We start from the raw sequence: 57671 nt of genomic DNA, 5'->3' as shown, positions 1-57671 counted from the left end.
CCGCGCCAGCGTCGCCGCGCGCCCGACGCGGCTCGCCAAGCCGGCGATCACGCCCAAGCCGCTCGCCCCGGATCTCGCCGCCGTAATCCGGATGAGCGATTCGACCGGCATGCTCCAGCATTCGATCTTCTCGATCCCCGATCGCCGCCACGGTTATTGCATCGACGACAATGCCCGCGCGCTGATGCTGATGAGCGCGATCCCCGACATCGACGCCACCACGCGCGACAAGTGGATGACGATCTACGGCTCGTTTCTGCAATATGCCTGGAACCCCGAGGCACGCCGGTTCCGCAACTTCATGAATTTCGACCGGACCTGGTGCGAGGAATTCGGATCGGAAGACTCGAACGGCCGCACCTTGTGGGCGCTGGGCGTCACCGCGCGCGACGCGCACGAGCGCAAGCATCGCGACTGGGCGACCGCGATGTTCGACCTGACCGCCAGCATGGCGTTCGAGCTGGGCAGCCCGCGCGCGCAGGCGTTCGCGATGCTGGGCGCGGCGGCGATGCTGGAGGCGCGGCCGGGCCATGTGCTCGCGCTCCAGATCCTGCAGCGTTTCCCCGACGGCCTGCTCGAATTGCTGGCCGAGACGCGCCGCCCCGAATGGCAATGGTTCGAGATCGTGCTGGCCTATGACAATGCCCGTCTGCCGCAGGCGCTGATCCGCGCTGGCCAGGCGCTGGAGCGCGACGATCTCGTCCGCTGCGGCCTGTCGACGCTCGAATGGATCGTCGGCCAGCAGACCTCGCCCGAGGGCCGTTTCCGCGCGGTCGGCACCGAAAGCTTCGGCCGCCCCTATGGCGCGCCGCTTCAGTTCGACCAGCAGCCGCTGGAGGCGCAGGCCACCGTCGATGCGTGCACCGCGGCATTCGAGGCGACGGGCGAGCGGCGCTGGTACGACGAGGCGATGCGCGCCTATGGCTGGTTCCTGGGCGCGAACGATCTCGATATGCCGCTGGCCTCGACCGACGATGGCGGCTGTTTCGACGGGCTGATGCCGACCGGGCTCAACCGCAATCAGGGTGCGGAGTCGATTCTGGCGCTGCAACTCGCCAGTTGCGCGATTTCGGGGCTTTCAAAGCTGGCCGAAAGCGTGTCAGGAGCCTCGCGCGACGTCGCCTAGCCTCGCTGGCGGCGTCGCGTTGGTCACGGATACGAGCGAGGCTGCGTTCGCGATGGATTTGTTCACCCACAGCCTGCGGCTGCATGCCGATCCCTCGCGGGTCGTCGTGCGGCCTTTCCACATCCCCCGCAGCGTGAACGGCGTCACGCCGGGCCGGACGGAGCGGATGGTCGGCGAAGTGCTGCGCATGTCGCCGATCGAGGCGGCCAACCAGCTCGAGATCGTGCTGAAGGATTTCGAGGCGCGCCACTGGCAGACGCGCCGCGTGTTCATGACGCGCTACGACCAGATCGAGGAGCAGCTCGGGCTGAACGGCGCCGAGATCGGCGACGAGAAGCGCCAGTTGATCGGTGCCTATTTCTGCCACGAATACAGCTATGCCGCCGCCGCGCTGATGAACCCGAGCGCGGTGCCGCATTTCGACCAGACCGGCATGCCGCCCGGATCGCAGCGCATCCTGATGTCGATGCGCGCGGTGGGTGAGGGGCATATCTCGTCGGTTGCGTTCCGCGAGGGCATCATCACCGATCGCAACGAGCTTAAGCTCGCGCCCGAGCCGCCGTTCGCGACCGCCACCGATATGGTGCGCGTGAGCGAGGACGAGATGCCCGAGGGGCCGGTGACGGTGTATCGCCACCGCGACAGCACGCTGTCGGGCACGGTCATCTTCCCGATCACCCAGGCGCAGTCCAAGGGGCTGGAGGATCTGCGGATCGTCCATTTCCAGCATGACGACGGCAGTTGGGAATGGATCGGCACCTACACCGCCTATAACGGATCGGTGATCCAGTCCGAGCTGATGCGCACCCGCGATTTCCGCGCGTTCGATCTGGTGCCGATGACGGGCCCGGCGGCGCGCAACAAGGGCATGGCGCTGTTCCCCCGCAAGGTGGGCGGCCAGTATATGATGATCGGCCGGCAGGACGGCGAGAATCTGTTCCTGCTGAAATCGGACACGCTGGAGCATTGGGACGAGGGCGAGATGATCCTGCGCCCGACATTGCCCTGGGAGCTGGTGCAGATCGGCAATTGCGGGCCGCCGATCGAGCTGGACGAGGGCTGGCTGCTGCTGACTCACGGCGTTGGCGCGATGCGCAAATATTCGATCGGCGCGGTGCTGCTCGACAAGGACGATCCGTCCAAGGTGATCGGCCGCATGCAGGAGCCGCTGCTCGCCGCCAAGGATCAGGACCGCGAGGGCTATGTGCCCAATGTCGTCTATAGCTGCGGCGCGATCCGCCACGGCGACCGCATCTTCCTGCCTTACGGCATCGCGGACAGCTCGATCGGGTTCGCTTTCGTCCGCATCGCGGCGCTGATCGCGGCGATGTGATGCGCGGCCAGGCGCGGTTCGCCCGTTAATCAAACAGGAATGGGTCTGTTTTAAGACATGGACGGGATGGCATTGGATGCCACCCGGTCCGGAGGTCGCGTGCACTCTAATCCCTTTCTTGCCGAGCCCGATGCGTTCGCGGCCGCCATGGACCGGCGGACGCCCGCTGATCCCGCGCTTTCCTCGGAGCCGGTGTTCGACGACACGGCGCGTATCGCGGAGAGCCTGTTCCATGTGGCGAACAGCAGCGTCAGCCTCATCGATACCGGGCGGCAATCATTCAGGGCGCGGCGGGGTGCGGACATTGGCATGCCCGGCGGGATCGATGCCTTTTGCGCGCACGCGATCGCCGGCGACGGTGTCTTGATGGTCCTCGATGCGACCAAGGACGCGCGGTTCGCCGACGATCCCCTGGTGATCGGGCCGCCGCATATCCGATTCTACGCCGGCGCTCCGCTCGTCACGCCCGACGGAAAGACCATCGGCACGCTGAGTATCTTCGATCCGGCCCCGCGCACCGCGTTCGACGGGGACGAGCGCCGGCAGCTTGCCATGCTGGCCCGGATCGTCATGGACCGGCTGGAGATGCGCCGGCTGCTGATCGAGCAGAAGGAGCGCGCCGTGCTGGTCCGGCAGGTGGGGGCGGCGCTGGACACGGCCGCCCAGACGCTCGATCGCAAGGCGCAGACGCTCGCCCATCTGGCGCAATCCGGCATCCGGCAATCCGAGGCGGCGGTCGAGAATGTGCGCGCGCTGGTCGATCTTGGCGGCGAGATGCAGGACAGCATGGTCGTCATCGTGGACGATATCGAACGTTCGACGGATAGCGCGAAGGGAACGTGCGACGCCGTTCACGGGCTGGGCACGCACATCGACGGCGTCGCATCGGTCGCCGGCATGATCAGCGCGATCGCCGCGCAAAGCCGTCTGCTGGCGCTCAATGCCTCGATCGAGGCCGCGCGCGCCGGGGATGCGGGCCGGGGCTTCGCCGTCGTCGCCCATGAGGTGAAGCAGATGGCTACCCGCACCGCGGAGGCGACGCATCAGATCGGCGTCGAACTCGGCGCGATCCGCGAGACAGTGGCCGATGTCATCCGCCGGTGCGGCGATCTATCGACGACCATGGAGCAGATGCGCGTCCATTCCGGTGCCCTGGCGGACGCCGCCGCGCGCAAGGCCTCCGTCCGCGGCGAGGTGGGCGCCGAGGTGAGCGTTCTGGTCGAAGTGTCCAGGAACGTCGGCCTGCACGCGCACGACGTGACGGCGGCGTCGATCCTGCTGCTGGAGGAAGCGGAGATCCTGCGCAGCCGGTTGGAAGAGACGCCGGCCCCCGTGGCCGCCGAACGACCGAACTGATCTCACCCGGCCGGGTGACGGGCCGGCGTCCCGTTACCGCGTGCCCGCCAGCGTCCGCGTCCGCGCATACAGGCCGGCGATCGCGGCGGCGAACAACAGCGGCGCGGCGATCAGCGCGGGGCCGGCAAAGCCGTCGCCCACCACCGCCAGCGCGTCCGATTGGCCGCTCGCGCCGACGATGCCGGCGAACAGGACGCCGAACAGGCTCTCGCCCACGATCAGCCCCGTCGCCGCCAGCACGCCCATGCGCGCGGCGAAATCGGGGTTGGGCGTGCGCGCGGCCCAGCCGTCATAGGCCCGGCCGATCACCGCGCCGACCGGGATCAGCAGCGTGAGCGACATCGGCAGATAGATGCCCATGCCGAGCGCCAGCGGCGGCAGGCGAAGCTTGCCCGCGCGGCCCAGCGCCTCGTCCAGCGCGATCGCCACCACGCCGATCCCCGCGCCCGCACCGATCAGGCTCCAGTCGAGATCGCCGCCGAGCACGCCCTTGGCCAGCGCCGAGATCAGCGCCGCCTGCGGCGCAGCGAGCGCCGCGGGCCCGGCGCCCGGCATCCCCTGAAACCCGAACGCGGTCTTCAGCAGGCCGAGCACATAGGGGATCATCAGCGATCCGAAGATCACCCCCAGCACCAGCGCCACCTGCTGCTTCCACGGGGTGGCGCCCACCAGCTGGCCGGTCTTCAGATCCTGGAGATTGTCGTTCGAGATCGTCGCGATGGAGAAGATGATCGCGGTGGTGAACAGCGCATAGGCGATCAGCGCGTTCGTCCGCGCCACATCGGTGCTGTGCCCGTAGACCGCCACCAGCAGCAGCGAGGCGCCCAGCACCGCGAGGATGCCGACGCCCGACACCGGCGAATTGGACGCACCGATCAGCCCGGCCATATAGCCGCACACCGAGGCGATCACGATGCCGATGACGAGGATGTAGAGGATCGTCCCCGCGATCACCGCGCCCGCATCCGCCGCGATCGGGCCGCCGGCGGCGAATTGCCACAACAGGAAGGCGATCGGCGGCAGCATGGCCAGGATCGCCAGCGCGACGATCCCGATCGGCAGGTCGCGCTCGGTCAGCTCTAGTGTCTCGCCGGCGCCGCGTGCGCGCGACGCCGCCATCGCCGAGCGGATGCCGCCGAGGATCGGGCCGAGGATCTTCAGCAGCGTCCACAGCGCGGCGACGCCGATCGTGCCCGCGCCGATGAAGCGCACCTTGGTGTGGAACACCGCGCCGACGATATCGTCCACCCCGCCGGGCATGGCGTGCGTCAGATAGGGCATCAGCCCCACCCAGGCGATCAGCATGCCCGCGAACATCGCCGCGCCGACGCTGATGCCCACGAGATGGCCGACGCCGATCAGCGCCATCGAGAAGCTGGTCGAGACGCCGCTCGCGCCCGCGCCCACGCGGAAGTTCTTGGCGGCCTCGCTCGCCACCAGCTTCATCGCCGCCAGCAGCGCGAAGCCCGCCGAGACGAGCGAGCCGAGCAGGATGACGCGCAGCCCCTTCGCGTTTTCCGCGTCGCCATCGGCCGAGCCCGCGCCCACCTTCAGCACTTCGGCGGCGGCGACGCCCTCGGGATAGGGCAGGTCCGATCCCGTCACGAGCGCACGGCGCAACGGCACCGAGAACATCACGCCCAGGATGCCGCCCGTCGCGCACACGCCCACCGTCGTCCAATAGGGAAAGCCCGTCCACCAGCCGACGAGGATCAGCCCCGGCAGCACGAAGATGATCGCCGCCAGCGTGCCCGCGGCCGACGCGATCGTCTGGACGATGTTGTTCTCCAGGATCGAGGCGTCGTCGAACAGCTTCAGCACCGCCATCGAGATCACCGCGGCCGGGATCGAGGTCGCGAAGGTCAGCCCCACCTTCAGCCCCAGATAGACGTTGGCGGCGGTGAACAGCAGCGTGATGATCGCGCCGAGCGCGATGCCGCGCAGCGTCAGTTCGGCGGCGGGGCGGGGAATGGAGGCCATGCGGTGCTCGCACAAGGGAAGGGACGGGCATAGTGGCACGGCCGGGCGCCAGGGGACAGCGCCGTTCGCGCGGGTGCGTCGATCCGCTCTAGCCAGCGCGTCCCGCGCTCCCTAGCAACACGGTCGAAGCGCGGGGAGCGAGACGATGGCGGATGTGTTGCGGGTTGGCCTGGCGGGGCTGGGGACGGTCGGGGGCGGCGTGATCCGCGTGCTCGCGGCCAACCGCGACCTGATCGCGCGCCGCGCCGGGCGTTCGATCGAGATCGTGGCCGTCTCGGCGCGCGACCGGAACCGCGATCGCGGGCTCGACCTGTCGGGCTTCGCGTGGATCGACGACACGACCGCGCTGGCCAGCCATCCCGACGTCGACGTGGTGGTCGAGCTGATCGGCGGATCGGACGGCCCCGCGCTCACGCTCGCGCGCGAGACGCTGGCGGCGGGCAAGGGGCTCGTCACCGCCAACAAGGCAATGATCGCGCATCACGGGCTGGAACTCGCCCGCGCCGCCGAGACGGCGCGCGCGCCGCTGGCGTTCGAGGCGGCGGTGGCGGGCGGTATCCCGGTCATCAAGGGGCTACGCGACGGCGCCGCGGCCAATGTGATCGAGCGCGTCTACGGCATCCTCAACGGCACCTGCAATTTCATCCTCTCGGCGATGGAGGCGAGCGGCCGCGACTTCGGCGACGTGCTCGCCGAGGCGCAGGCGCTGGGCTATGCCGAAGCCGATCCCGCGTTCGACATCGACGGCATCGACGCCGCGCACAAATTGTCGATCCTGGCGAGCGTCGCGTTCGGCACCCAGCCGGCCTTTGCCGGCGTGGCGGTGCAGGGCATCCGCGAGGTGATCGCCGCCGACATCGCCGAAGCGGCGGCGCTCGGCTACCGCGTGCGGCTGGTGGGCGTGGCCGAGGTGGGGGCAGGCGGCCTGTTCCAGCGCATCCATCCGCATCTGGTGCCGATGGGCCATCCGCTGGCGCATGTGACGGGCGCGCTGAACGCCGTCGTCGCGCACGGCAACTTCGTGGGGCCGCTGTTCTTCCAGGGCGCGGGCGCGGGCGAGGGCCCCACCGCGAGCGCGGTGGTCGCCGACCTGATCGACATCGCGCGCGGCGAATTCGGCCCGGCCTATGCAATGCCTGCCGATGCGCTGGATCAGGCGCCGCCGCAGGACAGCGCCGATCGCCGCTGCCGCGCCTATCTGCGCTTCACCGTCATGGACCGGGTGGGCGTGCTCGCCGAGATCGCCACCGCGATGCGCGACGCGGGCGTGTCGATCGAAAGCCTGATCCAGCGCGGCACCACCGCGAGCGGCGCCGCGATGGTGGCGATCGTGACGCACGAGGGCCCGGAACGCGCGGTCGCCGCCGCGCTCGAACGGCTGCGCGGATCGCAGAGCGTGGTGGGCCAGCCGATGTGGATGCATATCCTCAGCTAGCGGCTGACGACCTTGGCCTGCACCGTTCGCCCTGAGCTTGTCGAAGGGGCTGTGGCGCCGGCGAAGGCTCGACGGCGGAGAGCGTGCTTCGGCCGGCTCAGCCGAATTTGTGCACGAAGAACTTGTTGCCATCCGGATCGCGGAAATAGGCGCCATACAGCTTCATCGAGTCGGGCCCGCGCTGGCCCGGCGCGCCCTCGTCGGTCGCGCCCAGCGCCAGCGCCTTGGCATGGACGCTGTCGACCTGTTCGCGGCTTTCGGCGACGAGCGCCACCATCGTGCCGTTGCCCGCGGTCGCGGGGGCGCCGTCATAGGGCTTCGTGATCGCCAGCATCGGCTTGTCCCGGCCCGCGCCGTACATGGTGAACCCGCGCGCATCGGGGATTTCCAGCACCCGCTGCCCGCCGAGCGCGCCGATCAGCCCGTCGTAGAAGGTGCGGGCGCGTTCGATATCGTTGGTGCCGAGCGTCGCGTAACCGATCATCACATCTCTCCTGACGGCGCGTTCGTTGCGCACGGCGATGCTCCAACCCATATTCTGCGTCTATGGCAATCCAGATTCGCACCAGCCTCGCCGAGCCGGAAACGGGCGAGACGTTCGTTCCCCACCGCCCCTCCGCACGCCCCCAGAAGGTGGAGGGCGGCAAGCGCTTCGTGCTCGCCAGCGAATATACCCCGAGCGGCGACCAGCCCGGCGCGATCCGCGAACTGGTGGCGCAAGTGAATGCAGGCGAGCGCGACCAGGTGCTGCTGGGCGTGACGGGCTCGGGCAAGACCTTCACGATGGCCAAGGTGATCGAGGAATGCCAGCGGCCCGCGCTGATCCTCGCGCCCAACAAGATCCTGGCGGCCCAACTCTATGGCGAGATGAAGTCGTTCTTCCCCGACAATGCGGTGGAATATTTCGTCAGCTATTACGACTATTACCAGCCCGAAGCCTATGTCGCGCGCAGCGACACCTATATCGAGAAGGAAAGTTCGACCAACGAGTCGATCGACCGGATGCGCCATTCGGCGACGCGCGCGCTGCTGGAGCGCGACGACGTCATCATCGTCGCGTCGGTCTCGTGCCTGTACGGCATCGGCTCGGTCGAGACCTATTCGGCGATGATCTTCGATTTGAAGAAGGGCGCGACGGTCGACCAGCGCGAGATCGTGCGCAAGCTGGTGGCGCTGCAGTACAAGCGCAACGACGCCGCCTTCCAGCGCGGCAATTTTCGCGTGAAGGGCGACACGCTCGAGATCTTCCCCTCGCATTACGAGGACAGCGCCTGGCGGATCAGCTTCTTCGGCGACGATATCGAGGAGATCACCGAATTCGATCCGCTCACCGGCCGCAAGGTCGCCTCGCTCAATTCGGTGCGCGTCTATGCCAATTCGCATTATGTCACGCCCGGCCCGACGCTGAAACAGGCGGGCGAGGCGATCAAGCACGAGCTGGCCGAGCGGCTGAAGGAGCTGGTGACCGAGGGTAAGCTGCTCGAGGCGCAGCGGCTGGAGCAGCGCACCAATTTCGATCTGGAGATGATCGCGGCGACGGGCAGTTGCGCCGGCATCGAGAATTACAGCCGCTTCCTCACCGGCCGGATGCCGGGCGAGCCGCCGCCCACCTTGTTCGAATATCTGCCCGACAACGCGATGCTGTTCGTCGACGAGAGCCATGTGACGATCGGCCAGATCAACGGCATGTCGCGCGGCGATCACCGGCGCAAGCTGACGCTGGCCGAATATGGCTTCCGCCTGCCGTCCGCGATCGATAATCGGCCGCTGCGCTTCAACGAATGGGACGCCATGCGCCCGCAGACCACCTATGTCTCGGCGACGCCGGGCGGGTGGGAGATGGAGCAGACCGGCGGCGTGTTCGCCGAACAGGTGATCCGCCCCACCGGGCTGATCGATCCGCCCGTCGAGATCAAGCCCGTCGAGGAACAGGTGCAGGACCTGATCGTCGAATGCCAGAAGACGACGGCGGCGGGATACCGAACGCTGGTGACGACGCTCACCAAGCGGATGGCGGAGGATCTGACCGAATATATGCACGAGGCGGGGATCAAGGTCCGCTACATGCATTCGGACGTCGAGACGCTGGAGCGCATCGAGCTGATCCGCGACCTCCGCCTGGGCGTCTATGACGTGCTGATCGGCATCAACCTGCTGCGCGAGGGACTGGACATTCCCGAATGCGGCCTGGTCGCGATCCTCGATGCGGACAAGGAGGGCTTTCTGCGCAGCGAGACCTCGCTGATCCAGACGATCGGCCGCGCCGCGCGCAACGTCGACGGGCGCGTGATCCTCTATGCCGACCGCATCACCGGATCGATGGAGCGCGCGATGAACGAGACCGCGCGCCGCCGTGAGAAGCAGATCGCGTACAACACCGAACATGGCATCACGCCCACGACGATCCGCCGCAGCATCGGTGACATCATCGCGCACGTCGCCTCGAAGGATCAGGTGACCGTCGAGATCGACGAGGACCGTCCGCACATGGTCGGCCACAATCTGCGCGCCTATATCGAGGATCTCGAAAAGCAGATGCGCAAGGCCGCCAGCGATCTGGAATTCGAGACCGCGGGCCGCCTGCGCGACGAAATCCGCCAGCTGGAGAACGAGGAGCTGGGCCTGCCGGTCGACCAGCAGAAGGCGCCGCTGATGGGCCGTTCGAACGAAGGCAAGCCCGGCACGCGCAAGACGCGCTACGGAAAGAGCCAGAAGATGCGCATGGGCGGCTCCCGCTCGCGCTAGGGTTTCACCGTCCCTTCGCCTGCGCGAGGGTGACGGGAAATCGGCCCTGTACCCGGCGAGGGCTTGGGTACAGGGCGCATCAAAATATTTTCGTTCCCGCCCCGTTCCCTTGCGTTTCGGGGAAGCCGCGGACGACCGCGCGTCGCGGGATTCCGCGTCCGCCAGCCGCCCCGGCGACAGGACGAACGCCGCGTTTACCCGCTTGCGTCCCGCGCCGCTTTGCCACAACTTGTGGGGGTTGAGTTCGGGGGCGGACCCAATCGCTGGTAGGAGCGGCACCGCAACCTTATATCGGTTGGGCGGTTCGACCTTCCGCCGGCGATCGCGATGGACATGTTTTGTTCTCGCCCGGGCCGCCTTCGGTGATAGGATCGGGCAAGCTCCTGATTCGAAAGGCTGAGGAGCCGACGATGGATTTCAGGGACGACCGGGATAGCGACATGAGCACCGATACGATCGACACGATGGCCCAGACGGCCGAAGCCCCGACGGCGGCCACGCCGATGACGAGCAAGACGGTGAAGGCGCAGTCCTATCCGGTCGAGGTCGATCACAGCCGCGACGCGCTGCTCACCGATTTCGGCAAGGAGACGCTCACCGATCGCTATCTGCTGCCGGGCGAGGGCTATCAGGATCTCTTCGTCCGCGTCGCCTCGGCCTATGCCGACGATGCCGGCCATGCGCAGCGCATCTACGACGCGATCTCGCAATTGTGGTTCATGCCCGCCACGCCCGTGCTGTCGAACGGCGGCACCGGACGCGGCCTGCCGATCTCGTGCTTCCTCAATTCGGTGCCCGACAGCCTGAACGGCATCGTCGACACCTGGAACGAGAATGTCTGGCTGGCGTCGCGCGGCGGCGGGATCGGCACCTATTGGGGCAATGTCCGCGGGATCGGCGAGCCTGTGGGGCTGAACGGCAAGACCAGCGGCATCATCCCCTTCGTCCGGGTGATGGATTCGCTTACCCTCGCGATCTCGCAAGGGTCGCTGCGGCGCGGCTCGGCGGCCTGCTATCTCGACATCTCGCATCCCGAGATCGAAGAGTTCCTCGAGATCCGCAAACCGTCGGGCGATTTCAACCGCAAGGCGCTGAACCTGCACCACGGCGTGCTGCTGACCGACGATTTCATGGAAGCGGTACGCGACGGGTCCGAATGGAACCTGCTCAGCCCCAAGGATCGCACGGTACGCGCCACGGTCGATGCGCGCTCGCTCTTCCAGAAGCTGGTCGAGACGCGGCTCCAGACGGGCGAGCCTTACATCATCTTCGCCGATCACGTGAACAAGGCGATGCCCAAGCATCACCGCGACCTGGGGCTGAAGGTCTCCACCTCGAACCTGTGCAGCGAGATCACGCTGCCCACGGGCAAGGACCATCTGGGCGAGGATCGCACCGCGGTGTGCTGCCTCTCGTCGCTGAACCTCGAGACCTGGGACCAGTGGAAGGACCAGAAGGGCTTCATCGAGGATGTGATGCGCTTCCTCGACAATGTGCTCCAGGATTTCATCGACCGCGCCGAGCCCGGCATGGAGCGCGCCGCCTATTCCGCCGCGCGCGAGCGTTCGGTGGGCCTGGGGGTCATGGGCTTCCACAGCTTCCTCCAGGCCCGCGGCCTCGCTTTCGAGGGCGCGATGGCGAAGTCGTGGAACCTGCGCATGTTCAAGCACATCAAGGGCCAGGTCGACGAAGCGTCGATGCAGCTCGCGATCGAACGCGGTCCGTGCCCCGACGCCGCCGACATGGGCGTGATGGAGCGCTTCTCCTGCAAGATGGCGATCGCACCGACGGCGTCGATCAGCATCATCTGTGGCGGCACGTCTGCCTGCATCGAGCCGATCCCGGCGAACATCTACACCCACAAGACGCTGTCGGGATCGTGGTCGGTCAAGAACCCGTATCTCGAAAAGCTGCTGATCGAGAAATCGAAGAATTCGGACGCGGTGTGGAACACGATCCTGGAGCAGGGCGGCAGCGTCCAGCATCTCGATTTCCTATCCGCCGAGGAAAAGGATTGTTTCAAGACCAGCTTCGAGATCGATCAGCGCTGGCTCTTGGAACTCGCCGGCGACCGCACGCCCTATATCGATCAGGCGCAGTCGCTGAACCTGTTCATCCCGGCGGATGTCGAGAAATGGGATCTGCTGATGCTCCACTTCCGCGCCTGGGAGCTGGGGATCAAGTCGCTCTACTATCTGCGCTCGAAGAGCATCCAGCGCGCGGGCTTCGCCGGCGGCGTGGAGAACGACAACACGATCGAGCAGCCCAAATATCAGTTCGAAACGACCGATTACGATGAATGCCTGGCCTGCCAGTAACGCATGGGCGGCTTCGGATTGCGTGAGCAATGCGAAGGCTCGTCATGGCGGACGGCGGGGCCGCGCTACGGTGCCGTCTGAAGGCCGGGCGATGCGCGGCCGCCCGATACGAAAAGCCCCGGCTCGCAAGTCGCGAACCGGGGCCGAAAGTCTCGCGGGCGCGTGCCCGATCGGCTTACTCGGTCTCTTCGAGGCTCGTCACATTGTCGGCGGTCGCGCTCAGGCGGACCTTGCCGTCTTCGATTCCGGCCACCAGGCCGACCGAAATGTAATGATGCTTGGCGCCCTGGCCGTCCTGAGTTTGGGGGCTGTCGTTCTTGGTCAGCTTGATCCGGTCGCCGTCCATGTGGTCGACCGTGCCGACGTGCACGCCGTCCGCATCGACGACTTCCATATGCTCCTGGATCTGGGTGGTATCGACCATGATAAGGCTCCTGCGTTGAAGGTTGCGGGTGCGAAACGCATGGATGCGGATATGGTCGCATGACGTGGCAGGTCGGCATCATGTTCACCGTCGCGGGGCTGTTCACGCTGATCGGCATCGCGATGCTGGTGTCGCTCGCCTGGCCGACGGCACCTGCGCGCGTCTATGTGTTCCGGATGGTCGGCATCATGCTGGTCGCCGCCGGTTTCGTGCTCGGCCTGTCGGCCGACGCGATGTGGTCATGGGGGCCGGGGCGGTGAACGCGCGAATCGCACATCAACTCATGGTTGGCATTGCTTGGGTGGTGGTCGGCTATGGCCTTGCATCAAAGCCCGCACGGTATCGCGACCCACCTTGGCATCTATCCCTTTCCATCCCAGCAATTCGCGTCGTCGGCGCCGCTGCTGGCCTTATTGGCGTAGCGTTCGTCATCTTCGCTCTCGTTAAAGTATTTTAGGAGTAATCCCATGTCGCTCACCGAAGCCCGCAAGCAGTACAAGCCGTTCGAATACCCTTGGGCGTTCGATTTCTGGAAGCGCCAGCAGCAGCTCCACTGGCTGCCCGAGGAAGTGCCGCTCGGCGAGGATTGCCGCGACTGGGCGCAGAAGCTCAGCGAGCACGAGCGCAACCTGCTGACGCAGATCTTCCGCTTCTTCACGCAGGCCGATGTCGAGGTGCAGGATTGCTATCACGAGAAATATGGCCGCGTGTTCAAGCCGACCGAGATCAAGATGATGCTGACCTCGTTCAGCAACATGGAGACGGTGCACATCGCCGCCTACAGCCATCTGCTCGACACGATCGGCATGCCCGAGAGCGAATATGGCGCCTTCCTCGAATATGCCGAGATGAAGGAAAAGCATGACTACATGCAGAACTTCGGCGTCGATACCGACGAGGACATCGCCCGCACGCTCGCCATGTTCGGCGGCTTCACCGAGGGCGTGCAGCTCTTCGCCAGCTTCGCGATGCTGATGAACTTCCCGCGCTTCAACAAGATGAAGGGCATGGGCCAGATCGTCACCTGGTCGATCCGCGACGAGAGCCTGCACTGCGAGGGCATCATCAAGATGTTCCACACCTTCTGCCACGAGCGCCAGTGCCTCACCAAGGCGGTGAAGGACGACATCGCCGACGTGTGCCAGACGACGATCCGGCTGGAGGACAATTTCATCGATCTCGCCTTCGAAATGGGGCCCGTCACCGGCATGACGCCCAAGGAGATCAAGAAATATATCCGCTTCATCGCCGATTGGCGGCTGAATCAATTGGGCCTGAAGCCGATCTACATGATCGACGAACATCCCCTGCCTTGGCTCGCCCCGATGCTGAACGGCGTGGAGCACGCCAATTTCTTCGAACAGCGCGCCACCGAATATTCGAAGGCGGCGACCCGCGGCAACTGGAACGAGGTGTGGGACGGCTTCGACAAGCGCCGTAAGGCCAAGGCCGGCGTGGGCGCGCTGCCGACGCAGGATCTGGACGACAGCGGCGACATGTTCGCCGCGGCCGGGGTGGCGGCGGAGTAAGCGCGCCATGTACCGCTCTGGCAGGTGTCCGGGGCGGTACGCCGGTGGGCGAACGGTTGCGAGGGCCGCCGGTGCGACGGGCTGCCACGGATCTTGACGCAAGCGATCGGCAAGGGCCGCACGTATCCGTGCCCCATCTTCGCCGCACACCAAAAAGGGCGGGGGATGCCGCTATCCCCCGCCCCTTTGGCACTTTCGATCGCGAAGGATCAGAAGTGCGTGATGACGCCCAGCATCGGGCGCAGGCTGCGGAAGCTGCCATAGGTGTTCACCTCGGCGCGGATGCGGAAGCCCGCATTGCCGGTGATCCCCTTCAGGCCGATATCCTTCGGGCCGACTTCGGTGCCGATGCCGTAGGTCATCGCGCCATAGTCGCGGTTTAGGCTGGCGCCCGTGTTATACTGCGAGAAATGGTCGAAATTGACCCACTGATAGCCGACCTTGCCGTAGAACAGGCCGCTGTCGCCAGCGCGCACGCCGACGCGACCCGCGCCGCCATATTCCCAATCGATGTTGCCATCGATGCCCTTGACCACGTTACCTTCGACGCCGACGAAGATCGGCCCGAGCGGCACGTTGATGCCGGCGACGCCCTGAACCAGCGCACCCTCGAGGCGGTAGTTGTTGCGGACCGAACCGTTGGAGTTCAGCGCGCGCGGCAGGCCGTAACCTCCCTGGTTGTCGAACGATTCCCAGCCGCCCATCACGCCGAAATACGGCTCGATGCCGAACGCCTTCGAACCGTCGGGTGCGCGCGGGCCGCTGTCGGCCGGAGCGGCGGTGTCGACGGGAGCGGGCGCGGTCGCATCCTGCGCGAACGCGGGGGCAGCGGTGATCGCGGCAAACGCAGCCGCGGCGGCGAGGGTGAGCTTACGCATCGTTGTTCATACCTTCTATTATTAATGATCTTGGCAACCGAGGGCCACCCGAGGGTCACCGAAGTTGCCTAGGCCCCACAAAACCAGCCTTGAAGGCGATCGTTGCATTGCAGCGCAGAAATGCGCGGAACAATCAAAACTGTCGCATTTCCGCAACGGTTTCTTGCCAAAGCATGAATGCACTGCGGCAAGAATACGGCCGATGCGCGCCCTTGGCGAGGCGGTGCGTTCAGATCAGACTGTTCGCCATCGCTACCGGTCATCATCGGCAGGACGCAATCGATAGCCGCCGACCCGCAAACATCTGACCGCCGGACGAAACGACCCAATGGATCAGGGCTTCATTGCGACCTCGTCGGCATCGTCGAGTGTATCGTCGTCATCCTCGTCCGCGCCGGTGGCGTCGGCATCGAACGCGTCCTGCGCGTCGTCCTCGTCGGCGTCATCCTCGTCCATGGTGACGCTGGCGTCGCTCTCGCCGACCTCTTCGGAGTCCATCCGCGTCTCGTCGATCGACTCGTCTTCGTCGTCATCGTCGCCGATATCGGGCTGGAGGTCGGTCAGGATCACGCCGTCGCTGGGCCCGTCGCGCGTGGCCTCCATGATCTCGGCGCGCTGGCTTTCGTCATAGCCTTCCTCGTCATAGCCGTCGTCGCCCGATCCCATGCCGGGAACCTGATGTCCGCCCATGATCCGTCTCCTGATTGTGCCTCCAGCCCGAACGGTGGGGGCGGGGCACGGTTCCGTCGCGCGGGTCCGATCGGATTGGAAAGCGGCGCGCAGGCGCGTAAGACGGGCCATAACCCCTTGCCGGACAAAGACGATGCTCGACACTCCCGCCGCCCAGGTTCCGACGCTCAGCCTCGCCGAACAGGCGAGCGATCCCGATGGTTTTGCCGCCGCGCTCGGCGGATCGTTCGAACGCTTCGGCTTCGCGATCGTCGCGGATCACGGCGTGCCCGACGATCTGATCGCGCGCGCCTGGGTCGACACGCAGGCGCTGTTCGCCCGCGACGATGCGGAGAAGCGCGGCTATCACACGCCCGGCGGCGGCGGCGCGCGCGGCTATACGCCGTTCAAGACCGAGATCGCCAAGGGCGCGAGCGCGGTCGACCTGAAGGAATTCTGGCATGTCGGCCGCGAACTGCCCGAGGGGCATCGTTATGCCGCGCAGATGGCGGCCAATATCTGGCCGACACAGCCCGAGCGGTTTCGCGACACCTTCCTCGCGCTGTTCGCCGCGTTCGATGCCGCGGGCGACCGGCTGTTATCGGCGATCGCGCGCCACCTGAAGCTCGCCCCCGACTGGTTCGCGCCGGCGGTGAAGGACGGCAACAGCGTGCTGCGGCTGCTCCATTATCCGCCCATCCCCGCCGATGCGGAGGGCGTGCGCGCCGGTGCGCATGAGGACATCAACCTCATCACGCTGCTGCTGGGCGCGGAAGAGGCCGGTCTCGAACTGCGCGACCGCGACACCGGCGCGTGGCTCCCGGTCCGCCCGCCCGAGGGCGCGATGGTGGTGAACGTGGGCGACATGCTCCAGCGCCTCACCAATCATGTGCTGCCCTCGACCACGCACCGCGTCGTCAACCCGCCGCCCGAGCGACGCGGTCATTCGCGCTATTCGATGCCGTTCTTCCTCCACCCCGCGCCCGATTTTCTGATCAAGACGCTGCCCGGCTGCATTACGCCGCAAAACCCGAACCGCCATCCCGTGCCGATCACCGCGCACGACTATCTGCACGAGCGGCTGGTCGAGATCGGGCTGGTCAAGGCCTGAGGGGTCGCCGCTCGGTCCAGCTCCCGATCCGTTCGTGCTGAGCCTGTCGAAACGCTTTTCTCCGCGATCGCGCTTTCGCGCGCGGAACAGGCCCTTCGACAAGCTCGGGGCGAACGGGTTTGGTGCATAGGCGGCGCTTCATCACCTGAAGTCGGGCGCGACCTTGGTGCAAAGCCGGTCTCCGCGCCTCCGCGTAAACCATTCGGTACGCAAGGACGCCGGTCAGCGTCCCCGGAACAGATTTCCGAGCACGCCGCGCGCTACCGTCTCGAGAAGGCCGCCCGCTGCCGATCCGCCGCGGCTCTTCGTGCCGAACACCTGTTTGCCGATCTCATTGGCCACCTGCCGCCCGATCGACGAACTCGCGGCACGCGCCGCCGATGTCGCCATCTTCGCCCAAGGGCTGTTCGCCGAAGCCTGCGCCGCGGCGCGCGCCGCCTGCGCGTCGGCCTTCGACTGCGCCGCGGCGGTCTTTTCCGCATCGGTGGTCGCCTTGGCCGCGGCGACCGAAGCGCTCGCCTCCTGCGCCCGCGCGGCGAGCAGTTCCCCCGCAGACTCGCGGTTCACCGCGACGTCGTATTTCGCGCCGATCGCGTCCGTCTCGATCATCACCTTGCGCTCGTCGGCGGTGATCGGCCCCACCCGGCTAACGGGTGGCTTGACGAGCGTCCGCTCGACGGGGGTGGGCGATCCGTCGGCCTGGAGCAGCGAGACCAGTGCCTCGCCCACCTTCAGCTCGGTGATGGCGCTGGCCACGTCCACGCCCGGGTTGGCGCGGAACGTCTCCGCGGCGGCGCGCACCGCCGCCTGATCGCGCGGCGTGAACGCGCGCAGCGCATGCTGCACGCGATTGCCGAGCTGGCCTGCCACCGTATCAGGCACGTCGATCGGATTCTGGGTGATGAAATAGATGCCCACGCCCTTGGAGCGGATCAGCCGGACCACCTGTTCGATCTTCTCCAGCAGTGCCTTGGGCGCGGCATCGAACAGCAGATGCGCCTCGTCGAAGAAGAAGCACAGCACCGGCTTGTCGGGATCGCCGACCTCGGGGAGATGCTCGAACAATTCGCTCATCAGCCACAGCAGAAAGGTGGAATAGAGCTTGGGGCTGGCCATCAGCCGGTCGGCGGCGAGGATGTTGACGACGCCGCGCCCTTTGTCGTCGGTCTTGATGAAATCCGCCATGTCGAGCGCGGGTTCGCCGAAGAAATGCTCCGCGCCCTGCGAACGCAACTGGAGCAAAGCGCGCTGGATCGCGCCGATCGACTGTTTCGACACGTTGCCATAGCTGGTCGTCAGTTCGTCCGCCCGGCCCGCGCAATCGGCGAGCATCGCCTGGAGATCGTCGAGATCGAGCAGCAGCAGCCCGTCCTTGTCGGCGACATGGAAGGCGATCTGCAGCACGCCCTCCTGCACGTCGTTCAGATCCATCAGCCGGGCGAGCAGCAGCGGCCCCATCTCGGTGATGGTGGTGCGGACGGGATGGCCCTGCTCGCCGAACAGATCCCAGAACTGCACGGGATTGTCGGCATAGGTCCAGTCGGTGTCGCCGATCGCCGCGGCGCGTTCGGCAAAGGCGGCGTGCGTCTTCGCCGCCGGCGATCCGGCCATCGCCAGGCCCGACAGATCGCCTTTCACGTCGGCGACGAAGCACGGCACCCCGGCCTGGGAAAATCCCTCGACGATGCCCTGCAACGTCACCGTCTTGCCGGTGCCCGTCGCGCCCGCGATCAGCCCGTGGCGGTTGGCGCGCCGGAGATCGAGCGTCTGCCGCGTGCCGTCCGCCGCCATGCCGATGAAGATGTCGTCCATGTGCCGCTCCTGAACTGGGGTTATCGTACCATGCACCGTTCGCCCAGAGCTTGTCGAAGGGCGGGTTCCGCATACGAACGCTTACGTGCGGAGCGCGCGCTTCGACAAGCTCAGCACGAACGGAGATAGAGAGGGGATCGCGTTGACGTTATCCTGCTCTGAAGCCCTCTCCGCCATATCCGCCGGCATCGCGTAAAGTCGAGCCGTCTCCACCGGCCACCCGAAACGAAAAAGGCCGCCGCTCACCGGGAGCGACGGCCTTTTTCCGATCGAGAGAGCGGCTTATTTCTTGATCTTCACCGGGATGAACTGGCCGATCTTGCCGCGCTGCACGAACAGCAGCACCTGATCGCGCCCGGCTGCGCGCGCCGCCGCGACGCCGGCAGTGAGCGCTGCCACGGTGCGCGTCGGCGTGCCGTTGATCGAGACGATCACGTCGCCCCGCTTCAACTGCTTCTGCGCCGCATCGCTCGACGGATCGACCGAGGCGATCACGATGCCGGTCACGCCGGCATCGACCCCGATCGAGCGCGCGATGCCCGGCGTCAGCGGCACGACGTTCAGGCCCAGCGTGCCCGTCGCCGGCGCGGCCTGGGTCGAGCCCGAATCGTCGTCGGGCAGGCCGTCGTCATCCTCGCCGCCCAGCGTCTTCTGCAACACCTCCTCGCTCGGCCGCGTGCCCGCCGTCGCGGTCAGCGTCAGCGGCTTGTTGTCGCGGATCACGTCGAGCCGCGCAGTGCCGCCCGGCGGCACGTCGGCGACGAGGCGGCTGAGCGAATTCTGCGGGGTGACCTCCTTGCCGTTGACGCGGACCACCACGTCGCCCGCCTTCAGCCCGGCGCGCTGCGCCGCCTGATTGGGCTCGATCCGGCTGATGAGCTCGCCACGATCCTTGGGCAGGCCCAGTGCCGCGGCGATATCGTCCGTCACCGGCTGGATGCCGATGCCCAGATAGCCGCGCTTCACGCTGTTGCCGCGGCGAAGCGTTTCGATGATCGGCGCCGCGTCCTCGGCGGGGATCGCGAAGCCGATGCCGACATTGCCGCCCGACTGCGAGATGATCTGCGAGTTGATGCCGATCACTTCGCCGTTCAGGTTGAACATCGGGCCGCCCGAATTGCCCTGGTTGATCGCCGCATCGGTCTGGATGAAACGATCATAGGCGCCGAGCCCGACGCGGTGCAGCGCCGAGACGATGCCCGCGGTGACCGTCGAGCCGAGGCCGAAGGGGTTGCCGATCGCGAGCACCCAGTCGCCGACGCGCGACCGCGTGGAATCGCCGAAGCGGACGAACGGCAGGCCGGTCGCGTTCACCTTAAGCAGCGCCAGATCGGACGTCGGATCCTTGCCGACCACCTTGGCGGTATATTCCTTGCCGTCCACCAGGGTGACCGAGATCGACTCGACCGTCGCGCCCTTGGCGCCTTCGATCACATGGTTGTTGGTGACGACATAGCCGTCCGCCGAGATCAGGAAGCCCGAACCCAGCGACGCGCCCTCGCGCTTCACCGGCGGCCCCGATTGCGCGCCGCCGCCGCCGAACAGTTCGCCGAACGGCGTGCCGGCAAAGGGGTTCGCCTGCTGCTGCTGGACGATCGACTGTTTGGTCGAGATGTTGACGACCGCGGGCTGGAGCTTGGCCACCAGATCGGCGAAGCTCATCGGCGCGCCGGGCCGCGGGGCGGCCTGCGCGATCAGCGCGGGATCGTTCTGGGCGGTCTGGCCCGGCTGCAGCGCGAGCGACGCGGTCGCTCCCCCGAGGAGAAGTGCGGTGGTCAGGGCATAGGCATAACGCACGGGAGATTGGTCCTCTCGGTTCACGTTCGAAATCGGTTCGCCATGGCGGCGATCGGCTGAACGATGCTTGAATATGAACGAACGATTCAGGCGCTCAGCGCCCGCGACCCTCGAATTGTTTGAGATAGGCGTTGTTGGGCGAAAGGATCAGCGCGCTCGATCCCTCGGGCGTGGTGCCGTCCGCGCCGAACGTGTGCCGGTAGGACTGCATCGCGCGATAGAAATCGTAGAAGTCCGCGTCCTTGTTGAACGCATCGGCATAGATCTTGGCCGAATCCGCATCCGCCTGCGCGCGCACGATCTGCGCCGCCTTCTGCCCTTGCGCGCGGATCGTGATCGCCTCCTGCTGGCGCGCGGTGGCCATCCGGTTGAGCGCGCTGTCGAGCGGCGAGCCGACCGGCAGGTTCGCCTGCTTGATCCGCACGTCGACGATCTCGACGCCATATTGCGTCGCCACGCGCTGAAGCGCGGCCTGGATGTTGTTCATCAACTGCCCCCGCTCGGGGCTGAGCAGTTCGACGAACTGGCGCTTGCCGAGCTCGTTGCGCAGCGCCGAGCCGAGGATCGGGCGAAGCTGGTCGGCAACGCGATCCTCGCTGCCCGCGCTCACCACCATCTTGAGCGGATTGACCACGCGGTAGCGCGCATAGGCATCGACTTCGAGGCGGAGCTGGTCGGTCGAGAGCACCAGCGTATTCTCCAGGTCGATATCCTGCACGCGCTTGTCGACCCACACGATCCGGTCGATGAACGGGATGCGCGCGATCAGCCCGGCGCCGGTGCGGCCGAAGGGCTGGTTCGGCGCCCAGGCGTTCACGGTGCGCACGGGCTGTTCGAAGCGCAGGATCACCGCCTGTTGCGTTTCCGGCACGATCGCGAAGGTGGCCGCCGCCACGATCACGAGCAGCAGCGCCAGGATACCGGCCACCACCGGGTTGCGGAGCGACAGGCCGTTCACTGGGCGCCTCCCGCGGCAGGGGCGGGCGGCGGCGCGGCGCTCACCGTCGGATCGGGCAATTTGCGCGCGCCGGCCAGCGGCAGATATGGCGTGACGCCGGGCGTTTCGATGATCGTCTTGTCGGTCTTGGCGAGCACGGCTTCCATCGTATCGTAATACATGCGGCGGCGCGTCACCTCGGGGGCGAGCTTGTACTGCGCATAGACCTTGTCGAACGCCGCCGCCTCGCCCTGCGCGCGCGCGACCACCTGCTGCGCATAGGATTGCGACTGGTTGAGATTGGCCACCGCCTCCTGCTGCGCGGCGGTCACCTTGTTGAATTCCTCGACGATCCGCGATGGCGCGGCGGCCTGTTTGATCGCCACGCCCTGGATGCGGACGCCCGAATGATAATCGTTGAGGATCGCCTGGGTCAGATCCTGCACCCGCTGCTCGATCACGGTGCGGCCGGCGCCCAGCGCCTGTTTCAGCGTGGTCTGCGCGACGACGGCGCGCATCGCGCTTTCGGCTGCGGCGCGCACGGTCGACTGCGGATCGGCGAGCTGGAAGACGTAATCCTGTGGCGACGCGATGTTCCAGCGCACCGAATAGGCGAGATCGATGATGTTCTGGTCGCCGGTCAGCGTCAGGTTCTCGCCCTCGCCGGTCGGGAAATTCTCGGTGCGGATGCGCTGCACGTCCACCTTCGTCACATGCGCGATCGGCGCGGGCAGCGTCCAGCGGATGCCCGGATCGATGGTTTCCGAATAGGCGCCGAAATAGGTGACGACGCCGCGCTGCTGCGGGCTGATCGGATGGACCGACGTGTAGAGGATCCACACCCCCAGGATGATCGCGGTGCCGATCGCCCACAAGGCGCGCGCATTGGGCGCGGACGGCAGGCCGCCGCCGAAGCCGCCGCCCATTCCGCCGCCGCCGCCACCCGTCGCGCGCGCCTTTTTCAGGAAGTCGTCGAGCGCGCTCGGCCGGCCGATGGGTTTGCGGCCGCCGGGCGGCAGCGACCAGGGGTTGCGCGGGCCACCCTCGCCCGGACCGTCGCCCGAGCCACCACCCCAGGGGCCCTTGGGCGGTTCGGCGTTGAGGATCGAGGGACGCCGGGGCCAGCGCGAGAGGAATGTCATCCTGTCTTTATAGGAGGGCGCCAGCGGAAAAACAGTGCCAAGGGACCCATGCGGGCCTATCTCGCGCGCATGATCGATCTGGAATCACTGAAGGCCGCGGTCGCCGCCGTCACCGGCCCCCGCGCGACCGTGCGGATGGAGGGCACGCGCGTGGGCATCGTGCTCGACGCGACCGGCCTTGCCGCCGCCGAACGCGAGGCGATGGAGGCTGCCGCCAAACAGGCCGCGAACCGGCCCGGCGTCTCCGAAGTGCGGATCGTCGTCACCGCGGAACGCATGACGCGCGCGCTGATCGCGGTCGCGAGCGGCAAGGGCGGGGTCGGCAAATCGACGCTGGCCGCCAATCTGGCTATCGCCCTGTCGCGCGGCGGGCGACGCGTCGGGCTGGTCGATGCCGATATCTACGGCCCCTCGCAGCCCAAACTCATGCACTGCGAGGAGGCCCGCCCCACCGCGCACGGCAAGGTGCTCGATCCGGTGCCGACGCGCTACGGCGTGCCGCTGCTGTCGATGGGGCAGCTCGTCGATCCCGGCAAGGCGATCGCATGGCGCGGGCCGATGGCGGCGGGCGCGCTCGGCCAGCTGGTCGAGGCGGATTGGGGCGCGGTCGACACGCTGGTGCTCGATCTGCCCCCCGGCACCGGCGACGTGCAGTTGACGATGGTGCAGAAATACCGGCCGGCCGGCGCGGTGATCGTCTCCACGCCGCAGGATCTCGCGCTGATCGATGCGACGCGCGCGATCGATTTCTTCGACAAGGCGGGCGTGCCGATCATCGGCCTGGTCGAGAACATGGCCGGCTATGTCTGCCCGCATTGCGGCGAGAGCTCCGATCCGTTCGGCAGCGGCGGTGCCGAGGCGGCGGCGGCGCGGCTCGGCATCCCCTTCCTCGGCCGGGTGCCGCTCACCATCGCGATCCGCACCGCATCCGACGCGGGCGAGCCGCCCGCCGCCGATCCGTCCGACACGGTGTTCGCACCGATCGGCGCGCGGGTCGCCGCGTGGCTGGCATCTGCATGAAACCGGCGCGATGAAACCGGCAGGCGCGATCGGCGTTGTCTTGTCACCGGTCGTACCCGGCGCGTAGAGCCGTGGTACGAGCGGACCAGTTTTCCTCGGACGGAGACGTCATGCCGCTCACCACCGATGCCGACATAAAGGCGCTGCTGGACGAGGCCCGCACGATCGCGATGATCGGCGCGTCCGACCGGCCGGACCGGCCCTCCTATGGCGTGATGGCGACGCTCCAGCGGCACGGATATCGGGTGATCCCGGTGAACCCGCAGATCACTGGCGAGCATGTGCACGGCGAGTTCGTGTTCCGCGATCTGTCGCAGCTCGGCGACCCGATCGATATCGTCGACATCTTCCGCAATTCCGCCGCGGCGGGCGAAGCGGTGGACGCGGCGATCGCAGCGGGCGCGAAGGCGGTTTGGATGCAGCTCGGCGTGATCGACGAAGCCGCCGCCGCGCGGGCCGAGGCGGCGGGGCTGAAGGTGGTGATGGACCGCTGCCCCGCGATCGAGATCCCGCGCCTGGGCGTCGCGCCGATCGCGGCGTGACGGCATCGGGGCTTGCGCGATCCCCGGTGCTGCGTCAGGATCGGCGCATAGAGGGATGCGCGCATGCTGATGATGCCGATGCTGTTGCTCGCGGGGGATCCCGACGCCCCGCCCACGATCCTGCCCGCTACGCTGATCGCCAATGCGCTGGCGCGCACCACCGCCGAGCATCGGTGCACGCCCGATCCCGATTCCACCGACGTGACGGTATGCGGCCTGCGCGGCGCGGACCGTTTCCGCGTGCCGTTCGCGCAGCATGCCGTCGCGCGCACCGATGACGTGACCGCCACTCGCGCCGCGCTGCTCCACGAACGCACGCCGATGGAGGAGATGGGGCCGTTCCTCGTCGGCGGCGGGATGGCGGGCGTGCACGCCGGCACCAGCTTCGGCCCCGGCGCGGAGAGCGGGAAGGCGAGCGTCGGCGGTTTGCGGCCGCTCGCCCCATGATCGGCGCCGCGCTGCTGATCCTCGCGCAGACGGCACCCGCCGCGGCGGCGCCCGAGCGTTTCTCGATCCTCGTCGATCCGTGCGCGAGCGCCAATGACGACAAGGGCAAGGACATCGTGGTGTGCGGCCGGACCGACGCGATCACCCCGCGGCTGCCGCTCCGCGATTTCCGCGGGCCGCCCGATCATGCGGTGCCCTCCAACCCCGATCTGAAGGCCTCCGTCGCGCTCGACGGGCCGAGCGCGCGCGGCGAATGCGGCGCTTATGGCGAGGCCTGTCCGGTGGCGATGGGCGGTTACGTGCTGCCCGCGATCATTGGCGGCGCGGTCGACGGCGTGAAGCGCGCCTTCGCCAAGCATCCCGACAAGACCGGGCGCGTGCCGATCGACCTTGGCGACCCGCCGCCCATCCCCGCCAACGCGCTCCAGCCCTGACGCGCGTCCGGCCGATCCCGACGCGGGATCACGCTGCTTAGATCCGATCTCTGCATCCGTTCGTGCTGAGCGTGCTGCGATGGGCTCAGCACGAACGGGTCTCGTGATCCGGTCACGCCAATGCCCTCCCGCTCTATTGCATCGCCTTCACCCTCGGCGTGTCGAGGCAGCGGAGCAGCGCGTCGCGCGACATGGCGGGGACGGGCGCGGGCTTCGCATAGGGGGCGATCTCGATCGGGCGGCCGATCGGCTCGGCGACAAAGCCGGTCTGCCCGGTGCACGCCATCGCCGCCGCCAGCAGCTTGGGCGGCGTGTCATACGCCTCGTAGGACAGGCGGAACGTGCCCCAATGGATCGCCATCGCGTGCGCGGCGCCCAGATCATGGTACACCGTCACCGCATCGACCGGGCCGATATGGCTGCCGATCGCCATCTGGCCGGGCACGAAGCGGAACGCGCCGATCGGGATCATCGCGAAGCGGATCGGGCCGTACGCCGCCGCCTCGGCGGGCCAGCGGCCGTCGCCCATGCCGGTGTCGCCCGCGAAGAAGACGTTGCCGCCCTGCGGCATCGTGACGACGAAGCCCGACCAGAGCGCCCGGTTGCGATCGGTGTTCCACCGCGTGCCCCAGTGATGCGCGCGCGTGACGATCACGTCGATGCCCGGCCGGATCGGCACCCGCTGGCCCCAATCGACCGCGGTCGCCTCCGCGCCGGTTTTGGCGATCACGCTGTCGTTGCCGAGGCTGGTGACGATATGCGGCCGGTCGCGCCGCCACAGCCGGCCGATCGTCGCCAGATCCATATGGTCGTAATGATCGTGGCTGAGCAGCACCACGTCGATCCGGGGCAGCGCGTCGAACGCGATGCCGGGCGCCGTCACCCGCTTCGGCCCGAAACCCAGCGGCCCGGCGCGATCGCTCCACACCGGATCGGTGAGGATGTTCAGCCCCTGCGTCTGCACCAGCACCGTCGCGTGGCCCACCCAGGTGACGACCATCCGCTCGCCCTCGATCCGCGCGGCGGGCACCGCACTGGGCGTCGCCACGCTTTCCGGCCATTTCGGCCGCCCGTCGGTGCCGGTGAAGAATCGCCAGAAAAAGCCGATCCGGCTGCCGCCACTCGGCACGCCGATCGTATCGGCGTCGCCGTCCGGATTGCGGAAGCGCGCGCCGTCGAAATGGTCGGTGGCGGGGCCGCGATAATAGATCCGGTCGAGGAAGCGCGGTACGATCGTGATGGCCAGTGCGAGCACCACGATCAGCAACAGGATGAGCGTACCGACGATCTTGAGGATGGATGCCACCAATTTATTCTGCCTGCCGGAACACCTGGATCAATCCCAACGCGGCGCGCGCGGCGATGGTTCAGCCCTGCGCGCGATAATGCCGCGCGAGCCGCCATTGCCACAGCATCAGCAGCGGCACCACGATCGTCTCCATGCCGAGCCCGAGCACATGCCCGCGCGACGGCACGCCGACCGCGAGCAGCGACACCGCGCGCGACAGCCCACCGACCACGATCAGCCCGCCGAGCAGGCGGAAGCGCGGGCCCTTCGTCTCGATCGCCGGGATGCAGCTGGCAAAGCCCAGGCCGGTCGCGAAGAAGATGCCCGAGATGTAGCGGAAATGGCTGTCCAGATCGCGCGGCACCGCCGCCAGGTGGCCGAACGGCGCGGGCCCGTGGACGATGCCCTGGCCGCCGACGACCAGCGGCAGGAGGCAGGCGACCGCGACGATGCCCTGCAGCAGGCGCTTCTCCATGGTCATCGCCGGTCTCTTTCAAGCAGTTCCTGCCGCACATGGATCGCGCGCAGCGACACCCGCACCTCGACCATGAATCCGGTGAGCGCGGCGATCAGCAGCAGCATCGCCATAATGAAGGTGAGCGCGACGAACGTCCCGAAATGCAGCTTCGCCAGTTCGGCCACGAACAGCAGCACGACGACGATGCACGTCATCACCGCGCTCGCCACCGCGAGCGACAGGCTGGCGTTGATGATCGAGATCCGCCGGTCGAGCAGCCGCAATTCGCGGACATAGCGCTGGCGATCGGCGCCGGCCGCGCTCGGGTGGAGCTGTTCCAGCGCGCGGGCGCGGTCGATCACGCGCGACAGCCGCCCGGCCAGCACGTTCAGCAACGCGCCGATGCCGGCCAGCATGAACACCGGCGAGAGCGAGAGCGAGATCGTCTGCGCGATCGTGGAGACGGCGGGAAGCGTGGGCATGATGGCCCGGTTTGCCGCGCCCGCCCGGCACGGGCAAGCGGAACCGGTTGGTAAGGTCGGGCGGTTAATGCGGGATCGTGAACGCGCCGCTGTCCCTCGCTGCCTTCGTGCGCCTGCCGCCGGTGCTCCGCGCCGAATTCGTCGACGGGCTCGCCGCCGGGATCGATGCGGTGGCCGAGGCGGCGGCGCCGACGCACCGGTTCCTGCGCTACCAATGGTTCGCCGGTGCGATCGCCGCCTATGGCGGGCATCCGCGCACCCTGAGCGTTGCTGAGGACGGCGTGCCGGTGCTCGCGCTGCCGTTGGTGGGACTGGGCCCCGGGGTACTGCGGCTGTCGGCGGTGCCGGGCAGCTATTGGCCGTTTCGCAGCTTTCCGGTCGCCGACGGCGTGACGCCGCCTGCGTTCGAGGCCGCGCTGGCGGTGCTCGCGGGCGCGGTGAACGGGCTGCGCATCGGGCCGGTCTATGACGGCGATCCCGCGGCGGACGGGCTGATCGCGGCGGCGCGCGCGCGGGGCTGGGTGGCGCTCGACCGGTTCGTCGCGGAGAGCTGGCTGCTGGAGATGGGCGAGGATTTTCCGCGCGGATCGACGCTGCGCAAGAACCGCTTCCACGAAAAGCATCTGGCCGCGCACGGCGCGCTCGACTGGCGCTTCCTGGCGGGCGCGGACTGGCCGGCGGCGTTCGCGGACCTGGCCTCGATCGAGCGCAGGAGCTGGATCGCGGCGCGCACCGACGGCCGCGACGCCAAGTTCACCGACGATGGCCATGGCGCGTTCTGGGCCGCGGCGGCGGGCGATCCGGTGCTGGCCGCGATGTTCCGCGCCGCGCTGCTCACGGTCGACGGCGCCCCTGCAGCGTTCAGCTTCGACCTCGATGCCGGCGCGCTGCGCTATGCCATCGCGAACAGCTATGACCCGGCGTTCGCCAAACATTCGCCGGGCAAGCTGCTCTATTATCGCAACCTCGTCGCGGCGAAGGCAGAGGGGACGAAGCGGATCGACTGGGGCGCGGGCGACAGCGGCTACAAACAGGTGATCGGCGCCGAGCGCGGCCCGGCGATCCGCGACTGGCTGCTGCTCCGCCCCGGACTGCCCGCGTTGCTGGGTCCGCTGATCGGGCGCTGGTGGCGGCGCAGCGGGCAGGGCGGTTAGAGCAGGACATTGGCTTGATCGGATCAAAGTAACGGCGTTCAATCCCCCGTCGCGAACAGATCCTTGTACTGCCGCGGCTGCGAGCGGAGATATTGATCGGGCGCCGTCACGTGCGCGCCGAGATGCGCCGCGGCGTGCCAGGGCCAGCGCGGATCGTAGAGGATGGTGCGCGCCAGTGCGACCAGATCGGCGTCGCCCGTGCCGATAATCGCCTCGGCCTGTTCGAAATCGGTGATGAGCCCGACCGCGACGACCGGGATGCCCACCGCCTGTTTCACCGCGCGCGCCGCGGGCACCTGATAATTGGGGCCGACCGGGATGGCCTGGGCGGGATCGAGCCCGCCGCTGGAGACATGGATCGCCGCACATCCCCGCGCCTCCAGCGCTTGCGCGAAGGCGACCGTCTGTTCGACGTCCCAGCCCCCCGCCACCCAGTCGGTGGCCGAGACGCGCATCGTCACCGGCCGCTCGGCCGGGAAGGCCGCGCGCACCGCATCGAACACCTCGAGCGGGAAGCGCATCCGGTTTTCCAGGCTGCCGCCATAGGTGTCGTCGCGCCGGTTGGAGAGCGGCGAGAGGAACTGGTGTAACAGATAGCCATGCGCGCCGTGCAACTGCACCGCATCGATCCCCAGCCGCGCCGCACGCCGCGCCGCCTCAGCAAAGGCCTCGCGGACCGTTGCCATGCGTTCGGGCGTCATCGCATCGGGCGCATGATCGCCGGGTGCGAAGGCAGTGGCCGAGGGCGCTTCGGCCTGCCAGCCGTCGTCGGAACCGGGCGCGATCTGCGCGCCGCCGCGCCACGGCACTTCGCACGACGCCTTGCGCCCGGCATGCGAAAGCTGGATCGCGATCGGGATCGGCGACCAGCGGCGGATGCTCTCCAGCACCCGCGCCATCGCCGCCTCGGTCTCCTCGTCCCACAGCCCCACATCGCCATAGGTGATCCGCCCTTCGGGCACGACCGCACTCGCCTCGATCGTGAGCACGCCCGCGCCCGACAGCGCGAGCTGGCCGAGATGGATCAGGTGCCAGTCGGTCATCCGGCCATGATCGGCGGAATATTGGCACATCGGCGCGATGACGATCCGGTTAGCGAGGTGAAGGCCACCCAGATCGAGCGGCTGGAACAGGGCGGGACCGGACATGATGAAACCTTTGCGTTGGGCGTGCCTCTAAAGCCGCCACGGGTGCGAAAGGTTGCCGGCGGGCGGCAGGGGCCACCCGTCGCAACGGCCTTGCCACCGCAGCGAAGCGGGCGCACGACGCCATCTTCAGCCAAGGAGAGAAACGATGCCCGTCAAGGTGGTTGCGCTCGTGTCAGTCAAGCCGGACGCGGATGACGCGTTCGTCGCTGCGGCGAAGATCTGCGTCGCAGCGTCGCGGGCGGAGGCCGGCGTTCTCCATTACGAGCTGTGGCGCGAGACCGATGGTGAGCGGCGGTTCGTCTTCAACGAACTCTACACCGACGATGCCGCGGTCCAGCAGCATATGGCATCCGACCATTTCAAGGCGTTCGGCCTGGCGGCACGCGACCTGGCGGCGGCGCGCCCCACCATCATCGTCACCCACCCGGTGGACGTCGCGGACGGCTAGGGCGTCCGTTTTCCCTTGGGCGGCAGGCCGCTGGTCTTCGCGACCGCCGCGAAATGCTCGGCCAAGTCGATATGCAGCGCCGCCAAGGACTCGATCGGGGAAGCGACGGCGGCGGCCACGTGCCGGGCCGCCTCTGCCCTCGGGTCGTCGATAAAGGGGGATCGGGGCATCGGGCTTCCTTCGGGTGCGGGTGACGGCCGGCGCGCGTGTCAGCCCGAACCCGGATGCTCCGCGTCGGTGGCTTCCATGCCTTCCACCCCGGTCATGCCGGTCGCTTCCGCCGCCGCTATGCCGGAGGTGTCGATCACCTCGATGTGCCGGCCATCTGCCGTGATCTCGCGCGGATATTCGGCGGCGGTATCCTGGTCCGGCCCCGTCGGGCCGGGCTTGGGTCCGGTCTCGCCCGTCGCGGCCCAATCGCCACCGTCGCGCACCATGTCGTTCGGCGAATCCTCCGTTTCGGGGCCCGCATCGTCGCCGCCGTGATAGCCGAGGCCGGGGCGATCCCCGTCGCCATCCTCCTGCACGCCGCGATAATTGCCGCCGCCGCTTTCGCCGCCGGCACCGCGCCCGCCCGGATCGCTGAAGCCATCGGGCATGTTCTCGCTGTCATTGCCGCCACTGACGGGCGTCGGCACCTTGCTGCTCATGTCGATCTCCTTCGCGCGTACCAACGAGCGAACCGCCGCTTAAGGCCAATCGACCGCCGCCGTCATCGGCAACCCAGGTGTTCGCCCCCGCGCAAGCCCGTGGAGCGAACCGGCAAGCGGACCGTTCCCCTGCGACCCGCGCGGATCATGGGATCCCCGCGCGCTATCAAGCGAGTAGCCTGTGCCGAACTATCTGGTTGCGCAAAGCGAGTTGCCCGAGGAGCGCGATGCGCGCCGCCGCAACGCCGGCAAGAGCGCCGGCGAAACCTACAAGGCGACGCTCGCCCAGCTCGCGCCGGAAGCGACGATCGCCATCGCGTCGCCCGCAGACGAGGATGCGCCGCGCTTCGCGGCCGAGGATCTGACCGGTTACGACGCCGTGTTCCTCACCGGATCGCCGATGCACGTCTATACCCGGAACAGCGCGGTCGATCGCCAGCTCGCCTTCATGCGCGCGGTGTTCGCATCGGGCGTGCCGTCGTTCGGGTCGTGCGCCGGCCTGCAGGTCGCGGTGGCGGCGGCGGGCGGCACGGTGCGCAAGATGCCCGAGCGGATGGAGGCCGGCATTGCGCGGCGGATCGTCGCGACCGAAGAGGGTCGATCGCACCCGCTGCTGGCCGGCCGGCCCGACGCCTGGGATGCGCCGGCGATCCATGGCGACGAAGTCGAGCACCTGCCACCCGGCGCGACGCTGCTGGCGGGCAACGGCGTGACCGCGGTGCAGGCGGCTGAGATCCGGTTCGAACGCGGGATCTTCTGGGGCGTCCAATATCACCCCGAACTGGCGCTCGGCGAGATCGCCGTCGCGTTGCGGGCGCAGGCGGCGGATCTGGTCGCGGCGGGGCTGGCCGACGCGCAGGCCGATGTGAACGCCCGTGCGGACGATCTGCTGGCGCTGCACCGCGATCCCGGCAGCCGGGCCCTGCGCTGGAAGCTGGGCGTCGACGCCGAGTTCGCCGAGGAACGGTGGCGGCGACGGGAGATCGTGAATTTCCTCCGTCATGCGCCGATGCTGCGGCAGCGCGCCGCGCGCTGATCGGGGGCGGGAGAGGGCCCGCGATGGCGCTTCACTTCATCGGCTTTCGCGGCGACGAATATGTCCGCGCCGTCCGCGTCTTCGGTCCGCCCGATTTCATCCACCGCGGCTGGGATCGCTGGGCCAGAATGGAGGTGATGCCCGGCGACGTGGCGATCTTCGCGCGCGGCACGTTCGAGGACGAGCCCTCGGTCTTCTCCGTGTGAGGCGCGTGAAACCCGCGACCTATTGCCGGATATACCGGAAATACCAGATTTCATGCATCAATGAAGCATAAGTACATGTTGTTTTTTGAACTTATTGCCATGGCATGCTAGCTATATTTCTACGCTGTAATCACGGGGTAGGCACGGTCGCCAATCTCGCTGCGTCGCCGCTGCCGATCCCCATCTGGCGTGCTAGGCATCGCTATCGCCGCTTATCGCCGCAAGCGCACGGGCGCGCGCGTGAACGCGCCGAGCTCGGCGATCGCGAGCCGGGCGGCCGTCACCGCGACCGCGTCGAAGCGCAGCCGCAGGAAGCGTGCGGCGCGGGGTTCGGCGAAGGCGATGCGTTGCGTGGCGAGCGCATAGGCGATGTTGGGAAACTCGCCCGTCGCCGCCACCGACCAGTGTTGCCCGTCGCCGCTCGTCTCGGCCACATAGCCGCGGGGCGGGGCCGCGCCCGTCATGACCGCGCGGCTCGGCGTCAGCCTGAACCCGGCGAGCGCCACCGTCGCGCCCAGATCGATCGTCACGCTCGCCGGCGCGCCTGGCGTGGGTGCGGGCACCACCCAGGCCGTGGCCGTGTCGCCGTCGATGAGCCGGTGCGCCTCGCCGCCCGACGCCGCCGCGATCGACCAGCCGGCGCTTGCCAGCACGCCCGGATCGCTGATCCGCGCCACCGGGACAGGCGCGGGCGCCGCCTGGCGGAACAGGGCGATTTCGCTGATCGCGGGGCAGACGGGTGCCGCGAGGATGCGCAGCCGCAGCCGGCGCGGCGCGATCGGGCGCGGCAGGCGGATCACGCGCTGCGCGCCGATGCCGTCATGCTCCGCGAGCGTCTGCCAGCGGCCGTCGATCTCGGCATCGACCGCGAACCGCGTGATGCGCGCGCCGAGCGGCAGATATTCGCGCAGGCGGATGAGATCGAAGGTGCGCCCCGGCGGCAGATCGAGCACGAGGCTGGGATCGGTCACGCCGTCGGGCGTCGACCAATAGGTCTCCCGGTCTCCATCGAGCACCCTGGCGGCGGCGAACGCGCTGCTGCGCTCGGCGCTCGCCTGCGCCACCGCGCCCGCGGCCAAATCGGTCGCGAAGGTCGTCCGCATCGCCGTGCCGAACGACGTGAGCGCGGCGCAATCGGGATCGGCGATCCGTCCGCGCCGATCGGGCGGGATGTTGAGATTGAGGTTCGTGCCGCGGCCGACCGAGTCGTCGTAGAGGCGGATCAGCCGGTCGGGGCTCTTCACCCGCGCATCCTCGTCGGGGTGGTAGAACCAGCCCGGCCGGATCGACACGTCGGTTTCCGCGGGCCACCAGAGCGGCGCGCCGCGCACCCCCGAATTGCCCTCGGCCTGGACATAGGGGTGGTCGGGCATGGTCGGCCAGCAGGGATCGCCCGCCACGCCATCCTCGTTGCCGACCCAGCGTATGTCCGAGCCCAGCGGATCGAAGGTACAGGCCATCGGCTGGTGGCGGTGGACGAGCGCGACGATCGACGGCCAGTCATAATAGCGCGGCGCGTCGATCTTGCGCGTCTCGCGCGCGCCGCCATAATAGCCGTCGCCACCATTCGCGCCGTCGAACCAGAATTCGAACAACGTGCCGTAGCGCGTGCACAGTTCGACCACCTGCTTGCGATAATATTCGACATAGGCAGGGCGGCCGTAATCGGCATGGTTGCGGTCCCAGGGCGAGAGATACAGGCCGAAGGCGAGGCCCGCCCGGCGCACCGCGCGCTCCATCTCGCCGACGATATCGCCGTGACCGTTCCTGTAGGGCGAATGGCGGATGCAATGGTCGGTCAGCATCGTCGGCCACAGGCAGAAGCCATCATGATGCTTGGCGGTCAGGATGATGCCGGTAAGGCCCGCCGATTTCGCCACCGCCACGATCTGGTCGGGATCGAAGTCGCTCGGATCGAACAGCGCGGGGCTTTCGTCCCCATAGCCCCATTCCTTATCGGTGAAGGTGTTGATCGAGAAATGCACGAAGGCGTAGCGTTCGCGCCGATGCCACGCCCATTGCCGTGCCGACGGGGTGGCGCCCCAGGGGGCAGGCGGCGCGACCGCGGGCCGGCCGGTGACGGGCGCGGCGGTGAGCGCGAGGCCCGAGGCGACGAGGCTGCGGCGGGTCAGGTCGGTCACGGTGTCGTTCCTTCGGGAATGAGCCAGGTCTCGGCGATCTGGTGGCCGCGCCCGCTGCCGCCGAGGCCGGGCGGAAGGCTCCACGCCAGATCGAGCGTACCGCCCGCGGTCAGCGCGTGCGGGATCGCGACCTCGACGGTTTCAGGGTTGGCGCGGCGGGCGCGGAACGGGTGAAGCGCGACGCTGCCATTGGCGACGAGCCGCATCGGCAGCGCATAATCCTCCCCCGCCCAGGCCGCGACCAGCCGATAGCCGCGGGCGGGATCGAGCCCGGTATAATGCAGCCGCAGCGGCGCGTCGTAGAGCGTCTCGGCATAGCTGATCTCCGACAGCCGCCAGCCGTCCGCCGGCGTGCGGTCGGCGATGCCGTCGATCGCGGTGGCGAACCCCTGCGGATCGGCGGCGAGCCCGGTGCCGCGAACCAGGTGTGGTTCGTGATCGGGATCGCCCAGATCGTCGTAGAGTGCGCCTTCGCGTGCGCGCGCGTGATCGGCCAGGTCTGCGAGCGCCGCCGGGTCGCCTCGCGCAGCGGCAATGCGCGGGGCGAGCCATGCGCGATCGTCGAGCGGCACATCGGCACGGTCGAGATTGGCGCCGCGCTCGGTCCCCGACGCGCCGTAGAGCGGCACGCTGAGCTGGAGCCGCGCTTGCGCATAGAGCCGGGCCGCCAGCGCGAAGAGCCGCGTGCGCAGCACTTGCGCTGCGTCGCCATCGGTGGTCGCGTACGCCGCGATCGCCGCATCCGCATCGCCCCGCGCGAGCGCCGCCGTCGCGGCGGCATCGCGCGCGCGCGCCGCGATCAGCCGCACCCGTACGAGCGCGTCATAGGTGGCGCGGTAGCCCAGACTGTCCGCCTGCCAGCCGGTGCCGCGCAGCGCGTCCGCCAGCGCGCGCGTCCGGTCGATCGCCGCATTCTGGGCCGGATCGCCGACCCAATCGCGCTCAAGCGCCATTGCGAGCGCGCCGGCCCGCGCGTCGCCCATGACGACGCGGCCATAATCGGCCATCAGCGCCGCGGGATCGGCACCCGGCGTCCAGCCCAGCCGCATCCACAGATATTGGTTGGCATCGTCGTTCACCCCTTCCGAATAGGTGACGAACCCGCGCGACAGGGGAGCGAGGCGGCGGAAGATCGCGGCGAAGGCGATCGGGCGCGGATCGATCGGCTCGCGCCCTTCGCTGAGCGCGAAGGCGGGATGCCAGCGATCGACCGGGAATTGCGCGTGCATCGTGTGCGCGATGTCCGGGTAGAGCTGCAGCGGATAGCGCGCGGGGATGCGGCGGCGCTGGAGCGGCAGCGGATCGCGCGATTGCGGCCCGACGAACACCCCCGTCAGCCAGCGCGGCCGTTTCGCCAGCGCGGCATAGACGCCGTCATAGCCCGCCGCGTCGAATCCCTGCGTGGAAAGCCACAGCCGCATTGCGGGGTTTGCCCTGCGCGCTACCGCTGACGCATTACGGGCGACGCGGAACAGCAGGGGCGGCGCGCTGTGCCCCGGATCGCCGCCCGGAATGTAGAGCGCGTCCACCCGCGGCAGCGCGGCGAGCAGCGTGCGCAGCCGCGCCGTCTCGGCAGCGATCGCACCGCGCGCCGCATAATCGCCGAGCAGGGGATAATAGAGCGCGAAATCGATTCCCAGCCGGTGCGCGATCCGGCCGATCCCGGCGAGCGTCGGCACGGGCGGCGCGGGGAAGAGCGGGCTGCGCACGGCGTCGTCGGACACCGGCGCGATGACCTGCACGCCGCTGGCGCCCCACAGGGCGAGATCCTCGATGCGGCGGCGGAACATCGCCAGCGTCCACGCATCATAGCTGTTGTTCTTCGCACGGTAGCCGATCTGCGTCAGCCGCGCCGGATAGGCCGGTGCCGCGTCCACCCGCGCGCCCATCGCCAGCGTGCCGAGCCCACGCCACGCGCGCAGCGCCCAGCCGGCGCCGTAGACCAGCCCGCGCGTGCCCTGCGCCGCGATCACCGTGACGGACCCCAGCCGCCGGACGGCATAGCCCTCGGCGGATCGCGATACGGGCGCGGCATCGCGCCAGCGCGCGCGCAACGCTCGCGGCAGGGCCGCCGCGACCTTCGCCGTGCGAGCGACGAGCAGCATCCGCCGGCAACGTCCGCGCGGGATCGGCCGCCCGCGCCGCTCGTCCAGCCGCGCCGCCAGCAGATCGGCCGCGACGTGGCCGCCCGGCCCCGCGACCACGCAGTCGAACCGCGCCGTGCCCGCCAGCAGGAGCGCGGCGGCGATCATCCCGGCCGATGGCCGAACGACGGCGGCCGATCCGCGTGCGCGCGCCCGAAGCCGGGATTCGGCGCCGTGCCCATCACGAAGCGCAGCGTGCCGCCGCGCACCAGATCGGCATGCGCGATCCAGCTCCGCGTCCAGGGGGCGCCGTTCCACGTCACCGCCTGAACATAGGGCGTCGCGGCGGTGTTGCCCGGCGCATCGATCACCAGCCGCCGCCCGTCGCCCACCTGCACCTCGGCACGTTCGAACGCCGGGCTGCCGAAGACATAGACCGCCTCGACCGGATCGACCGGGTAGAAGCCGAGCGCGGAGAAGACGAACCACGCGCTCATCTGGCCGCAATCGTCGTTGCCGATGATGCCGTCGGGCGCGTTGGCGTACATCTCGGTGCAAAGCCGCCGCACCATCGCCTGCGCCTTCCACGCCGCGCCCACATAGGCATAGAGATAGGCGGCGTGCTGGTCGGGCTCGTTGCCGTGCGAATACTGGCCGACGAGCCCCGATATGTCGGGCGGTGCGTTGGCCGGCAGCGTCGAGGGCGCCGCGAAGAGCGCGTCGAGCTTCGCCTCGAACGCGGCGTCGCCGCCCATATGCGCGATCAGGCCGTAGATGTCGTGCTGGTTCAGGAAGGTCGCCTGCCAGCCATTCGCCTCGGTATAGTCGCGCCACCAGGGCTTGGGCATGTGGCCGAGCTGGACGGGATCATAGGGCGTCCACCAGCGGCCATCGGCGAAGCGCGGGCGGGCAAAGCCGATCCGTCCGTCGATGACGTTGCGCCAATTGCCCGATCGCCGGACCAGCCGCGCGGCGTCCGCGCCCGCACCCGCCGCGCGGGCCAGATGCGACGCGGCCCAATCGTCATAGGCATATTCCTGCGTGCGGCTCACGCTTTCGAACACCCGGTCGGCGGGGACATAGCCGCCCGCGTCGTAAAGCGCGCGGCCGAGGCTGTTGTCGCGATCGGGGGCGGCGAAATCGAAGCTGCGGCGACGGATTGCGGGCCAGGCGGCGGCGTAGTCGGCGGGGATGCCCTTGGCCTGCGCCTCGGCGAGCGGCACGACGCCGTGCCAGCCGATCATCGTCGCGGTTTCCTTGCCCTGCAACGGCCAGACGAGCGGCCCGAGCGGCGACTGCGTCGTCTGGCGGATCAGGTCGTCGATCAGGCTCTTGGCGCGTTCGGGCGCGATCAGCGTCAACAACGGAAGGAGCGCGCGGTAGGTGTCCCACAGCGACCAGGTGCTGTAGGCGGCACCCCCCGCGGGCACGCGCCCGACGCTGCCGTCGAGCGCCGGGTAGCGGCCGTCGCGATCCGACACCAAGGTCGGCGCGAGCGTCGCGTGGTAGAGGGCAGAAGCCAGGATCACGCGCTGGTCGTCGCTGCCGCCGGTGACGCGGATGCGGCCGAGCACCGCCTCCCAGCGGCGTCCGGCGGCGCGGCGCACCCGGTCGAAATCCCAATAGCCGGTATCGGCCGCCAGGTTCGCGCGCGCGCCGCTCACATCAACCGCGGAGAGGCCGCAACGGATCAGCAGCGGCGCGGCGCCCGCATCGTCATAATGCAGCACCGCCTTCAGCCGGCGGCCCTCGACGCGCCTTGTGCCCGCGGGCCGTTCGGCATCGTCGTCGCCATAGAAGGTCACACGGTCGGGCGCGCGCGAGCATTGCAGCGCGAAGAAGATGCGGCGGCCCTTGGCCCAGCGGAACACGCGCCGGCCGCCGGTCAGCGTGCCGTCCGCATCGATCGCGAGATGCGCCTCGTCGATCAGTGGCTGCGTGTCCGAGGCATCGAGCACCAGGTGCGACAGGTCGATCAGGACGTGACCGGGCCCCGCCGGAAAGGTGTGACGGTGCCAGCCGGTGCGATCGGTGACGGTCAGTTCGGACCGCACGCCGCTCTGCAGCGCCACGCGGTAATAGCCGGGCTCGGCGAACTCGGCGGTGAAACGCTGGCGATAGCCCGCGCCCGGATCGGTGAGCGTGCCCGGCACGAGCTTCACCGGCCCCCGCGTCGGCACGACCAGGATGTCGAGCATGTCGCCGATGCCCGTACCCGACAGATGCGTGTGGCTGAACCCCATGATCGAGCCGTCGTCGCGGTGGTAGCCCGAGCACGCGTCCCAGCGCTCGACATCGGTATCGGGCGACAATTGCACCATGCCCCAGGGCAGCGTGGCGCCGGGATAGGTGTGGCCGTGCCCGCCCGTGCCGACGAAGAGATTGGGCGCCGCCGGTGCCGGATCGCGCGTCGCCGCGCGCGCGGCGCCGGGCAGCGCGAGCGCCAGCGCGGAGGATTGCAGCAGGCGGCGGCGGCCGATCCTCATGCGAACGACTCCAGCAGATGCGGCCGGGTTTCGGCCAGGCGCACGATCAGCTCGCCGAACAGCCCGTTGGCCCAGGCGAACCAGGGGCGCGTGAATTTGGCCGGATCGTCCATGTCGAACGCCTCGTGGACGAAGCCGGTATCGGCATCGGTGTCGCGCAACAGGCGCAGGCACGCGCGGACCGTGGCGTCGTCGCTAGCGGAGAGCGCGCGGACGATCAGCGACATCGGCCAGATATAGCGGCGCCCGACATGCGGGCCGCCGATTCCCTCGGCCGCGCGGCCGCGGAAGAACCAGGGATTGTCGCCGCTCCACGCCGCCGCCGCGGTCGCGCGCCAGAGCGGATCGCGATCGTCCACGCAGCCGAGATAGGCGAGCCCCGACAGCGACGGCACGTTCGCATCGTCCATGAACGACGCGTTGCCATAGCCGTCGACCTCATAGGCCCAGACCGTCCGCCCGTCGGGCAGCCGCATCGTGCCATGCGCCTGCAACGCCGCCGCGACTTCGTCGGCGAGCGCGGTGGCGGCGGCGGCGAGCGCCGGTTCGGGCCGGGCGTCGCGCGCCAGCACCGCCAGTTCGCGCAGTGCCGTCACCGCGAACAGGTTGGCGGGGATCAGGAACGGATAATCGCACGCATCGTCGGAAGGCCGGAAACCCGAATGGATCAGCCCGATCCGGCGCGTCGGGCGGCCATAGCCGCCGAGCAGCGTCTCGGTCGGCTCGGGCGCGCTGCGGCGGAACCGGTAGGGGCCGTCGCTACCTTTGCGCTGTTGCTCGCGAAAGGTGCGCAGGATAGCCTGCGCCGCCGCGGCCCAAGTGGCGTCGAACGGGCGCGGATCGCGCGTCGCCTGCCAATAGCCATAGGCGAGGCGGATCGCGTAGCAGAGCGAATCCACCTCCCATTTGCGCTCCGCGACGCCTAGCTTCATCTCGGTATTGTCGTGGAGCGCCCAGGAGAGCGTGGTCCGCGCCGCCGGATCCTGCATGAAGGCGTTGGCATAGGGATCGATCAGGATCGACCGGGCGTGGCGCGCGATCAGCCCGCGCACCAGCATCGCCAGCCGAGGATCCTTGCGCAGCAGCGGCAGATAGGGCGCCATCTGCGCCGCGGAGTCGCGCAGCCATAGGCAGGGGATGTCGCCGGTGATGACGAAGCTGTCGGTCTCGCCCGCCGCGAGCACGGTGGTGTCGAGCGTGTTGGGCCAAGCGTTGGCGAACATCCAGGCGAGCTTCGCATCGCCGATCCGCTGCGACACATGCCCGATCGCCCGCTCCACCGCGGGGCTGACGAAGCGGCGATCGCCGACGGCCGGCCGCCGCGAGACGAAGCGGGGTGCCGTGGCCAGCGCGGGTGCCGCGGCGAGCGCCAGGCCGCCGGCGAGTATGGTGCGCCGCCCGAGCATCGCGAAATCGCTCATCGCGGCAGCACCACCGCGGCGCCGGTCAGCGTGACTTCGCTCCATTGCCCGGCCCCGTCGCCCGGCTGGCCGCCACCGATCCAGATCCGGTAGCGGCCCGGCAGCACGCGCCGCGTGCCGTCGCGGTCGACGCTCGCCAGCATTCGCGGATCGAGCGTGAGCGTGACGTCGCGGGCCTCGTCCGGCGCCAGCGTGATGCGCGCGAACGCGGCGAGCTGGCGCTGCAACACCGGATCGGTCAGCGCCGGCCGCGCGTCGCCCGCGGGGGGAACGACATAGGCCTGCACCACCTCGTCGCCTGCGCGCGCGCCGCGATCGGCGACGCGCACGCGGACGGTGACGGGTGCTCCCGCAATCCCGCCGCGCGCCGCCGCGCGATCATAGGCGAAGCGCGTATAGCTGAGCCCGTGGCCGAAGCCCCAGAATGGGGTACCGGTGAAATAGCGGTAGGTCCGCTCCTTCATGCCGTAATCGACGAAGGCGGGCAGGTCGCTCGTTGCGCGGTAAAGCGTGACGGGCAGGCGGCCCGACGGGTTGCTCGCGCCCGCCAGCGTGTCGGCGAGCGCGGTGCCGCCCGCCTCGCCGGGATACCAGAGCGCGAGGATCGCGTCGGCGTCTGCGGGATCGACCGCCACCGCGCTGCCGCTCGCGAGCACCAGGACGACGGGCTTGCCCGTGGCGCGCAACGCCGCCGCCAGCCGCCGCTGCGGCGCGGGCAAGGCGATGTCGGTGCGGTCGCCGCCGACGAAGCCTGGCACCTGCACGGGCAGCGCCTCGCCCTCCAGATCGGGGGACAGGCCGGCGACCAGCACCACCACGTCCGCCGCCTTCGCTGCCGCCACCGCCTCGGCCAGCAGCGGCTCGGCGGGTGGCAGCCAAAGGAGGCGGATGCTCTCGTCTTCGCTCCGATGATCGAGATCGAGGATCAGCGGCTGCGGCGTGCCGTCGCTCTCCACATCCATCTCGACCCGACCCTTGGGAAGCGGGCCGTCGTGCAGCAGCCGCCCGCCCAGCCGCAGCGTCGCGCGGTCATGGACGGTGCAATCCTTCCAGCATTGCGCCTGATCGATCACCAGCCGGTAGCGGCCCGGCCCCGGCGGCGTGAACTGCGCGGTCCAGCGCGCGCGCCAGCCGGTCGTGGGAACGCCCGGCGCCGGCGCGGCGCGGGCGAGATTGCGGTCGATCCGCGGCTCGTTTCGCGTCAGCAAAGTGCGGTCGCCGATGCTATAGGTGGCGGTGAGGTCGCGCAGCGCGGTTCGCGGCATCACCACGGGCGCGCCCTCGGCCAGCACCGAACCCTGCGCATAGCGCACCTGCGCGAAGCGCGCCGTCAATCCGTCGAGCGGCGTGACCGGTGCTGTGGCGGTGCCGTGATAATTGCCCTCGAGCACGCCCAGATCGTCGGCATCCGCGCCGATCACCGCCAGCCGCGTGGCGGGTTTCAGCGGCAGCAGCCGGTGCGCGTTCTGGAGGAGGACGATCGCCTTGCGCGCCGCCTCCAGCGCGACCGCGTGGTGGGCGGGCGTGGCTACGTCCGACGGCGCGATCCGCGACCAGGGCGAGGCTGCGCCGAACGCGATGCCCAGATCGCGGCGCGCGGTCAGCAATTTCGTCAGCGCCGCATCCACCGCCGCCTCGCCGACCAGGCCGCGCGCCACCGCCTCGGGCAACGCGGCATAGCTGCTGCCGCAATTGAGATCCGTGCCGCCCGTCAGCGCCGCCGCCGCGGCGCCGGCCGCATCGGGGCGATAATGGTGAAACAGCGCGATATTGGCGACCGCGTCGCAATCGGACACGGTGAAGCCGGCAAAGCCCCAGTCCCGCCGCAGCCGATCGATCAGCAGCGACGGCAGCGCGCAGACCGGCGTGCCGTGAACCGCATTGTACGCGCACATCAGCGAGCGCGCCTTGCCCTCGGTCACCGCCATGCGGAACGCGGGGAAAAAGGTCGCCTCGAGATCGTGCGGCGAGGGATCGGCGTCGAACCCGTCGCGCCCCGCCTCGGGGCCGCTGTGCACCGCGAAATGCTTGGGGGTCGCGATCACCTTGGGGTGGCGCGGGTCGGGCCCTTGCAAGCCGCCGATGAACGCCACCGCCAGCCGCCCCGTCAGATAGGGATCCTCGCCATAGGTTTCCTGCCCGCGCCCCCAGCGCGGATCGCGGAAGATGTTCACATTGGGCGACCAGATCGTCAGCCCTTCGTAGAGCCGCCGGTCGGCGCCCGCCGGCCTCGCGTTGAACTTCGCGCGCGCCTCGGTCGCAACCACGTCGCCGACGCGCGCCAGAAGGTCCGGGTCCCAAGTCGCCGCCAGCCCGATCGCCTGCGGGAAGACGGTCGCCGGGCCGTTGCGCGCCAGCCCGTGCAACCCCTCGTTCCACCAGTCATAGGCGGGCAGGCCCGCGCTGGCGTCGGCGGGCGCGCTCGACTGGAGCTGGGCGGCCTTCTGATCGATCGTCATGCCAGCGATGGTCGCGGCGATCGGGTCGGCGGCCTGGGCGAGCAACAGCCAGATCATCGCGCGAGACTCCGCAAGGTGAGCGCGGCGGCGAGCGCTGCGGGCGGCGCGTCCGAACGGACCGTCAGCGTCACGCGTTCGCCGGGCAGCAGGTCGAACCCGTTATCGGAGGGATGCGCCGAAACCGTACCGAAATCGAGCATCACCGCGCGGGCGAGCCGCCGGGTCGACACCGTCACCCGGTCGCCGTCCCAGCTCGCGGTGAGGCCGGGATCGGGATAGGCCATGTCCTTGGGCGGCATGCGCTCGACGATGGCGCGGCTGATCGGGCGGCCGCCCACCAGCAGCTCGGCGACCGCATAGCTGGCGTCGGGCGCGGCGGCGCCGAACAAGGCGGCATCGTCGAGGCGCGCCACCTCGGTCGCGGCGAGCGGCGCCAGCGCCACCGGCGCCTCGCGCGTGGCGAGCACCGCGCCGGCCATGGCGCGCGCGGTGATCCGCCACGTCGCAGCGATCGGCGCGGTCGCGTCCGAGACCAGCACCACGCGCGTCGCGCCGCCGACATGTTCGGCGACGATCGCCTCGGGCGCGAAGAAGCGGCGCGCGGCATAATGGAGCAGCTTCCACCGGCCATACCAGTCGATGCCCGACCAGGAGATGCCCGGCCACACGTCGTTCAACTGCCAGTAGAGCGAGCCCATCGTCACCGGCCGGCAGGCGCGGTGGTGCAGCGCCGCCATCGCGATCGCCTGCGCCTGATCGACCTGGGTCAGATAGACGAAATCGGCGAAATCGCGCGCCGGGCGCAGCCGCTGATCCAGATAGAATTGCAGCCGCGCATTGCCCTCGCCGTCGAGGAAGCGCTGATGCGCCTTCATCACCGGGCTGTCGGGCGTCAGCGCGCCGTCGCCGGCGAAGGCGCGGATCGTCGCCATCACCGGCATCGCCTGGAAGCCATATTCGGACATGAAGCGCGGGCAGGAATCGAGATAGCGCTCGACCGGCTTCGAACCCGACCAGACGTCCCAGAAATGCCGGTCGCCATTCGCGTCGGTGTCGATCGGCGCCTCATAATCCGTCGACGGCGAGTTGTTCCAATAGGGCGTGCCCGGCGCATTGCGCAGCACGGCATCGCGCAGCACCCGATCGAACAGCACGGCCATGCCGGTGCCGATCCGCTCCTGCGCGTCCGCACCGATCGCCGCCTTATACGCCTTGCGGTCGCTCCAGTTCGCCCAGCCAGCGAGGATCTCGTTGCCGCCCGACCACAGCACGATCGCGGGATGCGCCTGCAACCGCGCGACCTGCTCCTCCGCCTCGACGGCGACATTGGCGCGGAAGGCGGGATCGGGCGGCGTCACCGAACCGCCGAACATGAAATCCTGCCACAGCATCAGCCCCATCGCGTCCGCGGCGTCGTAAAAGGCGTCGTCCAGATAATAGCCGCCGCCCCACACCCGGATCATGTTCATGTTGGCGTCGCGCGCGTCGGCGAGCAGCGCCTGCATCCGCTCGGGCGTGACGCGCGTGGGAAATTCGTCGAACGGGATCAGATTGGCGCCCTTCGCGAAGATCGGCCGGCCGTTGATCCGGAACCCCAGCCCGCCGCCGTCGCGCATCAGTTCGACCGTGCGCAGCCCCGTCCGGCGCTCGGCGCGATCATCGTCACCCGCCGCGACCGCAACGCGGTAGAGCGGCTGCGCGCCCGATCCGGCGGGCCACCAACGCTGCGGGTGCGCGATGGCGAGCGGGATGGCGACATGGTTCAGCCCGGGCGCGAGCGTCACCATCCGCTGCGCCTTCACGGTGCGCCCCGAAGGACCAGTGACGGTCGCCGCGATCCGGCGCCGCTCCATGCCGTCGGCGGCGATGTCGATCCGCGCAGAGATCCGCGCCTCGGCGTCGTTCAGCGCCTCCTGCTCGATGCGCAGCGTGTCGATCCGCGTCGCATCCCAGGCCTCCAGCCGCACCGGCCGCCACGCGCCGATCGCCACGATCCGCGGGCCCCAGTCCCAGCCATATTGGTATTTGGGTTTGCGGATATAGGGCGAGGTCTGCCGCCCCTTGGGCTCGTCGCCGAACATGCTGTCATATTCGCCGGGCAGCGGGTGGGGCTCGGCGAGCACCATCGGTTGCAGCCGCTTTATCGGCGATGCGATCGCGATCGTGACGAGGTTCGCGCCGACATGCAGCGCCGGTTTCGCGTCCAGCCGCCAGCGGCGATGCGCGTTGTCCGCCACCAGCATCGCGCGGCCGTTGACGCTGACGGTGGCGAAGGTGTCGAGCCCGTCGAATACCAGATCGAGGTGGCGCCGCGCGAAGAGCGCCGGCGTCACCATGATCGTGGTGCGCCATTGCCAACCCGCCAGCCCCACCCACTGGATCGCGCCCTCGTTGCGGCCGACATAGGGGTCCGGCACGCGGCCCGCGGCGATCAGGTCCTGCTGGACGCTGCCCGGCACGGCGGCGGCGAACCACTGGGCTTCGCGCGGATGCGTCGCCACCGCCGGATCGGCAGGATCGAGCCGCACCTGCCAGCCCTGGTCGAGCGCGACCACCGTCTTGGGCGCGGCGACGGCCGGCGCCGCGACCGCCAGGAACGCGGCGAACAGCCACCTCATCGGCGACCCTCGACCAGTTGCACGCGTTCGACGGTGTAGAACGGGTCCGATAGCGGCGAGGTGAACTGGAAGCAGATGTCCGCGTCCTTCGCCATCCGCGGCAGCGTGCCGGCAAAGGCGAAGCGCTGCGGTGCGGTCGTGGGATCGGGCAGCGCGAACAGCCCCGCGGCGACGGGCCGCGCGGTCTTGTCGCCCGCCGCCCGCGCCTTCGCGGCCGCTGCGCACCCCACCTGGACCAGCAGCTCGCCATGCGCGGTGACCGCATAATGCGCGCGCAGCGCCGATGCGTCATGCGCGAGGCCGTAGTTGCGCGGCAGCCGCGCGATCTCGACGCGGTAGCCGGTCGCGATGTCGAGCGGCGCGTCGGGATAGCGCGTGCAGGTGTCGAACAGGTTGATCGCATAGGCAGGGGCGCTCGCGGTCGCATCCGCCGCCAGCGGCACGCGCATGCCGATCGCCCCGGCCGGACAGGCGGTCAGCTCGGCGCTGCTCCGTGACAGCAGTGCGGCACGCCCGGCATCGAAGCGGCGCGGGGTCGCGGTCGCGGCGCCGGCCGCGTCGAAGGCTGCGGCGCGCAGCACGGCGCCCGGCCGCAGCGGGATCGTGCTGGCATAGGCCGCCGATGTCGCACTCGGCATGCTGCCGTCGACGGTGTAGCGGATCGTCCCATAACCCGATTGCGTGGCGAGCGTCACCGGCACCACATTCTTGCGCAGCGCATCGCCGGGCGTGCCGACCAGCGTGAAGCCGACCGCGAACGCGCTGTCGGCGACCGTCATGCCCGCACGGGTCCAGCGTTCGCCCTGCCGGTGGACGCGCGGCAGGAAGCCGGCCCAGTCGCGCGCGGCCTTGGGCGACCAGGTGATCTCCGCGAGCGCGGCGGCGCGCGGAAACAGCTTGTGCTGCACCTCGGCCGGGGTAACGAGCAATTCGCTCCACGCATTGCCCTGCGCGCCGAGCACATGCGCCGCGCCCGCGCCCGCGATCCCGGGGGGCATCGGATCATAGGCATAGACGGCGGCGAGCGTGTAGATGCCGAACCGGCCCGGCGGCTCGTCCGTCCGGTCGCTTTGCAGATGATCGAGATAGAGCGGCCCATCGGGCGACAGGACGACGTCATGGCCCTGATTGGCGGCGTCCACCGCGCCCTTCTCGCCGCGCCACGACATCACCGAGGCGGAGGGCGGCAGCCCGCCCTCCAGGATCTCGTCCCAGCCGATCAGCCGCCGGCCCTTGGCCTCCAGATACCGGCCGAACTGTTCGATCATCCAGCTTTGCAGGCCGTCCTCGTCCTTCAGGCCCAGCGCCTTGATCTGTGCCTGGACGGTGGGGCTGCGCTCCCACTGGTCCTTCACCGCCTCGTCGCCGCCCAGATGGATATAGGTGCCGGGGAAGATCGCCATCAGCTCGTCGAGCACGTCCTTCACGAACGCGATGCCCTTGGGGCCGGGATCGAACAGATAGGGATTGACGCCCCAGTCATGTCCCACGGCCGGCCGGTCGCCGGCCACGCCCAGTTCGGGATAGGCCGCGACGAGCGCCTGCGCATGGCCCGGCAGATCGACCTCGGGCACGATCGTGATGCCGTGCGCCCGGGCATAGGCGACGAGCCCGCGCAATTCGCCCTGCGTGTAGAAGCCGCCCACCGGCGCACCCGGTGCGCCGCCGGTGGAGGGCGGCGTCCGCCAGCCGCCGATCGTCGTCAGCCGGGGATATTTGCGAATCTCCACGCGCCAGCCCTGATCGTCGGTCAGGTGGATGTGCAGCGTGTTGAGCTTTACCGCCGCCATCTGGTCGACGATGTCGCGAAGCACGCCGATCGGCTGGAAATGCCGCGCGACGTCGATCATCAGGCCGCGCCAGGCGAAGCGCGGCGCATCCGCGATCGTCACCGCGCCGATCGTCACCGGCCGTCTGATCGCAGCATCGGGGCTGGCGAGCTGCGCCAGCGTCATCGCGCCCCAGATCAGCCCCGCATCGCCCGACGCGGCGACCGTGATGCCGGCGGGGGTGACCGTCAGCCGATACGCTTCGGCGCCGCCGATGCCGGCGTCCCGCACGAACCGGATCGGTGCGCCACCGGTGGCGGGAACGAGCGCGAGGCCGCGTTGCGCCTGCATCTGTTCGACGAACAGCCGCGCCGCATTCGCGGCACCGGTGTCGCCCGCCGCCGCCGCGACGCGCTGCCCCGCCGCGATCGTGAAGCCGCCGGCCGCGGGCGTGATCGCGGCGGGCAGGGGGACGAGCGGCAGCGGATCGGCGGCGATCGCAGCGGAGGGCAGGGCAAGGGCCGCCAGCGCAAGCCGGAATCTAACGGGCAAGGCATTACTCCTCATGGGATCAGGACGCTGTGTAGGCGGTGTCGCTGACCGGCGGAAACCGGTTTCGCCGACAAAAGGGCGCCGCCCGCGGCACGAGCCGGGGCGGCGCAGGAGGATGCCGGACGCGATCGCGGGCGGCATCCGCAGGAGAGGGGAAGCGCGGAATCCGGCCATGCCATCGTCCCGCGCCATGCGTCACATCCGGAACGTGGCGGTGAGCGCGAACAGCCGGCCGTTCTTGTACAGCGCATCCGGCGCCGACGGCGTGCTGCTATATTGGTAATAGGTCTCGTCGAGCAGGTTCGACGCGCTCGCGGTGAGCCGGATCGCCTTCGTCAGATAATAGCTCGCCGAGAAATCCAGCTCCCGGTAGGAATCGGTGTAGTTGGACGCTTGCAGGCGGCCGAAGCCGTAGAAATATTTCGACCGGTAATTGTAGCTGACGCGCGCCTGGAACGGCCCCTTCTCGAAATAGGGGATGATGTTGTAGGTGTTGCGCGACAGATAGGGCAGGCCCTGGCCCGACACGCCGGTATCGGCGCTGGCGAAGGTGTAGTTGGACTGGATGCCGAAGCCCCAGATCAACGAGGTCTGCGCGGTGACCGAGAAGCCCGTCACCGTCGCCTTGCCGCCATTCACTGGCCGCGAGACATTGTAGGTCAGCGTCCGCCCGGTGAGCTGGTTGGTGATCGACTGATCGTAGGTCTGGTTGCCGATATAGTTCGAGATGTCGCGGTAGAAGAATTCGCCCGACAGATAGCTGGCTGGCGCGAAATACCATTCGGCCGACACGCCGAAATTGGTGGCGGCATAGGGCTTCAGATCGGGATTGCCGCCGCTGCCGGTCGCGGTCGTGTCGTCGAGCGACAGTGATCCGGCCAGATCGCTGAACCGCGGCCGCGCGATCACCTTGGCCGCCGCGGCGCGCACCACGACCTGCGACCCGATGTCATAGGCGATGTTGAAGGCCGGCAGGAACCGGTCGTCGTTGCGCGGCGCCACGACGAACTGCGTGGCGTTGTTCGAGGTGAGATAATAATAGGACGTGTCGCGCGTGCTGACGAAGCGGCCGCCCAGATTGCCGTGCAGATGGCCGGTCGCGAAATCGAGCTGGGCATAGCCGGTGATGATCCGCTCATCCACCTTGAAGTACGAACCGGTGTCGAGCGACCGCGTGACGTTCAGCGTGCCCGGCGCGTTCAGCGCGGCGATCGCATTGGCCTGCGTCAGCGTGGCATAGGGTGTGCCGTTGCCGGTGGTCGTCAGGCCGTCGAAGACGCTGCTGTCCAGCGTGTACGACCCAAGATCGGCCAGTGTGAACAGATTGTTCGTGAAGGTGGCGCCACCATAGGTGGTCTGCTGGTTGTTGTGCTGGCTGCCGCGCACGCCGAGCCACAGCTTGCGCAAAAAGCCGTCGCCGAGATCGCGCGCGATGTCGAGCTGGCCGAAGCCTTCCTTGTCGACCGTGTTCTCGGCGCTGGTGATGCCGCCGATCTGCGCGCCGTAGAAGCCCGCGCCGTTCGTCTTGGCGAGGACCGCGGGCTCGGTCTGCAGGCTCGATTCGGCGGGCGAGGTGCTGATCCACTGGCTGCCGTCGCTCGCGGGATTGTCCCAGTTGAGATAGGTGTTGCGCCCGTTCGCCCCCACGGTGAAGCCCTGCCGCGTGCGGAAGTTCAGCAGATATTCCGGATCCTTGCCGCCGGTGGCGCGGGTGTAGCCGACATTGCCGGTCACCTTCCAATTGCCCGGGTTCCAGTCGTACAACAGGGTGTAGCTGTCGTTCTTGATCCGGGTGCGGCGGAAATTGGTGTCGAGCTCGCCCATCCAGGTGCTGCTGGTGCTCGGCTGTGCGGCGAACGTGGCCGACGTGATGAGGCCGTTGCTGATCGTCGCCGCCTGGAGCTGCGATCCGCGCGTGTTGTAGCTATATTCGGAATTGCTGAAATTGTCGTAATTGCCGCGGATGACGATCACGTTGCCGGTCAGCGTCAGATTGTCGGCCGGCTTGAACTGGACGGTGCCGGTAAAGCCCAGCCGCTGGCGCTCCTGCTGGAAATATTCGTGCGCCAGATAGGCGGGCAGCCGCGCGGTCTGCAGATCCTGGATCGATCCGCCGGTGATCTTGGCCGATGGGTTCTGCAGCACGAGATTGCCGCCGGCGTCGGTGGTCGTGAACTGGCTGCCGGTCAGATAACCGTACACCGCGACGCCGGCGCGAGCGAGATTTTCCTTGTTGTAGTTGACCGAGCCAAGCACCGCGAACGTGTCGTCGGCATTGTGCCAGCTATAGAGCGCGGAGCCGCGAAAATTGGTGCTGTCCGACCGGTCGTTATAGTCGGCGCCCGCGGTCGCGGTGATCGTGCCGGGCTTCAGATCGAGCGGCTTGCGGGTGACGACGTCGACGGTGCCGCCGATCGCGCCTTCCTGAAGCCGCGCCTCGGGCGTCTTGTAGACGATCGCCTGGCTGATGATCTCGGGCGAGAGCAGCGAATAGTTGAAGGTGCGGCTCGAACGGTCGCCGGGATTGCCGCCCCAGTCGGCCGAGGCGATCGAATGGCCGTCGATCAGGATGCGATTGAGCGCGGGCTCGACGCCGGCGATCGAGACCTGCTCGCCTTCGCCGAACTGATGGTCGACGGTGACGCCCGGCAGATGCGACAGCGATTCGGCGACGTTCGTGTCGGGAAACTTGCCGACATCCTCGGCGCTGATGACGTCGACGATGGCGTTGGTGCTGCGCTTCGTCGCGATCGCATCGCTCAGGCTCTTGCGGATCCCGGTGACGACGATGTCGCCCTTGCCGTCCGTGTTCGCTTCCGGCGTAGGATCATCGACGGCCGCGGTCGCGGCGCCGCTGCCGGCCTGCTGGGCGAGAGCCGGTGCCGCCACGCAGCACAGGGCTGCGGGGGCCGCCACGCGGCACAATGCGGTGGTCAGAGCCAAGTGCAATCGCAACGTCATAACAATCCCCCCTCGTCGCCGCCGCCCCATGCGTCGGCACTGGTCGTCGCTTCCCTGCAATCATCGGCCGGTGGGCCGCTCGCATCTCTCCCGGCATCGATGCCGCCTTCGGGATGCTTGGAACTTGGTATATGACCAATTGCAGGCCAATCAATCTTTTTTTGCAGATTTGTGTCGGCTGGGGAAATGTGGTGTGAATTGAGCAGAAGGGGGCATCCATGGCGCATGACGAAGGGGCAGGGAGCGATCCGCACGCCGATCGGTCGCGGGCGAAGCGCGCTTCCGGCTTTCTCGAGATCTGCGTGGATTCGCTCGTCAGCGCACACCGTGCGATCGCCGGCGGCGCCGATCAGATCGAGCTCTGCTCGGCGCTCGTGCTCGGCGGGCTGACTCCGTCGCAGGGTCTGGCGGAGGCGGTGCTGGCGGTCGCGCGGCCGGCGGGCGTCGCGGTCCGCGCGATGGTGCGGCCCCGCGCGGGCGATTTCGCTTATGACGCCGACGAGATGGCGATCGCGGCTGGCGAGGCGCGTGCACTGCTCGCGGCGGGCGTGGACGGGCTCGTCTTCGGCGTGGCACGGCATGGCGCAATCGACTGGCCAGCGATGAACCGCTGGCGCGACAGGGCCGGGGCTCCGCACATCACGCTCCACCGGGCGATCGACACCGTTGCCGATCCGGTCGGAACCGTGGCGCAGGCGGTGGCATCAGGCATCGACCAGATCCTCAGCTCGGGTGGGCAGCCGCGCGCCACTGACGGTATCGCCACCCTGTCGGCCATGGCGGAGCGGGCGGAGGGGCGTTGCCGCATCGTCGCGGGCGCCGGCGTCGATCCCGGCAATGCGCGGCTGTTCGTCGCGGCGGGCCTTCGCGCGCTGCACGCGACCGCCCGATCGAACGGCGGGCGGACGACCGCCACCGTGCCCGATCCATTGGGGTTCGGGCTGGCCTTCGCCCCGGCGGACGAGACGATCGTAAGAGCATTGCGCGAGGAAGTTGATAATGCCAATATATGACAAATGCGGCCAATCGCGGTCGTGGCTGCAGGATCTTCGGGGGGAGTTTGCCGCGTCGTGACGTTTGCATCGCGCATCGGGCCGATGGTGCCAAGCGATCCCGCGCCGCTCTACGTCCAGTTCGCGCGGCTGTTGCGGGAGGCGATCGCGGGCGGTGTGCTCGAGGAAGACGCCGCGCTGCCCGCGGAGCGCGACCTGGCGATCGAATTCGGCATTTCGCGCATCACGATCCGCAAGGCGATGGCCGAGCTGGTCGAGGAGGGGCTGCTCGTGCGCCGGCGGGGCGCGGGCACGACGGTGTCGCGCCGGATCGAGAAGAGCTTCGCGCGGATCTCGTCCTTTTCCGAGGACATGATCGCGCGGGGCCGGTCGCCGAGCAGCAGCTGGATCTCGCGCGCGGCGGGGCTGGTGATGCCGGAGGAGGCGATGCAGCTCGGCCTCTCGCCCGGCGCGCCGGTCCTGCGCTTTCACCGCGTCCGCCATGCCGACGAGATCCCGATGGCGCTGGAATTCTCGACGATCCCCGGCTGGTGCCTGCCCGGCATCGAAGACGTCACCGATTCGCTCTACACCGCGCTCGACGCGACGGGTCACCGGCCGACGCGCGCGCTGCAGCGGCTGCGCGCGGTGCCGGTGCTCGGCAACCATGCGCGGCTGCTCGGCATCGATCCGGGCAGCCCCGGTCTGCTGATCGAACGCTGCGGCTTCCTGCGCGACGGCCGCGCGGTCGAGTTCACCCAATCCTTCTACCGGGGCGACGCCTATGATTTCGTCGCCGAACTGACGGACCTGTGATGCCATGACAGTCGCGACCGACCCGATCAGCCTGATGCGCCGCGAAAGCCTGGAGGCGCCCGAGGCGGCGCGGCGTGCGCTGCTCGCCAATCGCGAGACGATCGCGACGCTCGCCGCGCGGCTGCGGCAGCGGCCGGTGCGGCTGGTCGGCACCTGCGCGCGCGGTTCGTCGGACCATGCGGCGACCTATGGCAAATATCTGATCGAGACGATGCTGGGCGTGCCGGTCGTCTCGGTCGCGCCGTCGGTGGCTTCGCTGTTCGCGGCGCCGGTGGAGACGGAGGGGGCGCTGTGCATCGCGATCTCGCAATCGGGCCGCAGCCCCGATCTGCTGGCGACCACGGCGGCTTGGCAGGCGGCGGGGATCGAGGTCGCCGCGCTGGTCAACGACGAAGGTTCGCCGCTCGCCACGCAGGCCGATTGGCTGCTGCCGCTCAGCGCCGGCCCGGAACGCTCGGTGGCGGCGACCAAATCCTGCCTCGCCGCGATGACGCTGATGGTGGCGTTGGTGGCGGCCTGGTCGCAGGACGGCGCGCTGGCGGAGGCGGTGGCGGCGCTGCCCGACCTGCTCGCGCGCGCCGTCGCGCAGGACTGGTCGGCGGGCGTGGCACCGCTGGCGGCGGCGCGGCAGATGTTCGTCATCGGCCGCGGCTATGGCTTCGCCGCGGCGCAGGAGGCGGCGCTGAAGCTGAAGGAGACCTGCGCGATCCAGGCCGAGCCGTTCAGCGCCGCCGAAGTGCGCCACGGGCCGATGGCGATCGTGGGGCCCGGTTTCCCCGTGCTCGCCTTCGCGACGGGCGATGCCGCGGGCGAGGGCGTCACGGCCGTCGCGGACGAATTCGCGGCGCGTGGTGCGATCGTGCTGCGTGCCGGGGCGGACGACGGCGCGCTGCTGCCGGTCGAGGCCGCGCATGCCGCGATCCAGCCGATCCTGATGCTGGCCAGCTTCTATGGCGCCGCCGAACGCCTCGCCCGGATGCGCGGGCTCGATCCCGACCGGCCGCCGCATCTCGCCAAGGTGACCCAGACCCGATGACCATCCTTCGTTTCGGCAATGGCCATGTCGTGGTGGCGGATGCAGTGTGGCCGGGGGCGGCGATCACCATCGCGGACGGGCGGATCGTCGCGATCGAACCGTGCGGGGCGGGAGCGGCCGGCGCGATCGACCTGGAGGGCGGCTGGCTGATGCCGGGCTTCGTCGACACGCAGGTGAACGGCGGCGGTGGCGTGCTGTTCAACGACGAGACGAGCGTCGCGGGCATTGCCGCGATTGGCGCGGCGCATGCGGCGTTCGGGACGACCGCCTTCCTGCCCACGCTCATCAGCGACTATCCCGATCGGATCGAGCGCGCGCTGGATGCGGTGGACGCGGCGATCGCGGCCGGCGTGCCGGGCGTCGTCGGTGTTCATATCGAGGGGCCGTTCCTGGCGCTCGCGCGCAAGGGCATCCATGACGCGACCCGGTTCCGCCTGCTCGACGATGCGATGATCGCGCTGCTGTCGCGCCCGCGCCTGGGGGTGGTGATGGTGACGATCGCGCCCGAGCTGGCGCGGCTGCCCGATATTGCCGCGCTGGCGGCGGCGGGCGTGCGGGTCAGCGCGGGCCATACCGAGGTGGATCATGCGGGCGCGCTTTCGGCCTTCGATGCCGGGCTCAGTGGCATCACGCATCTGTTCAACGCGATGCCCGCCATGCAGCAGCGCGCGCCAGGGCTGATCGGCGCTGCGCTCGACGATCCGCGGCCCTGGTGCGGGTTGATCGTGGACGGCGTTCACGTCTCGCCCACCGTGCTCCGCATCGCCCTGCGCGCGCGCGGCGTAGAACGGATGATGCTGGTGACGGACGCGATGTCGTCGGTCGGCGCGCGCGAGAAGGATTTCGTGCTGCAGGGCCGCCCCATCCGGGTCGCCGATGGCGTCTGCGCCTTTGCCGACGGCACGCTGGCCGGATCCGATCTCGACATGGCACGGGCGGTGGCGAACACCGTGTCGATGCTGGGGATCGCGCCGGCGACGGCGTCGCGGATGGCGGCGGCCAACCCCGCGGCGTTTCTCGGGCTGGGCCATGAGCGCGGCGACCTGGCGGCGGGTTTGCGCGCCGATTGGGTGTGGCTCGATGCCGGCTTCGCCGCGCGGGCGACGTGGATCGGCGGGGAACGGCGCGAATGACGCTCGACCGGCGCGCGCTGCTGCAGGGCTCCGCCGCGATCGGCGCAGCGCTCGCGGTCGGCCCGCTGCCGGCGGCCGGACACACCGACGCCGGGCCGCCGATGCCGCCGCCGCTCGACCAACTGCCCGAACGGCTGCCGGTCACCGATCCATCGCGCGTGCTGCTCGATCATGGCTGGCGCTTCCATGCGGGCGACATCGTCCCGCCGCCGCCCGCGACGCACGACGCGACCTACAACAGCGTGAAGGCGGGCGCCGCGCAGGGCGCGGCCGCGATCGGCTATGACGATCGTGGCTGGGAGGCGGTGACGCTGCCGCACGATTGGGCGTCGTTCCAGCCCGTCGTCGAGACCGCCAATGTCAGCCAGGGCTATCGCCCGCGCGGCATCGGCTGGTATCGCCGCACGCTCCGGCTCGACCCCGCCGATCGTGGCCGCAAGCTGGAGATCCAGTTCGGCGCGATCGCCACCCACGCCACGATCTGGGTGAACGGCAGCGTCGTGGCGCACAATTGGTCGGGCTATAACGGCATCTATGTCGACCTGACGCCGTTCGCGCGGTTCGGCGACGAGCCGAACGTGATCGCGGTGCGCGTCGATGCGAACGCGATGGAGGGCTGGTGGTACGAAGGCGCCGGCCTCTACCGCCATGCCTGGCTCGCGCGGCGGCCGGCGGTGTCGATCGCGACCGACGGCGTGCATGCCGATCCGCGGCGCGGCGACGACGGGCAGTGGCGCGTGCCCGTGACGGTCACGCTGGAGAACATCGCCGATGCCGTCGCCATGCCGAGCGTGGCGGCGACGTTGGTGGCATCCGACGGGCGCGTGGTCGCCACGGGCAGCGCGACGGCGAGCGTCGCGTCGCTCGATCGCGCCGAGGCGCGGCTGACGCTGGCGGCCGGCACGCCCGGCCTGTGGTCGGTCGACCGGCCGACGCTCTACACGCTGATCGTTCGGGTGGGCGACGGCGCGACGCTGGACGAGCGCCGGCTGGCGATCGGCTTTCGCACGATCCGGTTCGATGCCGATCGGGGCCTGTTCGTGAACGACATGCCGGTGAAGCTGAAGGGCGTGTGCCTCCACCAGGATCATGCCGGGGTGGGCGTCGCGGTGCCCGATGCGCTGCTCGCCTGGCGGCTCCAGCGGCTGAAGGACATGGGCTGCAACGCAATCCGCTGCTCGCACAATGCGCCGGCCGCCGAACTGCTCGACCTTGCCGACCGCATGGGGTTCCTCGTGATGGACGAGAACCGCCATTTCGATCCCGCGCCCGATTATCTGGCGCAGCTCGAATGGATGGTCCGGCGCGACCGCAACCATCCGAGCGTCATCCTCTGGTCGGTCTTCAACGAGGAGCCGATGCAGGGCACGCCCGCCGGCGTGGCGATGGTGCGCCGGATGGCCGCGGCGGTCCGCCGGCTGGACGACGGCCGGCCGGTGACCGCGGCACAGAACGGCATGTTCTACGCCCCCGCCAACGTCTCGCAGGTCGTGGGCGTCACCGGCTTCAACTATTACCAGAACGAATATGACAAGTTCCACGCGCTGCGCCCCGCGCAGCCGGTCACCAGCTCGGAAGACACCAGCGCGTTCATGACGCGCGGTGCGTTCGCCAACGATCCCGCCGCGCACGTCATCTCGTCCTACGACACCGAGGCGGCGAGCTGGGGCGCCACGCACCGCGCGAGCTGGCAGGCGATCGCCGCGCGGCCGTTCGTCGCGGGCGGCTTCGTCTGGACGGGGTTCGATTATCACGGCGAGCCCACACCCTATGCCTGGCCGACCGTCTCCAGTTTCTTCGGGATCCTCGATCTGTGCGGCTTTCCCAAGACCGCCTATGACATCCGCCGCGCGCAGTGGATCGACGACACGCCCGTCGTGGCGATCGCGCCGCACTGGACCTGGCCGGGCCGCGAGGGGCAGCCGATCGCTTTGCTCGTGACGGGCAACGCGGATCGCGTGGTCGTGCGCCTGAACGGCCGCACCGTCGCCGATGCGCCGCTCGACCGGGTGATGGGGGCACCGTGCACCGTGCGCTATGCGCCCGGCCGGATCGAGGCGATCGCCTATCGCGGTGGCCGGGCGGTGGCGCGCGCCGTGCACGAGACGGCGGGCGCGCCGGTCGCGCTGCGGCTGACGCCCGCGCGCCGCGTGATGGCCGGCGATGGCGAGGACGTGCAGCCGGTGACGGTCGACGCGGTCGATGCACATGGCCGCCATGTGCCGCGCGCCAATCTGCCGGCTCGCTTTGCGATCACGGGCGGCGCGATCATCGGCGTCGGCAATGGCGATCCGAACTGCCACGAGCCCGAAAAGGGCGACGCGCGGTCCTTGTTCAACGGGCTCGCGCAAGTGATCGTCGCGGCGGATGCCGGGCGCGGCGTGCTGACGCTGGCCGCCACCGTGCCCGGCCTGCGCCCCGCCACGCTGACGGTCGAGCGCCGCGCCCGCCCGCCCCGCCCCCAGGAGCCGGTAACGGCGGCCTCAGGAATCATCGCCGCATGACCACCATCACGCTGTTCGCCCCGCTCGCCGGCTGGGCGATGCCGATCGCCGAGGTGCCCGATCCGGTCTTCGCCGAGGGCATGCTGGGCGAGGGCATGGCGATCGATCCCACCGGCGACACGCTGCACGCCCCGTGCGACGGCACCATCCTGACGGTGCATGCCGCGCGCCATGCGGTGACGATGGCGATGGCGGACGGCACCGAATTGCTGATGCATATCGGCATCGACAGCGTCGCGCTGTGCGGCGCGGGGTTCACCGCGCTCGTCCGCCCCGGCGACGCGGTCAGGGCGGGCGATCCGCTGATCCGTTTCGATCTCGATCGGCTGGTGACGGGCGCGAGCGCGGCGGTGACGCCGCTGCTCCTGACCGGCGCGGGCGTCGCGATCGGCTGGCGCCATCCGGGCGGGATCGTCGCCGTCGGGGAAGCGCTGTTCCGGTTCGAGCGGCAGGCCGCGGCGCCCGGAACCGCCGTGGCCAGCGGGGCCGAGAGGGTGCGGACGATGCGCATCGGCCTGCCGCACGGCTTGCACGCCCGTCCGGCGGCGCGGATCGTCGCGGCGCTGCGGCCGCTCGCAGCGGAGGTGACGCTGGCGAGCGCCGGCCGGCAGGCATCGGCGGCCAGTTCGATCGCGCTGCTGGGGCTGGGGCTCGCGCACGACACCCCGGTGACGATCACCGCACGCGGCGACGATGCCGAGGTCGCGATCGACGCGGTCGCCGCGCTGCTCACCCGCGAGGTCGGACCGGCCGTGCCGCCACCCGCCCGCGCGCGGGCTGCCGCACCATCCGCCG

Annotated in this window: 46 protein-coding genes (1 of these 46 running past the window's edge); 23 read left to right on the top strand and 23 right to left on the bottom strand. The window is 69.1% G+C overall.

Features of this window, described 5'->3' with window-relative positions:
• From L8H00_RS05945 to L8H00_RS05935, 3 genes are all read left to right on the top strand, one after another.
• Positions 1-1126, top strand: the 3' portion of a protein-coding gene (locus L8H00_RS05945; protein ID WP_242096333.1) for a glycosyltransferase family 4 protein. It extends 1148 nt beyond the left edge of the window; 1126 of the gene's 2274 nt are visible here — the last part of the coding sequence; the start codon falls outside the window, past its left edge; its stop codon occupies positions 1124-1126.
• Between the two features lie 52 nt (positions 1127-1178).
• Positions 1179-2459 carry a glycoside hydrolase family 130 protein gene (locus L8H00_RS05940; protein WP_242096332.1) on the top strand — a complete coding sequence of 427 codons (1281 nt, stop codon included), beginning with the start codon at positions 1179-1181 and terminating at the stop codon, positions 2457-2459.
• Between the two features lie 99 nt (positions 2460-2558).
• Positions 2559-3815, top strand: coding sequence for a methyl-accepting chemotaxis protein (locus L8H00_RS05935; RefSeq protein WP_242096331.1), 1257 nt, complete (start codon positions 2559-2561; stop codon positions 3813-3815).
• Positions 3816-3848: 33 nt separating this feature from the next.
• On the opposite strand, the gene L8H00_RS05930 is transcribed toward L8H00_RS05935, so the two are convergent.
• A complete protein-coding gene (locus L8H00_RS05930) occupies positions 3849-5795 on the bottom strand; it encodes an oligopeptide transporter, OPT family (protein ID WP_242096330.1) in 1947 nt (648 codons plus the stop codon).
• A 145-nt stretch (positions 5796-5940) separates the two neighbouring features.
• On the opposite strand from L8H00_RS05930, the gene L8H00_RS05925 reads away from it, so the two are divergent.
• On the top strand, positions 5941-7230 hold the full coding sequence (locus tag L8H00_RS05925) for a homoserine dehydrogenase (protein WP_242096329.1): 1290 nt from the start codon (positions 5941-5943) through the stop codon (positions 7228-7230).
• 97 nt (positions 7231-7327) lie between these two features.
• Here L8H00_RS05925 and L8H00_RS05920 read toward each other — a convergent pair whose 3' ends face one another.
• Positions 7328-7714: a VOC family protein gene (locus L8H00_RS05920; protein WP_242096328.1), complete on the bottom strand. Its 387-nt coding sequence runs from the start codon at positions 7712-7714 to the stop codon at positions 7328-7330.
• A 62-nt stretch (positions 7715-7776) separates the two neighbouring features.
• Between L8H00_RS05920 and uvrB the strand changes: the two genes are divergently transcribed.
• Both uvrB and L8H00_RS05910 read left to right on the top strand, forming a co-directional pair.
• Positions 7777-9975, top strand: a complete 2199-nt coding sequence (gene uvrB, locus L8H00_RS05915) for an excinuclease ABC subunit UvrB (RefSeq protein WP_242096327.1) — start codon at positions 7777-7779, stop codon at positions 9973-9975.
• 410 nt (positions 9976-10385) lie between these two features.
• A complete protein-coding gene (locus L8H00_RS05910) occupies positions 10386-12293 on the top strand; it encodes a ribonucleoside-diphosphate reductase subunit alpha (RefSeq protein WP_242096326.1) in 1908 nt (635 codons plus the stop codon).
• A 175-nt stretch (positions 12294-12468) separates the two neighbouring features.
• On the opposite strand, the gene L8H00_RS05905 is transcribed toward L8H00_RS05910, so the two are convergent.
• Positions 12469-12717: a DUF2171 domain-containing protein gene (locus L8H00_RS05905; protein ID WP_242096325.1), complete on the bottom strand. Its 249-nt coding sequence runs from the start codon at positions 12715-12717 to the stop codon at positions 12469-12471.
• A gap of 59 nt (positions 12718-12776) precedes the next feature.
• On the opposite strand from L8H00_RS05905, the gene L8H00_RS05900 reads away from it, so the two are divergent.
• Positions 12777-12977, top strand: coding sequence for a hypothetical protein (locus L8H00_RS05900; RefSeq protein WP_242096324.1), 201 nt, complete (start codon positions 12777-12779; stop codon positions 12975-12977).
• 207 nt (positions 12978-13184) lie between these two features.
• Complete coding sequence (locus L8H00_RS05895; RefSeq protein ID WP_242096323.1) at positions 13185-14246, top strand: ribonucleotide-diphosphate reductase subunit beta; 1062 nt, start codon at positions 13185-13187, stop codon at positions 14244-14246.
• 209 nt (positions 14247-14455) lie between these two features.
• On the opposite strand, the gene L8H00_RS05890 is transcribed toward L8H00_RS05895, so the two are convergent.
• Positions 14456-15124 carry an opacity protein gene (locus tag L8H00_RS05890; RefSeq protein ID WP_242096322.1) on the bottom strand — a complete coding sequence of 223 codons (669 nt, stop codon included), beginning with the start codon at positions 15122-15124 and terminating at the stop codon, positions 14456-14458.
• Between the two features lie 333 nt (positions 15125-15457).
• Complete coding sequence (locus L8H00_RS05885) at positions 15458-15814, bottom strand: DNA primase (protein WP_242096321.1); 357 nt, start codon at positions 15812-15814, stop codon at positions 15458-15460.
• A 133-nt stretch (positions 15815-15947) separates the two neighbouring features.
• Here L8H00_RS05885 and L8H00_RS05880 point away from each other — a divergent pair, with 133 nt between their 5' ends.
• Complete coding sequence (locus L8H00_RS05880) at positions 15948-16904, top strand: 2OG-Fe(II) oxygenase family protein (protein ID WP_242096320.1); 957 nt, start codon at positions 15948-15950, stop codon at positions 16902-16904.
• A gap of 222 nt (positions 16905-17126) precedes the next feature.
• On the opposite strand, the gene L8H00_RS05875 is transcribed toward L8H00_RS05880, so the two are convergent.
• From L8H00_RS05875 to L8H00_RS05860, 4 genes are all read right to left on the bottom strand, one after another.
• Positions 17127-18716, bottom strand: a complete 1590-nt coding sequence (locus tag L8H00_RS05875) for a helicase HerA-like domain-containing protein (RefSeq protein WP_242096319.1) — start codon at positions 18714-18716, stop codon at positions 17127-17129.
• 282 nt (positions 18717-18998) lie between these two features.
• Positions 18999-20513, bottom strand: coding sequence for a Do family serine endopeptidase (locus tag L8H00_RS05870; protein ID WP_242096318.1), 1515 nt, complete (start codon positions 20511-20513; stop codon positions 18999-19001).
• Positions 20514-20607: 94 nt separating this feature from the next.
• Complete coding sequence (locus L8H00_RS05865; RefSeq protein ID WP_242096317.1) at positions 20608-21471, bottom strand: protease modulator HflC; 864 nt, start codon at positions 21469-21471, stop codon at positions 20608-20610.
• Positions 21468-22592, bottom strand: coding sequence for a protease modulator HflK (locus tag L8H00_RS05860; RefSeq protein ID WP_242096316.1), 1125 nt, complete (start codon positions 22590-22592; stop codon positions 21468-21470). The genes L8H00_RS05865 and L8H00_RS05860 overlap by 4 nt, the downstream gene beginning before the upstream one ends.
• 69 nt (positions 22593-22661) lie before the next feature.
• On the opposite strand from L8H00_RS05860, the gene L8H00_RS05855 reads away from it, so the two are divergent.
• From L8H00_RS05855 to L8H00_RS05840, 4 genes are all read left to right on the top strand, one after another.
• Complete coding sequence (locus L8H00_RS05855; RefSeq protein WP_242096686.1) at positions 22662-23612, top strand: Mrp/NBP35 family ATP-binding protein; 951 nt, start codon at positions 22662-22664, stop codon at positions 23610-23612.
• 110 nt (positions 23613-23722) lie between these two features.
• A complete protein-coding gene (locus L8H00_RS05850; protein ID WP_242096315.1) occupies positions 23723-24154 on the top strand; it encodes a CoA-binding protein in 432 nt (143 codons plus the stop codon).
• 63 nt (positions 24155-24217) lie between these two features.
• Positions 24218-24601: a hypothetical protein gene (locus tag L8H00_RS05845; RefSeq protein WP_242096314.1), complete on the top strand. Its 384-nt coding sequence runs from the start codon at positions 24218-24220 to the stop codon at positions 24599-24601.
• Positions 24598-25035, top strand: coding sequence for a hypothetical protein (locus L8H00_RS05840; protein WP_242096313.1), 438 nt, complete (start codon positions 24598-24600; stop codon positions 25033-25035). The genes L8H00_RS05845 and L8H00_RS05840 overlap by 4 nt, the downstream gene beginning before the upstream one ends.
• A 133-nt stretch (positions 25036-25168) precedes the next feature.
• Here L8H00_RS05840 and L8H00_RS05835 read toward each other — a convergent pair whose 3' ends face one another.
• From L8H00_RS05835 to L8H00_RS05825, 3 genes are all read right to left on the bottom strand, one after another.
• Positions 25169-26332: an MBL fold metallo-hydrolase gene (locus tag L8H00_RS05835; protein ID WP_242096685.1), complete on the bottom strand. Its 1164-nt coding sequence runs from the start codon at positions 26330-26332 to the stop codon at positions 25169-25171.
• A gap of 70 nt (positions 26333-26402) precedes the next feature.
• Entirely contained in the window at positions 26403-26804 is a 402-nt protein-coding gene (locus L8H00_RS05830) for a DUF4345 domain-containing protein (protein WP_242096312.1), read from the bottom strand.
• Entirely contained in the window at positions 26801-27262 is a 462-nt protein-coding gene (locus L8H00_RS05825; protein ID WP_242096311.1) for a DUF2721 domain-containing protein, read from the bottom strand. The genes L8H00_RS05830 and L8H00_RS05825 overlap by 4 nt, the downstream gene beginning before the upstream one ends.
• 77 nt (positions 27263-27339) lie before the next feature.
• Between L8H00_RS05825 and L8H00_RS05820 the strand changes: the two genes are divergently transcribed.
• Complete coding sequence (locus L8H00_RS05820; protein WP_242096310.1) at positions 27340-28416, top strand: GNAT family N-acetyltransferase; 1077 nt, start codon at positions 27340-27342, stop codon at positions 28414-28416.
• A 38-nt stretch (positions 28417-28454) separates the two neighbouring features.
• Here L8H00_RS05820 and L8H00_RS05815 read toward each other — a convergent pair whose 3' ends face one another.
• Complete coding sequence (locus L8H00_RS05815; protein ID WP_242096309.1) at positions 28455-29564, bottom strand: NADH:flavin oxidoreductase/NADH oxidase; 1110 nt, start codon at positions 29562-29564, stop codon at positions 28455-28457.
• 145 nt (positions 29565-29709) lie between these two features.
• Here L8H00_RS05815 and L8H00_RS05810 point away from each other — a divergent pair, with 145 nt between their 5' ends.
• Positions 29710-30012, top strand: coding sequence for a putative quinol monooxygenase (locus L8H00_RS05810; RefSeq protein ID WP_242096308.1), 303 nt, complete (start codon positions 29710-29712; stop codon positions 30010-30012).
• On the opposite strand, the gene L8H00_RS05805 is transcribed toward L8H00_RS05810, so the two are convergent.
• Both L8H00_RS05805 and L8H00_RS05800 read right to left on the bottom strand, forming a co-directional pair.
• Entirely contained in the window at positions 30009-30182 is a 174-nt protein-coding gene (locus L8H00_RS05805) for a hypothetical protein (protein WP_242096307.1), read from the bottom strand. The two genes, L8H00_RS05810 and L8H00_RS05805, sit on opposite strands and share 4 nt — an antisense overlap.
• A gap of 39 nt (positions 30183-30221) precedes the next feature.
• Positions 30222-30662, bottom strand: coding sequence for a hypothetical protein (locus L8H00_RS05800; protein WP_242096306.1), 441 nt, complete (start codon positions 30660-30662; stop codon positions 30222-30224).
• 181 nt (positions 30663-30843) lie between these two features.
• On the opposite strand from L8H00_RS05800, the gene L8H00_RS05795 reads away from it, so the two are divergent.
• Both L8H00_RS05795 and L8H00_RS05790 read left to right on the top strand, forming a co-directional pair.
• Positions 30844-31698 (top strand): type 1 glutamine amidotransferase, encoded by an 855-nt coding sequence (locus tag L8H00_RS05795; protein ID WP_242096305.1) that lies wholly within the window; start codon positions 30844-30846, stop codon positions 31696-31698.
• 23 nt (positions 31699-31721) lie between these two features.
• Positions 31722-31904 carry a hypothetical protein gene (locus L8H00_RS05790; protein ID WP_242096304.1) on the top strand — a complete coding sequence of 61 codons (183 nt, stop codon included), beginning with the start codon at positions 31722-31724 and terminating at the stop codon, positions 31902-31904.
• 212 nt (positions 31905-32116) lie between these two features.
• On the opposite strand, the gene L8H00_RS05785 is transcribed toward L8H00_RS05790, so the two are convergent.
• From L8H00_RS05785 to L8H00_RS05750, 8 genes are all read right to left on the bottom strand, one after another.
• Complete coding sequence (locus L8H00_RS05785) at positions 32117-34045, bottom strand: alpha-L-fucosidase (RefSeq protein WP_242096303.1); 1929 nt, start codon at positions 34043-34045, stop codon at positions 32117-32119.
• Positions 34042-36297, bottom strand: coding sequence for a hypothetical protein (locus tag L8H00_RS05780; protein ID WP_242096302.1), 2256 nt, complete (start codon positions 36295-36297; stop codon positions 34042-34044). Before L8H00_RS05780 ends, L8H00_RS05785 begins: the two co-directional genes overlap by 4 nt.
• Positions 36294-38615, bottom strand: a complete 2322-nt coding sequence (locus L8H00_RS05775; protein ID WP_242096301.1) for a GH92 family glycosyl hydrolase — start codon at positions 38613-38615, stop codon at positions 36294-36296. The genes L8H00_RS05780 and L8H00_RS05775 overlap by 4 nt, the downstream gene beginning before the upstream one ends.
• Positions 38612-40036 carry a glycoside hydrolase family 125 protein gene (locus L8H00_RS05770; RefSeq protein ID WP_242096300.1) on the bottom strand — a complete coding sequence of 475 codons (1425 nt, stop codon included), beginning with the start codon at positions 40034-40036 and terminating at the stop codon, positions 38612-38614. The genes L8H00_RS05775 and L8H00_RS05770 overlap by 4 nt, the downstream gene beginning before the upstream one ends.
• On the bottom strand, positions 40033-42552 hold the full coding sequence (locus tag L8H00_RS05765; protein ID WP_242096299.1) for a glycoside hydrolase family 3 C-terminal domain-containing protein: 2520 nt from the start codon (positions 42550-42552) through the stop codon (positions 40033-40035). Before L8H00_RS05765 ends, L8H00_RS05770 begins: the two co-directional genes overlap by 4 nt.
• Positions 42549-45113 (bottom strand): glycoside hydrolase family 2 protein, encoded by a 2565-nt coding sequence (locus tag L8H00_RS05760; protein WP_242096298.1) that lies wholly within the window; start codon positions 45111-45113, stop codon positions 42549-42551. Before L8H00_RS05760 ends, L8H00_RS05765 begins: the two co-directional genes overlap by 4 nt.
• On the bottom strand, positions 45110-47434 hold the full coding sequence (locus tag L8H00_RS05755; protein WP_242096297.1) for a family 20 glycosylhydrolase: 2325 nt from the start codon (positions 47432-47434) through the stop codon (positions 45110-45112). Before L8H00_RS05755 ends, L8H00_RS05760 begins: the two co-directional genes overlap by 4 nt.
• 195 nt (positions 47435-47629) lie before the next feature.
• Positions 47630-50377: a TonB-dependent receptor gene (locus L8H00_RS05750; RefSeq protein ID WP_242096296.1), complete on the bottom strand. Its 2748-nt coding sequence runs from the start codon at positions 50375-50377 to the stop codon at positions 47630-47632.
• A 236-nt stretch (positions 50378-50613) separates the two neighbouring features.
• Here L8H00_RS05750 and L8H00_RS05745 point away from each other — a divergent pair, with 236 nt between their 5' ends.
• The 6 genes from L8H00_RS05745 to L8H00_RS05720 all read left to right on the top strand — a co-directional run.
• A complete protein-coding gene (locus L8H00_RS05745) occupies positions 50614-51408 on the top strand; it encodes a copper homeostasis protein CutC (RefSeq protein ID WP_242096295.1) in 795 nt (264 codons plus the stop codon).
• Positions 51409-51465: 57 nt separating this feature from the next.
• Positions 51466-52203: a GntR family transcriptional regulator gene (locus L8H00_RS05740; RefSeq protein WP_242096294.1), complete on the top strand. Its 738-nt coding sequence runs from the start codon at positions 51466-51468 to the stop codon at positions 52201-52203.
• Positions 52204-52207: 4 nt separating this feature from the next.
• Positions 52208-53239, top strand: coding sequence for an SIS domain-containing protein (locus L8H00_RS05735; protein ID WP_242096293.1), 1032 nt, complete (start codon positions 52208-52210; stop codon positions 53237-53239).
• Positions 53236-54372: an N-acetylglucosamine-6-phosphate deacetylase gene (nagA, locus tag L8H00_RS05730; RefSeq protein ID WP_242096292.1), complete on the top strand. Its 1137-nt coding sequence runs from the start codon at positions 53236-53238 to the stop codon at positions 54370-54372. The genes L8H00_RS05735 and nagA overlap by 4 nt, the downstream gene beginning before the upstream one ends.
• Positions 54369-56876, top strand: a complete 2508-nt coding sequence (galA, locus tag L8H00_RS05725; RefSeq protein ID WP_242096291.1) for a beta-galactosidase GalA — start codon at positions 54369-54371, stop codon at positions 56874-56876. The genes nagA and galA overlap by 4 nt, the downstream gene beginning before the upstream one ends.
• Positions 56873-57671, top strand: a 799-nt coding sequence (locus tag L8H00_RS05720; RefSeq protein ID WP_242096290.1) for a glucose PTS transporter subunit IIA, incomplete at its 3' end; no start/stop codon positions are given. The genes galA and L8H00_RS05720, both read left to right, overlap by 4 nt.

The organism is Sphingomonas sp. CROZ-RG-20F-R02-07 (assembly GCF_022662335.1).
Taxonomy (GTDB): Bacteria; Pseudomonadota; Alphaproteobacteria; order Sphingomonadales; family Sphingomonadaceae; genus Sphingomonas.
Note: the sequence above shows the minus strand (reverse complement) of the source record. Positions and strands in the feature narration are given on the sequence as shown.

What these genes read in the sequence shown, in the direction of transcription:
- L8H00_RS05940 (WP_242096332.1), top strand. Translation starts at nt 1,179, where the DNA reads ATGGATTTGTTCACCCACAGCCTGCGGCTGCATGCCGATCCCTCGCGG.
- L8H00_RS05930 (WP_242096330.1), bottom strand. Translation starts at nt 5,795, where the DNA reads ATGGCCTCCATTCCCCGCCCCGCCGCCGAACTGACGCTGCGCGGCATC.
- L8H00_RS05925 (WP_242096329.1), top strand. Translation starts at nt 5,941, where the DNA reads ATGGCGGATGTGTTGCGGGTTGGCCTGGCGGGGCTGGGGACGGTCGGG.
- L8H00_RS05920 (WP_242096328.1), bottom strand. Translation starts at nt 7,714, where the DNA reads ATGATCGGTTACGCGACGCTCGGCACCAACGATATCGAACGCGCCCGC.
- uvrB (WP_242096327.1), top strand. Translation starts at nt 7,777, where the DNA reads ATGGCAATCCAGATTCGCACCAGCCTCGCCGAGCCGGAAACGGGCGAG.
- L8H00_RS05910 (WP_242096326.1), top strand. Translation starts at nt 10,386, where the DNA reads ATGGATTTCAGGGACGACCGGGATAGCGACATGAGCACCGATACGATC.
- L8H00_RS05905 (WP_242096325.1), bottom strand. Translation starts at nt 12,717, where the DNA reads ATGGTCGATACCACCCAGATCCAGGAGCATATGGAAGTCGTCGATGCG.
- L8H00_RS05900 (WP_242096324.1), top strand. Translation starts at nt 12,777, where the DNA reads ATGACGTGGCAGGTCGGCATCATGTTCACCGTCGCGGGGCTGTTCACG.
- L8H00_RS05895 (WP_242096323.1), top strand. Translation starts at nt 13,185, where the DNA reads ATGTCGCTCACCGAAGCCCGCAAGCAGTACAAGCCGTTCGAATACCCT.
- L8H00_RS05890 (WP_242096322.1), bottom strand. Translation starts at nt 15,124, where the DNA reads ATGCGTAAGCTCACCCTCGCCGCCGCGGCTGCGTTTGCCGCGATCACC.
- L8H00_RS05885 (WP_242096321.1), bottom strand. Translation starts at nt 15,814, where the DNA reads ATGGGCGGACATCAGGTTCCCGGCATGGGATCGGGCGACGACGGCTAT.
- L8H00_RS05880 (WP_242096320.1), top strand. Translation starts at nt 15,948, where the DNA reads ATGCTCGACACTCCCGCCGCCCAGGTTCCGACGCTCAGCCTCGCCGAA.
- L8H00_RS05875 (WP_242096319.1), bottom strand. Translation starts at nt 18,716, where the DNA reads ATGGACGACATCTTCATCGGCATGGCGGCGGACGGCACGCGGCAGACG.
- L8H00_RS05860 (WP_242096316.1), bottom strand. Translation starts at nt 22,592, where the DNA reads ATGACATTCCTCTCGCGCTGGCCCCGGCGTCCCTCGATCCTCAACGCC.
- L8H00_RS05855 (WP_242096686.1), top strand. Translation starts at nt 22,662, where the DNA reads ATGATCGATCTGGAATCACTGAAGGCCGCGGTCGCCGCCGTCACCGGC.
- L8H00_RS05850 (WP_242096315.1), top strand. Translation starts at nt 23,723, where the DNA reads ATGCCGCTCACCACCGATGCCGACATAAAGGCGCTGCTGGACGAGGCC.
- L8H00_RS05845 (WP_242096314.1), top strand. Translation starts at nt 24,218, where the DNA reads ATGCTGATGATGCCGATGCTGTTGCTCGCGGGGGATCCCGACGCCCCG.
- L8H00_RS05840 (WP_242096313.1), top strand. Translation starts at nt 24,598, where the DNA reads ATGATCGGCGCCGCGCTGCTGATCCTCGCGCAGACGGCACCCGCCGCG.
- L8H00_RS05830 (WP_242096312.1), bottom strand. Translation starts at nt 26,804, where the DNA reads ATGACCATGGAGAAGCGCCTGCTGCAGGGCATCGTCGCGGTCGCCTGC.
- L8H00_RS05825 (WP_242096311.1), bottom strand. Translation starts at nt 27,262, where the DNA reads ATGCCCACGCTTCCCGCCGTCTCCACGATCGCGCAGACGATCTCGCTC.
- L8H00_RS05815 (WP_242096309.1), bottom strand. Translation starts at nt 29,564, where the DNA reads ATGTCCGGTCCCGCCCTGTTCCAGCCGCTCGATCTGGGTGGCCTTCAC.
- L8H00_RS05810 (WP_242096308.1), top strand. Translation starts at nt 29,710, where the DNA reads ATGCCCGTCAAGGTGGTTGCGCTCGTGTCAGTCAAGCCGGACGCGGAT.
- L8H00_RS05805 (WP_242096307.1), bottom strand. Translation starts at nt 30,182, where the DNA reads ATGCCCCGATCCCCCTTTATCGACGACCCGAGGGCAGAGGCGGCCCGG.
- L8H00_RS05800 (WP_242096306.1), bottom strand. Translation starts at nt 30,662, where the DNA reads ATGAGCAGCAAGGTGCCGACGCCCGTCAGTGGCGGCAATGACAGCGAG.
- L8H00_RS05790 (WP_242096304.1), top strand. Translation starts at nt 31,722, where the DNA reads ATGGCGCTTCACTTCATCGGCTTTCGCGGCGACGAATATGTCCGCGCC.
- L8H00_RS05780 (WP_242096302.1), bottom strand. Translation starts at nt 36,297, where the DNA reads ATGATCGCCGCCGCGCTCCTGCTGGCGGGCACGGCGCGGTTCGACTGC.
- L8H00_RS05775 (WP_242096301.1), bottom strand. Translation starts at nt 38,615, where the DNA reads ATGAGGATCGGCCGCCGCCGCCTGCTGCAATCCTCCGCGCTGGCGCTC.
- L8H00_RS05770 (WP_242096300.1), bottom strand. Translation starts at nt 40,036, where the DNA reads ATGAGCGATTTCGCGATGCTCGGGCGGCGCACCATACTCGCCGGCGGC.
- L8H00_RS05765 (WP_242096299.1), bottom strand. Translation starts at nt 42,552, where the DNA reads ATGATCTGGCTGTTGCTCGCCCAGGCCGCCGACCCGATCGCCGCGACC.
- L8H00_RS05760 (WP_242096298.1), bottom strand. Translation starts at nt 45,113, where the DNA reads ATGAGGTGGCTGTTCGCCGCGTTCCTGGCGGTCGCGGCGCCGGCCGTC.
- L8H00_RS05745 (WP_242096295.1), top strand. Translation starts at nt 50,614, where the DNA reads ATGGCGCATGACGAAGGGGCAGGGAGCGATCCGCACGCCGATCGGTCG.
- L8H00_RS05735 (WP_242096293.1), top strand. Translation starts at nt 52,208, where the DNA reads ATGACAGTCGCGACCGACCCGATCAGCCTGATGCGCCGCGAAAGCCTG.
- nagA (WP_242096292.1), top strand. Translation starts at nt 53,236, where the DNA reads ATGACCATCCTTCGTTTCGGCAATGGCCATGTCGTGGTGGCGGATGCA.
- galA (WP_242096291.1), top strand. Translation starts at nt 54,369, where the DNA reads ATGACGCTCGACCGGCGCGCGCTGCTGCAGGGCTCCGCCGCGATCGGC.